The 55,043-nt window shown below is 62.6% G+C and carries 57 protein-coding genes, 4 tRNA genes and 1 pseudogene (1 of these 62 running past the window's edge); 25 read left to right on the top strand and 37 right to left on the bottom strand.

Annotated elements, in window-relative coordinates; genetic code table 11:
* Positions 1-1,101, bottom strand: the 5' portion of a protein-coding gene (locus BKX98_RS11335; RefSeq protein WP_073707319.1) for a thiamine pyrophosphate-dependent enzyme. 555 nt of this gene lie to the left of the window's left edge; only the first 1,101 of its 1,656 coding nucleotides appear in the window; the start codon lies at positions 1,099-1,101; the stop codon falls past the left edge of the window.
* Positions 1,102-1,468: 367 nt separating this feature from the next.
* On the opposite strand from BKX98_RS11335, the gene BKX98_RS11330 reads away from it, so the two are divergent.
* Positions 1,469-2,983, top strand: a complete 1,515-nt coding sequence (locus BKX98_RS11330) for a sodium:solute symporter (RefSeq protein ID WP_073707318.1) — start codon at positions 1,469-1,471, stop codon at positions 2,981-2,983.
* A 112-nt stretch (positions 2,984-3,095) separates the two neighbouring features.
* Here the strand turns inward: BKX98_RS11330 and BKX98_RS11325 are convergent, their stop codons facing one another.
* Complete coding sequence (locus tag BKX98_RS11325) at positions 3,096-4,385, bottom strand: adenylosuccinate synthase (protein WP_038991981.1); 1,290 nt, start codon at positions 4,383-4,385, stop codon at positions 3,096-3,098.
* Between the two features lie 263 nt (positions 4,386-4,648).
* On the opposite strand from BKX98_RS11325, the gene BKX98_RS11320 reads away from it, so the two are divergent.
* The gene (locus tag BKX98_RS11320) at positions 4,649-5,446 is read left to right on the top strand and encodes a MerR family transcriptional regulator (RefSeq protein WP_073707317.1); all 798 of its coding nucleotides are present in this window, start codon (positions 4,649-4,651) and stop codon (positions 5,444-5,446) included.
* Here the strand turns inward: BKX98_RS11320 and BKX98_RS11315 are convergent.
* Positions 5,443-6,678 carry an ROK family transcriptional regulator gene (locus tag BKX98_RS11315; RefSeq protein ID WP_038991984.1) on the bottom strand — a complete coding sequence of 412 codons (1,236 nt, stop codon included), beginning with the start codon at positions 6,676-6,678 and terminating at the stop codon, positions 5,443-5,445. The genes BKX98_RS11320 and BKX98_RS11315 overlap by 4 nt on opposite strands.
* Positions 6,679-6,808: 130 nt before the next feature.
* Here BKX98_RS11315 and xylA point away from each other — a divergent pair, with 130 nt between their 5' ends.
* From xylA to BKX98_RS11300, 3 genes are read left to right on the top strand one after another with little or no spacing between them, the layout of a single operon-like run.
* Positions 6,809-7,996 carry a xylose isomerase gene (xylA, locus tag BKX98_RS11310; RefSeq protein ID WP_073707316.1) on the top strand — a complete coding sequence of 396 codons (1,188 nt, stop codon included), beginning with the start codon at positions 6,809-6,811 and terminating at the stop codon, positions 7,994-7,996.
* Between the two features lie 41 nt (positions 7,997-8,037).
* The gene (gene xylB / locus BKX98_RS11305; RefSeq protein ID WP_073707315.1) at positions 8,038-9,492 is read left to right on the top strand and encodes a xylulokinase; all 1,455 of its coding nucleotides are present in this window, start codon (positions 8,038-8,040) and stop codon (positions 9,490-9,492) included.
* A 33-nt stretch (positions 9,493-9,525) separates the two neighbouring features.
* Complete coding sequence (locus tag BKX98_RS11300) at positions 9,526-10,059, top strand: TetR/AcrR family transcriptional regulator (RefSeq protein ID WP_038991987.1); 534 nt, start codon at positions 9,526-9,528, stop codon at positions 10,057-10,059.
* 9 nt (positions 10,060-10,068) lie between these two features.
* Here the strand turns inward: BKX98_RS11300 and BKX98_RS11295 are convergent, their stop codons facing one another.
* The 3 genes from BKX98_RS11295 to kynU form a co-directional block, all read right to left on the bottom strand.
* The gene (locus tag BKX98_RS11295; protein ID WP_073707490.1) at positions 10,069-10,692 is read right to left on the bottom strand and encodes a thymidine kinase; all 624 of its coding nucleotides are present in this window, start codon (positions 10,690-10,692) and stop codon (positions 10,069-10,071) included.
* 104 nt (positions 10,693-10,796) lie between these two features.
* On the bottom strand, positions 10,797-12,179 hold the full coding sequence (locus tag BKX98_RS11290; RefSeq protein ID WP_073707314.1) for an amino acid permease: 1,383 nt from the start codon (positions 12,177-12,179) through the stop codon (positions 10,797-10,799).
* 123 nt (positions 12,180-12,302) lie between these two features.
* Entirely contained in the window at positions 12,303-13,583 is a 1,281-nt protein-coding gene (gene kynU, locus BKX98_RS11285) for a kynureninase (RefSeq protein ID WP_073707313.1), read from the bottom strand.
* A 197-nt stretch (positions 13,584-13,780) separates the two neighbouring features.
* Between kynU and BKX98_RS11280 the strand changes: the two genes are divergently transcribed.
* From BKX98_RS11280 to BKX98_RS11265, 4 genes are all read left to right on the top strand, one after another.
* Positions 13,781-14,197, top strand: coding sequence for an Lrp/AsnC family transcriptional regulator (locus BKX98_RS11280; protein ID WP_233125361.1), 417 nt, complete (start codon positions 13,781-13,783; stop codon positions 14,195-14,197).
* A 71-nt stretch (positions 14,198-14,268) separates the two neighbouring features.
* Positions 14,269-14,694 carry a hypothetical protein gene (locus BKX98_RS11275; RefSeq protein WP_073707311.1) on the top strand — a complete coding sequence of 142 codons (426 nt, stop codon included), beginning with the start codon at positions 14,269-14,271 and terminating at the stop codon, positions 14,692-14,694.
* Positions 14,648-16,135 (top strand): cell wall metabolism sensor histidine kinase WalK, encoded by a 1,488-nt coding sequence (locus BKX98_RS11270; RefSeq protein WP_233125360.1) that lies wholly within the window; start codon positions 14,648-14,650, stop codon positions 16,133-16,135. The genes BKX98_RS11275 and BKX98_RS11270 overlap by 47 nt, the downstream gene beginning before the upstream one ends.
* Positions 16,132-16,800 carry a response regulator transcription factor gene (locus BKX98_RS11265; RefSeq protein WP_073707310.1) on the top strand — a complete coding sequence of 223 codons (669 nt, stop codon included), beginning with the start codon at positions 16,132-16,134 and terminating at the stop codon, positions 16,798-16,800. Before BKX98_RS11270 ends, BKX98_RS11265 begins: the two co-directional genes overlap by 4 nt.
* Before the next feature lie 18 nt (positions 16,801-16,818).
* Here the strand turns inward: BKX98_RS11265 and BKX98_RS11260 are convergent, their stop codons facing one another.
* The 6 genes from BKX98_RS11260 to BKX98_RS11235 form a co-directional block, all read right to left on the bottom strand.
* On the bottom strand, positions 16,819-17,637 hold the full coding sequence (locus BKX98_RS11260; protein WP_073707309.1) for a polyphosphate polymerase domain-containing protein: 819 nt from the start codon (positions 17,635-17,637) through the stop codon (positions 16,819-16,821).
* A complete protein-coding gene (locus tag BKX98_RS11255) occupies positions 17,637-18,305 on the bottom strand; it encodes a DUF4956 domain-containing protein (RefSeq protein WP_073707308.1) in 669 nt (222 codons plus the stop codon). The genes BKX98_RS11260 and BKX98_RS11255 overlap by 1 nt, the downstream gene beginning before the upstream one ends.
* Positions 18,306-18,548: 243 nt before the next feature.
* Positions 18,549-18,965, bottom strand: a complete 417-nt coding sequence (locus BKX98_RS11250; RefSeq protein WP_073707307.1) for a DUF3151 domain-containing protein — start codon at positions 18,963-18,965, stop codon at positions 18,549-18,551.
* A gap of 2 nt (positions 18,966-18,967) precedes the next feature.
* Complete coding sequence (fbaA, locus tag BKX98_RS11245) at positions 18,968-19,990, bottom strand: class II fructose-bisphosphate aldolase (protein WP_073707306.1); 1,023 nt, start codon at positions 19,988-19,990, stop codon at positions 18,968-18,970.
* A gap of 196 nt (positions 19,991-20,186) precedes the next feature.
* Positions 20,187-21,443, bottom strand: coding sequence for a M23 family metallopeptidase (locus tag BKX98_RS11240; protein ID WP_073707305.1), 1,257 nt, complete (start codon positions 21,441-21,443; stop codon positions 20,187-20,189).
* 222 nt (positions 21,444-21,665) lie between these two features.
* Complete coding sequence (locus BKX98_RS11235) at positions 21,666-22,322, bottom strand: RNA methyltransferase (RefSeq protein ID WP_038991996.1); 657 nt, start codon at positions 22,320-22,322, stop codon at positions 21,666-21,668.
* A gap of 139 nt (positions 22,323-22,461) precedes the next feature.
* Between BKX98_RS11235 and BKX98_RS11230 the strand changes: the two genes are divergently transcribed.
* The 4 genes from BKX98_RS11230 to BKX98_RS11215 all read left to right on the top strand — a co-directional run bounded on the left by BKX98_RS11230 (position 22,462) and on the right by BKX98_RS11215 (position 25,566).
* On the top strand, positions 22,462-23,304 hold the full coding sequence (locus tag BKX98_RS11230) for an HAD-IIA family hydrolase (RefSeq protein ID WP_100339296.1): 843 nt from the start codon (positions 22,462-22,464) through the stop codon (positions 23,302-23,304).
* 80 nt (positions 23,305-23,384) lie between these two features.
* Positions 23,385-24,023 carry a TetR family transcriptional regulator gene (locus tag BKX98_RS11225; RefSeq protein WP_073707303.1) on the top strand — a complete coding sequence of 213 codons (639 nt, stop codon included), beginning with the start codon at positions 23,385-23,387 and terminating at the stop codon, positions 24,021-24,023.
* A gap of 35 nt (positions 24,024-24,058) precedes the next feature.
* Entirely contained in the window at positions 24,059-24,844 is a 786-nt protein-coding gene (locus BKX98_RS11220) for an ABC transporter ATP-binding protein (RefSeq protein WP_052253849.1), read from the top strand.
* Entirely contained in the window at positions 24,841-25,566 is a 726-nt protein-coding gene (locus BKX98_RS11215; RefSeq protein ID WP_073707301.1) for an ABC transporter permease, read from the top strand. The genes BKX98_RS11220 and BKX98_RS11215 overlap by 4 nt, the downstream gene beginning before the upstream one ends.
* Before the next feature lie 3 nt (positions 25,567-25,569).
* On the opposite strand, the gene BKX98_RS11210 is transcribed toward BKX98_RS11215, so the two are convergent.
* From BKX98_RS11210 to BKX98_RS11195, 4 genes are read right to left on the bottom strand one after another with little or no spacing between them, the layout of a single operon-like run.
* Positions 25,570-27,900: a glycoside hydrolase family 3 N-terminal domain-containing protein gene (locus BKX98_RS11210; protein WP_073707300.1), complete on the bottom strand. Its 2,331-nt coding sequence runs from the start codon at positions 27,898-27,900 to the stop codon at positions 25,570-25,572.
* Positions 27,901-27,948: 48 nt separating this feature from the next.
* Positions 27,949-28,836 carry a carbohydrate ABC transporter permease gene (locus BKX98_RS11205; protein WP_073707299.1) on the bottom strand — a complete coding sequence of 296 codons (888 nt, stop codon included), beginning with the start codon at positions 28,834-28,836 and terminating at the stop codon, positions 27,949-27,951.
* Entirely contained in the window at positions 28,833-29,873 is a 1,041-nt protein-coding gene (locus BKX98_RS11200; RefSeq protein ID WP_083586860.1) for a carbohydrate ABC transporter permease, read from the bottom strand. The genes BKX98_RS11205 and BKX98_RS11200 overlap by 4 nt, the downstream gene beginning before the upstream one ends.
* Before the next feature lie 8 nt (positions 29,874-29,881).
* Complete coding sequence (locus BKX98_RS11195) at positions 29,882-31,180, bottom strand: ABC transporter substrate-binding protein (RefSeq protein WP_073707298.1); 1,299 nt, start codon at positions 31,178-31,180, stop codon at positions 29,882-29,884.
* 216 nt (positions 31,181-31,396) lie between these two features.
* On the opposite strand from BKX98_RS11195, the gene BKX98_RS11190 reads away from it, so the two are divergent.
* On the top strand, positions 31,397-32,461 hold the full coding sequence (locus BKX98_RS11190; RefSeq protein WP_073707297.1) for a LacI family DNA-binding transcriptional regulator: 1,065 nt from the start codon (positions 31,397-31,399) through the stop codon (positions 32,459-32,461).
* 80 nt (positions 32,462-32,541) lie between these two features.
* Here BKX98_RS11190 and pyrE read toward each other — a convergent pair whose 3' ends face one another.
* Complete coding sequence (gene pyrE / locus BKX98_RS11185; protein ID WP_174520620.1) at positions 32,542-33,099, bottom strand: orotate phosphoribosyltransferase; 558 nt, start codon at positions 33,097-33,099, stop codon at positions 32,542-32,544.
* A 39-nt stretch (positions 33,100-33,138) separates the two neighbouring features.
* Here pyrE and BKX98_RS11180 point away from each other — a divergent pair, with 39 nt between their 5' ends.
* Both BKX98_RS11180 and nadE read left to right on the top strand, forming a co-directional pair.
* The gene (locus BKX98_RS11180) at positions 33,139-33,576 is read left to right on the top strand and encodes a MarR family winged helix-turn-helix transcriptional regulator (RefSeq protein WP_038992004.1); all 438 of its coding nucleotides are present in this window, start codon (positions 33,139-33,141) and stop codon (positions 33,574-33,576) included.
* Positions 33,577-33,668: 92 nt separating this feature from the next.
* Positions 33,669-34,493, top strand: a complete 825-nt coding sequence (gene nadE / locus BKX98_RS11175; RefSeq protein WP_073707296.1) for an ammonia-dependent NAD(+) synthetase — start codon at positions 33,669-33,671, stop codon at positions 34,491-34,493.
* A 3-nt stretch (positions 34,494-34,496) separates the two neighbouring features.
* Here nadE and BKX98_RS11170 read toward each other — a convergent pair whose 3' ends face one another.
* The 4 genes from BKX98_RS11170 to BKX98_RS11155 form a co-directional block, all read right to left on the bottom strand.
* Positions 34,497-34,796, bottom strand: a complete 300-nt coding sequence (locus tag BKX98_RS11170; RefSeq protein ID WP_038992006.1) for a transcriptional regulator — start codon at positions 34,794-34,796, stop codon at positions 34,497-34,499.
* The gene (locus BKX98_RS11165) at positions 34,793-35,233 is read right to left on the bottom strand and encodes a hypothetical protein (protein WP_073707295.1); all 441 of its coding nucleotides are present in this window, start codon (positions 35,231-35,233) and stop codon (positions 34,793-34,795) included. Before BKX98_RS11165 ends, BKX98_RS11170 begins: the two co-directional genes overlap by 4 nt.
* Positions 35,230-35,433, bottom strand: coding sequence for a hypothetical protein (locus BKX98_RS11160; RefSeq protein WP_073707294.1), 204 nt, complete (start codon positions 35,431-35,433; stop codon positions 35,230-35,232). Before BKX98_RS11160 ends, BKX98_RS11165 begins: the two co-directional genes overlap by 4 nt.
* 116 nt (positions 35,434-35,549) lie before the next feature.
* Positions 35,550-36,692: an acyl-CoA dehydrogenase family protein gene (locus tag BKX98_RS11155; protein ID WP_073707293.1), complete on the bottom strand. Its 1,143-nt coding sequence runs from the start codon at positions 36,690-36,692 to the stop codon at positions 35,550-35,552.
* Between the two features lie 72 nt (positions 36,693-36,764).
* Between BKX98_RS11155 and BKX98_RS11150 the strand changes: the two genes are divergently transcribed.
* Positions 36,765-37,268: a MarR family winged helix-turn-helix transcriptional regulator gene (locus BKX98_RS11150; RefSeq protein WP_038992010.1), complete on the top strand. Its 504-nt coding sequence runs from the start codon at positions 36,765-36,767 to the stop codon at positions 37,266-37,268.
* Here the strand turns inward: BKX98_RS11150 and mmsB are convergent.
* Both mmsB and BKX98_RS11140 read right to left on the bottom strand, forming a co-directional pair.
* The gene (mmsB, locus tag BKX98_RS11145) at positions 37,263-38,159 is read right to left on the bottom strand and encodes a 3-hydroxyisobutyrate dehydrogenase (RefSeq protein WP_073707292.1); all 897 of its coding nucleotides are present in this window, start codon (positions 38,157-38,159) and stop codon (positions 37,263-37,265) included. The two genes, BKX98_RS11150 and mmsB, sit on opposite strands and share 6 nt — an antisense overlap.
* Positions 38,156-39,208, bottom strand: coding sequence for a 3-hydroxyisobutyryl-CoA hydrolase (locus tag BKX98_RS11140; protein ID WP_073707291.1), 1,053 nt, complete (start codon positions 39,206-39,208; stop codon positions 38,156-38,158). The genes mmsB and BKX98_RS11140 overlap by 4 nt, the downstream gene beginning before the upstream one ends.
* Before the next feature lie 105 nt (positions 39,209-39,313).
* Between BKX98_RS11140 and BKX98_RS11135 the strand changes: the two genes are divergently transcribed.
* Positions 39,314-40,114: an exodeoxyribonuclease III gene (locus BKX98_RS11135; RefSeq protein WP_073707290.1), complete on the top strand. Its 801-nt coding sequence runs from the start codon at positions 39,314-39,316 to the stop codon at positions 40,112-40,114.
* Between the two features lie 14 nt (positions 40,115-40,128).
* A complete protein-coding gene (locus BKX98_RS11130) occupies positions 40,129-40,971 on the top strand; it encodes a hypothetical protein (RefSeq protein WP_052253858.1) in 843 nt (280 codons plus the stop codon).
* 56 nt (positions 40,972-41,027) lie between these two features.
* On the opposite strand, the gene BKX98_RS11125 is transcribed toward BKX98_RS11130, so the two are convergent.
* The 4 genes from BKX98_RS11125 to BKX98_RS11110 form a co-directional block, all read right to left on the bottom strand.
* A tRNA-Asp gene (locus BKX98_RS11125) sits at positions 41,028-41,101 on the bottom strand.
* A 61-nt stretch (positions 41,102-41,162) separates the two neighbouring features.
* Positions 41,163-41,235: transfer RNA gene (locus BKX98_RS11120), tRNA-Phe, on the bottom strand.
* Between the two features lie 49 nt (positions 41,236-41,284).
* A tRNA-Asp gene (locus BKX98_RS11115) sits at positions 41,285-41,358 on the bottom strand.
* Positions 41,359-41,413: 55 nt separating this feature from the next.
* Positions 41,414-41,486: transfer RNA gene (locus tag BKX98_RS11110), tRNA-Glu, on the bottom strand.
* 138 nt (positions 41,487-41,624) lie between these two features.
* Here BKX98_RS11110 and BKX98_RS11105 point away from each other — a divergent pair.
* Both BKX98_RS11105 and BKX98_RS16670 read left to right on the top strand, forming a co-directional pair.
* On the top strand, positions 41,625-41,996 hold the full coding sequence (locus BKX98_RS11105) for a metallopeptidase family protein (RefSeq protein WP_066143491.1): 372 nt from the start codon (positions 41,625-41,627) through the stop codon (positions 41,994-41,996).
* Between the two features lie 677 nt (positions 41,997-42,673).
* Entirely contained in the window at positions 42,674-44,341 is a 1,668-nt protein-coding gene (locus BKX98_RS16670; RefSeq protein WP_143181102.1) for a C40 family peptidase, read from the top strand.
* Positions 44,342-44,418: 77 nt separating this feature from the next.
* On the opposite strand, the gene BKX98_RS11090 is transcribed toward BKX98_RS16670, so the two are convergent.
* Entirely contained in the window at positions 44,419-45,396 is a 978-nt protein-coding gene (locus BKX98_RS11090) for a universal stress protein (protein WP_066143486.1), read from the bottom strand.
* Between the two features lie 169 nt (positions 45,397-45,565).
* Between BKX98_RS11090 and BKX98_RS11085 the strand changes: the two genes are divergently transcribed.
* Both BKX98_RS11085 and BKX98_RS11080 read left to right on the top strand, forming a co-directional pair.
* Entirely contained in the window at positions 45,566-47,017 is a 1,452-nt protein-coding gene (locus tag BKX98_RS11085) for an NCS2 family permease (RefSeq protein WP_073707289.1), read from the top strand.
* Between the two features lie 91 nt (positions 47,018-47,108).
* Positions 47,109-47,618, top strand: coding sequence for a DUF2087 domain-containing protein (locus BKX98_RS11080; protein WP_073707288.1), 510 nt, complete (start codon positions 47,109-47,111; stop codon positions 47,616-47,618).
* Here BKX98_RS11080 and BKX98_RS11075 read toward each other — a convergent pair.
* Both BKX98_RS11075 and BKX98_RS11070 read right to left on the bottom strand, forming a co-directional pair.
* Positions 47,615-48,418 carry a spermidine synthase gene (locus tag BKX98_RS11075; protein WP_143181101.1) on the bottom strand — a complete coding sequence of 268 codons (804 nt, stop codon included), beginning with the start codon at positions 48,416-48,418 and terminating at the stop codon, positions 47,615-47,617. The two genes, BKX98_RS11080 and BKX98_RS11075, sit on opposite strands and share 4 nt — an antisense overlap.
* Before the next feature lie 16 nt (positions 48,419-48,434).
* A complete protein-coding gene (locus tag BKX98_RS11070) occupies positions 48,435-48,941 on the bottom strand; it encodes a GNAT family N-acetyltransferase (RefSeq protein ID WP_073707286.1) in 507 nt (168 codons plus the stop codon).
* 152 nt (positions 48,942-49,093) lie between these two features.
* Between BKX98_RS11070 and BKX98_RS11065 the strand changes: the two genes are divergently transcribed.
* Complete coding sequence (locus BKX98_RS11065; RefSeq protein WP_121865960.1) at positions 49,094-49,474, top strand: hypothetical protein; 381 nt, start codon at positions 49,094-49,096, stop codon at positions 49,472-49,474.
* A 9-nt stretch (positions 49,475-49,483) separates the two neighbouring features.
* On the opposite strand, the pseudogene BKX98_RS11060 reads toward BKX98_RS11065, so the two are convergent.
* The 7 genes and pseudogenes from BKX98_RS11060 to BKX98_RS11030 form a co-directional block, all read right to left on the bottom strand.
* Positions 49,484-50,173, bottom strand: a pseudogene (locus BKX98_RS11060) (O-methyltransferase).
* Positions 50,170-50,490, bottom strand: a complete 321-nt coding sequence (locus BKX98_RS11055) for a thiamine-binding protein (protein ID WP_073707284.1) — start codon at positions 50,488-50,490, stop codon at positions 50,170-50,172. The pseudogene BKX98_RS11060 and the gene BKX98_RS11055 overlap by 4 nt, the downstream one beginning before the upstream one ends.
* A gap of 53 nt (positions 50,491-50,543) precedes the next feature.
* Complete coding sequence (locus BKX98_RS11050; RefSeq protein ID WP_083586775.1) at positions 50,544-50,861, bottom strand: AzlD domain-containing protein; 318 nt, start codon at positions 50,859-50,861, stop codon at positions 50,544-50,546.
* Positions 50,858-51,589: an AzlC family ABC transporter permease gene (locus tag BKX98_RS11045; protein ID WP_233125359.1), complete on the bottom strand. Its 732-nt coding sequence runs from the start codon at positions 51,587-51,589 to the stop codon at positions 50,858-50,860. Before BKX98_RS11045 ends, BKX98_RS11050 begins: the two co-directional genes overlap by 4 nt.
* Positions 51,570-52,256: a hypothetical protein gene (locus tag BKX98_RS11040; RefSeq protein WP_073707283.1), complete on the bottom strand. Its 687-nt coding sequence runs from the start codon at positions 52,254-52,256 to the stop codon at positions 51,570-51,572. Before BKX98_RS11040 ends, BKX98_RS11045 begins: the two co-directional genes overlap by 20 nt.
* A 5-nt stretch (positions 52,257-52,261) precedes the next feature.
* Entirely contained in the window at positions 52,262-53,374 is a 1,113-nt protein-coding gene (locus tag BKX98_RS11035) for a glycerophosphodiester phosphodiesterase family protein (RefSeq protein WP_143181100.1), read from the bottom strand.
* The gene (locus tag BKX98_RS11030; protein ID WP_073707282.1) at positions 53,340-53,897 is read right to left on the bottom strand and encodes a dihydrofolate reductase family protein; all 558 of its coding nucleotides are present in this window, start codon (positions 53,895-53,897) and stop codon (positions 53,340-53,342) included. The genes BKX98_RS11035 and BKX98_RS11030 overlap by 35 nt, the downstream gene beginning before the upstream one ends.
* A gap of 234 nt (positions 53,898-54,131) precedes the next feature.
* Between BKX98_RS11030 and BKX98_RS11025 the strand changes: the two genes are divergently transcribed.
* Positions 54,132-54,653: a hypothetical protein gene (locus tag BKX98_RS11025; RefSeq protein ID WP_073707281.1), complete on the top strand. Its 522-nt coding sequence runs from the start codon at positions 54,132-54,134 to the stop codon at positions 54,651-54,653.
* Positions 54,654-55,043: the final 390 nt, after the last annotated feature.

The raw sequence follows: 55,043 nt of genomic DNA, 5'->3' as shown, positions 1-55,043 counted from the left end.
TTCGGATGGCTGTGCCGGTGGAAGCTCGGCGAACTTCTCCTGCTCGCCACGCATCCGCGAGGTCCATTCCTTCCAGGATTCCTTGACCGGCAGATCCATCAGCAGCAGGTCGCGGACAAAGACATCAGGCTTGGCGACAATCTGGTGCGATACCGGGCCGGAACGCCCGCGCAGCGACGGGTCGATGGTGACGAGGAAGTTCTTCTTGTCCCAGTTCTGGCGGACGTTGAAGCCGTCGGTGATGACATCGCCTGGAACCGTGCCGACGAAGATCAGCAGGTCAGTTTCCTCCAGCAGATCATAGGTCGGCTTGGGGCGGCCGTAGCCGATCGGTCCGACATAGGATGGCGAGCTGAAAGGCACGGTGCCCTCGCAACGCCATTCGGCAGCGGCCGGCAGGTCGTGCTCCTCGAGCCAGCGGGTGAAGTCCGCGGCGCCCTCGTGGGACCAGTCGTTGCCGCCGAAGATGAACAGCGGCTTGTCTGCTTCCTGCAGGGCGGAGTTCAGCGCCTTCCAGTCGGTTACGGTCATGCCGCCGGTGGCCACCGGGATTTCCGGGTGGATTTCGGCAGAAATTTCGTTGCGGATGATGTCTTCAGGCAGGCCGACGACCACCGGGCCCGGGCGTCCGGACATCGCGGCGAACATTGCCTCGGCGACGACTTCGCTGGCGCGATCGGCGTGGTCCAGGATCATGACGCGCTTGGCGCCGGTGCCGAACCATGCCTTCGGATCGAATTCCTGGAAGGCTTCCTTTTCACGGTGCTCGAACGGGATCAATCCCACGAACAGCACCAGCGGGGTCGAGTCCTGCCATGCGGTATGCAGGCCGACGTGGGCATTGGCGGCTCCGGGTCCGCGGGTCACCATGGCAACGCCGGGACGCTGGTGCATCTTGCCTTCCGCTTCGGCCATGTAGGTGGCTCCGCCTTCGTGGCGGCAGACCACGGTTTCGATTGGCGAGTTATGCAGCCCGTCCAGGACATCCAGGTAGCTTTCACCCGGTACTACGTAGGCTCGTTCCACGCCGTGCGCGGCAAGCGTGTCGACAATGACGTGTCCGGCCGACTTCTTCGTCAGGCCCTGACCTTTTTCACTCATCTTCTAGGCGTCTTTCTGGTTTCGAGAAATCATCTGACGCAACGGCGGGGAAACGGCCCTGCTGGCCAAGGATGCAACGCTGCGTCAACCTGAAACAGTACTAAACAAGCTGCGACTGCACACATTGCCGGTCGAATGCTACGCATATGTGACACGATGCCGTACGTGAATCATATTTCGATGCAAAATGTCTAGAAAGTTTCACTGGATGGAACAGTTTGATTCATCACATTACGGCTGGCGCGAGCCGGGCAGCAGGCAACAATTGCCAATTTCATTGATCGGCGGCCTGAGCGCGAGTAGCCTATGGTGCAACAAAAGTTTACTTACGGTAAGCGCTGCATGCGCCCGGACATCGAGGTTCTCCATGGAATTCATCAACGGCGCAATTGTCGCCGCCTACCTGGCCGCTATGCTGGCCTTTGGCTGGTGGGGCAAGTCCCGCACCAAGAACAGCAGCGACTACCTGGTGGCCGGCCGCCGCCTCGGCCCGTTCCTCTATACCGGAACCATGGCCGCAGTGGTGCTTGGCGGCGCCTCCACCGTGGGCGGTGTGGGCCTGGGCTACAAGTGGGGCATTTCCGGCATGTGGCTCGTGGTCGCCATCGGCGCCGGCGTGATCCTGCTGTCGCTCGCATTCGCCCCGACGCTGCAGAAGCTCAAGGTCTTCACCGTTTCGCAGATGCTCTCCCTGCGCTATGGAAGCCAGACAGCAACCAACACCTCCGGCATAGTCATGCTGGCCTATACGCTGATGCTCTGCGCCACCTCCACCAGCGCCTACGCCACCATCTTCGTGGTGCTCTTCGGCTGGGAGAAATGGCTGGCCATCGCCATCGGCGGCGCCATCGTGGTCGTCTACTCGACCATCGGCGGCATGTGGTCCATTACCCTGGCCGACCAGGTTCAGTTCATCATCAAGACCATCGGCATCTTCGCCCTGATGCTGCCATTCTCCATGCATGCCGCCGGCGGCCTGGACGGCATCCGCGAACGCATCGGTGCAGAATTCTTCGACATCACCGGCATCGGCGTGCAGTCCATCATCACCTACTTCGTGGTCTACACCCTGGGCCTGCTGATCGGCCAGGACATCTGGCAGCGCGTGTTCACCGCGAAGACCCCGAAGGTCGCCCGCTGGGGCGGTATCACCGCCGGGATCTACTGCATCGTCTATGGCATCGCCGGCGCGCTCATCGGCATGGCGGCCAAGGTCGCCCTGCCGGATATCGTCGGGGCGGCAGACAACAAGGACGTGGTCTACGCCGAGGTCGCCACCCAGCTGCTGCCGGTAGCCGTGGGCGGATTGGTCATGGCCGCCGCCGTGGCCGCGATGATGTCCACCGCGTCGGGCGCGCTGATTGCAGCGGCTACCGTGGCCCGTACCGACGTGACCCCATTCGTGGCCAGCTGGTTCGGCAAGGATATCCAGGTGAACACCGATCTGAACCCGGAGCACGACGTGCGGGCGAACCGCATTTGGGTGCTGGTCCTCGGCATCGTCACGGTGACCCTGGCGATCCTCGTCGACGACGTGGTCGCCGCGCTGACCATCGCCTACGACATCCTGGTCGGCGGCCTGCTGGTGGCCATCATCGGCGGCCTGCTGTGGAAGCGCGGCAACGGCGCGGGCGCAACTGCGTCCATGGCCGTGGGCACCGTGGTCACGCTGGGCACCATGATCATCTTGGAGATCCAAGCTGAGAACAAGTTCGATGGCGTCTACGCCAACGAACCGATCTACTACGGCCTGATCGCCTCCGCGGCGACCTTTGCCGTGGTCTCCGCTGTCACCAAGGCCACCGATTCCAAGGTGCTCACCCAGTGGAACTTGCGGGTCTCGGGCAAATCCAAGGAAGAAGGCGTCAGCGTCGAACCGTAGCCGCTCCGCTGGCGGAAGGTTCTCCTCTGGGCACCGGTACTCCGCTTATGACAGGTATGAGGAAACCCCCAGCAGGATGCTCCTACTGGGGGTTTCCGCGTAACTGTCGGAACTAGTCGTTGATCAGATCGTGGCGCACGATGGTCTGGTCGCGGTCAGGACCCACGCCAATGGCGGAGATCCGGGTGCCGCTGATCTTCTCCAGGGCCAGGATGTAGTTGCGGGCGTTCTCCGGCAGGTCTTCCAGTGTCTTGGCCCCGGAGATGTCCTCGGTCCAGCCCGGGAAGTACTCGAAGATCGGCTTCGCATGGTGGAACTCGGTCTGGGTCATCGGCATCTCGTCGTGGCGCACGCCATCCACGTCGTAGGCCACACAGACCGGGATCTGCTCGATGTTGGTGAGCACGTCCAGCTTGGTCACGAAATAGTCGGTGAAGCCGTTCACGCGCGAAGCGTGGCGGGCCAGCACCGCGTCGTACCAGCCGCAGCGGCGCGGGCGGCCGGTGTTCACGCCGTACTCGCCGCCGGTCTTCTGCAGGTAGATGCCCATGTCGTCGAACAGCTCGGTGGGGAACGGACCGGCACCCACGCGGGTGGTGTAGGCCTTGATGATGCCGATCGAACGGGTGATGCGGGTCGGGCCGATGCCCGAACCCACCGAAGCGCCGCCGGCGGTCGGGTTGGAAGAGGTCACGAACGGGTAGGTGCCGTGGTCCACGTCCAGGAAGGTGGCCTGGCCGCCTTCCATCAGCACGACCTTGTCCTCGTCCAGCGCCTTGTTCAGCTCGTAGGTGGAGTCGATGACCAGCGGGCGCAGGCGCTCGGCGTAGGACAGGAAGTACGAGACGATTTCCTCGACCTCGACGCTGCGGCGGTTGTAGATCTTGACCAGCAGCTCGTTCTTCTGGCGCAGCGCGCCTTCGACCTTCTGGCGCAGGATCGATTCGTCGAAGACGTCCTGCACGCGGATGCCCAGGCGTCCGACCTTGTCCATGTAGGCGGGACCGATGCCGCGGCCGGTGGTGCCGATGGCCCGCTTGCCCAGGAAGCGTTCGGTGACCTTGTCCATGGTCTGGTGGTAAGGGGCGACCAGGTGGGCGTTGGCCGAAACGCGCAGCTTGGAGGTATCGGCACCGCGGGACTCCAGGCCATCGATCTCTTCGAAGAGGGCCTCAAGGTTCACCACGCAGCCATTGCCGATAATCGGAGTGGCGTTCGGCGAAAGGATGCCGGCTGGAAGGAGCTTGAGCTCGTACTTCTCGCCGCCTACGACCACTGTGTGCCCGGCGTTGTTGCCGCCGTTTGGCTTCACTACGTAGTCGACCTTGCCACCGAGCAGGTCGGTAGCCTTTCCTTTGCCTTCATCGCCCCATTGGGCTCCGACGATCACGATTGCTGGCATGGGATCCTCCCCCTTGCTTTAAGCAGCGGTTGCGGCGTGCTTAGCGCCGTCCCGGCACGGTGCCGGGCAAAAAATATGCCCCTGTCCTGCTCACTGAAACCCGGAGGTCCGTTGCAAGAGTTAGGGGCTCTTACGACCAAAGTTTACCGAAACGATTAGCGAATCTCGAGCTGTAGGTCACGGAGCCGGGGTTATTCGTGGATATCCGCGGCTTTTTCAAGCAAACTTGACCCTGACACAATGTGAGGGCGGAGAACTGAAGCATGTTATCCATCGGCGCGTTTGCGCAAATCGGCCAGGTGACCCACCGCATGCTGCGGCACTGGGATACCGCCGGGGTGCTCAAACCCGCCCACGTGGACCCGTTCACCGGCTACCGTTCCTACGACCCCTCCCAGCTGCAGCGCTTGCACCAGATCGTTGCGCTGCGCGAACTGGGCTTCGGCCTAGAGGAGGTTTCCTCGATCCTGGATCAGGGAGCCACCACGGAAGAGATTGCTGGGCACCTGCGGCACCGTGCTGCGCAGGTCGAGGCCGAACACCGGCTCGCCACGCAGCGGTTGCAGGATGTGCAACGGCGCCTGCGCTTGATCTCGAAGGAGAAACTCATGTCACGCATTGAAATCATCCATAAGCCGCTGCCTGCGGTACGCTTGGCCGCCGGCCGCTTCACGGTGGCCGAGCAACCCCAGATCGCCGGGCTGATCGGTGGAGTGTTCGACCGTGTCGCCCAGGCATTGCAGGGCCAGAGCCTGGCGACGCCAATTGCGCAGTACACCGGCAGCGAGTCCGGAATGGAAGTCATTGCCGGGTACGCCAGCACGGCTGACGCCGTCGACGGCGCCGAAATCATCGAGCTGCCCGCGGTTCCCGAGGCCATCTGCGGAATGCATCTGGGGGCCATGGACAGCATCCACGAAAGCTGGCAGGCGGTGCATGACGAGGTGCTGGCCCGCGGGCTGGTGCCCTCCGGGCCGTGCCGCGAAGTGTATCTGCGGGCCGCGTCGGAAGACCAGGCCGATTGGGTGACCGAGCTGCAGCAGCCGGTCAGCGCACCCTAGGCCACCAGCTGGTGCGGGGCTTCGAGCAGGTCCCCGACCACGCTTCGCGCCGCGCCGGCCAAGGCGCCGGCCTGCCCCAGCGGCGAGCACGCCAGCTTGGCTTCGCTGGCGATGCCCGGCGCGTGGGCCTGCAATGCCTCATGGACCGCCGGCAGCAGCCACCGTTCCAGGGCGGCGAAATGCCCGCCGAACACCACGGTGGAGATATTGAACAGGCGCAGCGTGGAGGCCAGGGCGATGCCCACCGCGGTTCCGGCTTCGGCCACCGCGCGCAGCGCTTTTTCTTCTCCCCCCTCCAGGGCCCGGTAGAAATTGCCGATGCGCTGCTGGCGCGAGAGGCCGTGCGCGGAATCGGCCGATTCGGCGGCCGCCAGGATTGCTTCTTGGCCGGCCACGGTTTCCAGGCAGCCCTGTCCGCCGCAGCTGCAGGGATTGCCTCCCGGCTGGATCACCACGTGGCCCAGTTCGCCCGCGTGGCCCTGCGGGCCGGTGAAGAGTTGCGCGTCGATGACCACGCCGCCGCCGATGCCCACTTCGCCGGAAACAAACAGGAAGTCCCGCTGGCCCGGCTCCATCAGCTGCAGCTGCGCCAGCGCGGAGGCATTGGCCTCATTGAACAGGCGGACGCGGGTCTTCGGCTCGGCCAGCAGCTTCGCGGCATCCAGCACCTGGTCCGCCCAGCCCAGGTTCGGGGCCTGGAGCACCATGAATTTTTCCTCGTCCACCAGGCCCGGCACGGCGAGCGCCCCGCCCAGGATTTCAAGTCCCTGGGCCGTGGCTGCCTGCTGCATCTCGGCACTCAGCTCGCCGAGGGCAGCCATGACCCGCTCGGTGGTGGCTGTGCCGTTGGCGCGGGCGACGATCCGGTGATCCAGCAATTTCCCGGACAGGTCGACCAACCCGGCGGAGATGTAGTCGACATTGATTTCCATGCCGATCACGCAGCGTGCCGGGTTCAGCACCAGCCCCACCGAGGGCCTGCCGCGTTCACCGTCGCGGTGCACCCCGATTTCGATGACCAGGCCGGTTTCCAGCAGATCCGCAACCAGGCTGGATACCGAGGCCTTGGTGAGCTTGCTGCGGGCCGCGATATCGGCGCGGGACAGGCGCTGGCCGCTGGCGGCCCCGGCAATCACCGCAAGCACCCTGGCCAGGTTCGCCTTGCGGACATCCCCCACGCTGCCCGGCGCCGTGGACGGCGCAGGCTGGGTTTTGGCTGTTGTCGTGCGCATGCCTGCTCCTGGGAAATTGGCGACCGGACTGATGTTCTTCGCTATTGACTCTAGCGCATGGCCACCCATATAGTTCAGAACATAAACTAAATGGTGGAAGCCACCCCACCCCGATCCAAGGATGCATCCCATGACCCTTCAGCCAACCGCCGCCGACCGCTTCACTTTTGGATTGTGGACCGTGGGCTGGACCGGCGCCGACCCGTTCGGCGTCGCCACCCGCGAGAACCTGGATCCGGTGGAAGCTGTGCACAAGCTGGCCGAGCTCGGCGCCTACGGCATCACCTTCCACGACAACGACCTGGTTCCCTTCGACGCCACCGAGGCGGAACGTGAACAAATCCTGGCAGGCTTCCGCACGGCGCTGGAGGAAACCGGGTTGAAGGTCCCGATGGTGACCACCAACCTGTTCAGCCACCCGGTCTTCAAGGACGGCGGCTTCACCTCCAATGACCGTTCGATCCGCCGCTTCGCGCTGGCCAAGGTGCTGCACAATATCGATCTGGCTGCCGAAATGGGCGCCGAAACCTTCGTCATGTGGGGCGGGCGCGAAGGCAGCGAATACGATGGCTCCAAGGATTTGGCCGCGGCGCTGGACCGCATGCGCGAAGGCGTGGACACCGCTGCCGGCTACATCAAGGAAAAAGGCTACAACCTGCGCATTGCGCTGGAGCCGAAGCCCAATGAGCCGCGCGGCGACATCTTCCTGCCCACCGTCGGCCACGGCCTGGCCTTCATCGGGCAGCTGGAACACGGCGACATTGTCGGGCTGAACCCGGAAACCGGACATGAGCAGATGGCCGGCCTGAACTTCACCCACGGCATCGCCCAGGCACTATGGGCCGGCAAGCTGTTCCACATCGACCTCAACGGCCAGCGCGGCATCAAGTACGACCAGGACCTGGTCTTCGGCCACGGCGACCTGGCCAGCGCCTTCTTCACCGTGGACCTGCTGGAAAACGGCTTCCCGAACGGCGGGCCTACGTACGATGGCCCGCGCCACTTCGACTACAAGCCATCGCGCACCGACGGCTACGACGGTGTGTGGGACTCGGCCCAGGCCAACATGTCCATGTACCTGATGCTCAAGGAACGCGCCACCGCATTCCGCGCAGACCCCGAGGTACAGGAGGCCATGGAGCTCTCGGGCGTGTTCGAGCTGGGCGAAAGCACCCTGGGCGCCGGCGAGAGTGCGCAGCAGCTGATGGCCGATGCGGCGAGCTTCGCCGACTTCGACGCCAACGCCGCCGCGCAGCGCAATTTCGCGTTCATCCGCCTGAACCAGCTGGCCATCGAGCACCTGCTCAACGCCCGCTGAACCTACAGCACCCGCCCACCGCAGAAAGCAGCCTAAGAACAATGACGCTCGTTGCCGGCATAGACTCCTCCACCCAGTCATGCAAGGTCCTCATCCGCGACGCCGCAACTGGCGCCCTGGTCCGCTCCGGCCGTGCCGCGCACCCCGAGGGCAGCGAAGTGGACCCCGAAGCCTGGTACAGCACATTGCAGGAAGCGATCGCCCAGGCCGGGGGCCTGGATGACGTGGATGCCATCTCGGTGGGCGGGCAGCAGCATGGCATGGTGGTTCTCGACGCCAGCGGGGCGGTGATCCGCCCGGCACTGCTGTGGAACGACACGCGCAGCGCGCAGGCGGCCAGCCAGATCATCGCCGAGGCAGGCCAGGGCGATGCCGCGGTGGGCGCCAGGTACTGGGCGCAGCGCACCGGCACCGTCCCGGTCTCCTCGATCACGCTGGCCAAGCTGCGCTGGCTGAAGGACCATGAGCCGCAGAACGCGGCCAAGGTCGCGGCCGTCTGTCTGCCGCACGATTGGCTGTCCTGGCGGCTGGCCGGCTACGGCCCCGGCTCCGGGGCCACCGGACTGGCGGCCCTGCGCACCGACCGCTCGGATGCCTCGGGCACCGGCTACTACCGCGCCACCGAAAACGCCTATGACTTCGAGGCGCTCGCGCAGCACCTGGGCCATGTCCCGCTGCTGCCGCAGGTTGCAGGACCGCTGGAATCCATCGGCCGCACCGCTTCCGGGGCACTCATCGGCCCCGGTGCCGGCGATAACGCCGCGGCCGGCTTGGGCGTAGGCGCGCAGGTGGGCGACGTCGTCATGTCCCTGGGCACCTCCGGCACCGTCTTCGCAGTTGCCGGTTCCCCCTCGGCAGATGCCTCCGGCCTGGTGGCAGGATTCGCCGACGCCACCGGCAACTACCTGCCATTGGTATGCACCCTGAATGCCACCCGCATCTTCGACGCCACCGCCAACCTGCTGCAGGTCAGCCTCAAGGAATTCAACGACCTGGCACTGTCCGCCGCCCCGGGCTGCGACGGCCTGGTGCTGCTGCCCTACTTCGACGGCGAGCGCACCCCGAACCTGCCAGAGGCCACCGGCTCGCTGCATGGCATCACCCGAGCCAACTACACCGCCGCGAATCTGGCCCGCAGCGCCGTGGAAGCGGTGGTTTGCTCGCTAGCCGACGGCCTGCGCGCACTGGAAGCCCAAGGGGTTGAAGCGCAGCGCATCATCCTTGTCGGGGGTGGTGCGCAGTCCCGCGCGGTCCAGCAAATCGCCGCCCAGATCCTCGGCTTGCCGATCCTGCTCCCGGCGCCGGGTGAATACGTCGCCGATGGGGCGGCCCGCCAGGCGGCCGGCGTACTGGCCGGGGAATTCCCCAATTGGGCCCAGGGCACTGCCCAAGTCCCGGCAATGGAACCGGCCCCGCAGATACTGGAACGCTATCGCGCACTGGCTTCCAGCCAGTTCCGCAACGATTTCCTTGCCCGCACGGAGCTTGGCGCCTGAGCGCGCACCGGCGGTGCGACTAGACTTGTCACCATGGCATTGACTCAGTTAACGGTCGTGGACACCGCGGTTGGCATCCTGCAGCAGTTCGGGCTGGCTGACTTGTCCATGCGCCGATTGGCCAAGGAACTCGATGTCCAGGTCGGCGCCCTGTACTGGCATGTGAAGAACAAGCAGGAGCTGCTGGCGCAGGTTGCCGCCCAGCTGCTGAACACCCCTGCGTTGTCGGTGGCTGCCGCCGACTATGCTTCCCCTGCCGAGGCAATCCTCCAGCTGGCGCGCAAGCTCTACCTCGCATTGCTGCCGATCCAGGACAGCCCCGAGGTCATTGAAGTCGCCACCGCCATGCAGGCCACCGAACTGCAACCGGTCCTGCAGCTTCGCGCCCTGCTGGAAGCGGCGGGCCTGGCTGCCGAGAACGCCCGCCATGGGCAGCAGCTGATCCTGAACCACGTGCTCGGCTCGGTGGCCTACCGGCAGAACCTCGTCCAGCTCGATGTCGACGCACCGCTGGCTGACGGCTTCGACTGGGGCCTGCAGCGGGCAGTTGCCGGCCTCATCGGCTAGCTCGCCAAGCTAGCCCAGGTTGCCGCCGGACGCTTCCAGATAGCAGGCGGCGCACAGCGACTCGTACCAGACCTCTTCGCCGTCGATCGCGACCTGGTCCCCGTCAAAGACAATCGTCTCCCCCGAGCGGCGGGTATTGAACATGGCCTTGCGCCCGCAACGGCAAATGGTCTTCAGCTCTTCAAGGGAGTGCGCCAGCTCCATCAAGCGTGCCGAGCCAGGGAAGGCACGGGTGCGGAAGTCGGTGCGGATCCCGTAGGCAAGCACCGGGACATCATCGAGCACGGCGATGCGCAACAGGTCATCGACCTGGGTGCGGGAAAGGAACTGCGCTTCATCCACCAGCAGGCAGGCCACCGGTGGCGCATCCACATGCGGCAGCAGGGCATCGGGGTCATCGCCCAGGCTGTGGGCCGCGAACTTCTCGCGCAGGTTCTCTTCCGGGCCCACGCTGAAGTCGACCTCGCGTTCGATGCCGAGCCGGGAAACGATGGAGCTCTCGCCCTTGGTATCGATCCCGGGCTTGGCCAGCAGGATGCGCTGGCCGCGTTCCTCGTAGTTGAAGGCGGCCTGCAGCAAGCTCGTGGATTTGCCCGAGTTCATCGCTCCGTAGCGGAAATACAGCTTGGCCACCATTGCTCCTCGATAGTTGCGGCACCTGCCAACTGGCACGCCCTTTAAGATCTTAGTGCCGTGCCGCCGTTCTCCAGTGGAACAGCACGCGGCGGCCAGCTCCGCTACTTCGCCGCCGGCTGCTTCTTCCCGGCGAAGACCAGCTTGTAGAGCATCGACATCACGATCACGAAAGGCACACCGAAGATCAGCGTGTACTTGAATTCCGGCACGAAGAACGAAGTTACCAGCAGGCCGCCGAGCAGCACTGCGCCGAGCATCGAGGCGGCCGGGTAGCCCGGCAGCTTGAATTCAAGTGCTGCCTTCTCCAGGCGCACCTGGCGGCGGAAGGACACATGGGTCAGCAGGATCATGAACCAGGTGGCCAATGCGCCGAAGGTGGCCAGCGACATCATGATGCCGAAGCCTCCCTCCGGGACCATCGCATACACCCCTGCCGCCACAGCGATGCCGCCGGCTGACATCCACACCGCGTGCACCGGTGCGCCCGCGCGGTTGGTCCGGTGCGCCAGGCGTGGCGCGTGGCCGGAATCAGCCAGCGAATGCAGCATCCGGGTGGCCGCGTACAGCTGGGCGTTCATCGCCGAGAGCGCTGCGATGATGAGCACGAAGTTCAGCACCGAGTCGGCGAACGGGATGCCGATCTGCGACATCACGGTGACAAATGGCGAACCCCCGGCCAGCAGTTCGCTGGTTGGGGCCACCGCGAGGATCAGGGACATGGTGAACACGTAGAAGAGCAGCAATCGCAGGAAGGAGACCTTGAAGGCCTTGCGCACCGCGAGCTTGGGGTTCTTCGCCTCGGCGGCGGCAATGGAGATCGCCTCGACGCCCATGTAGGAGAAGATCGCGACGATGACAGCGCTCCACATGCCGAACAGGCCGTTGGCGAAGAAGCCGCCCTCGGCCGAATAGTTGTGGAACCCGAACTGGTCGTTGGGGTCGTGGAAGACCAGCCAGAGGGCGATGATGATGAACGCGATCACCGCGAAGACCTTGATCGCGGAGAACCAGTATTCGGTGGTTCCGAAGATCTTCACGCTGGAGAAGTTCACTCCCAAAAGCGCGGCCGAGAAGACCAGGACCCAAACCAGCCCGGGGATTGCGGGGAACCAGTACTGCATGTACTCGCCCACGGCGCTGACTTCGGTGCCCACCGCGAAGATCAGCGCCGACCAGTACAGGTACTTGGTCAGGTATCCGGCGAACCGTCCCAGGTAGCGTTCGGCATAGACGCCGAAGGAACCGGCCACCGGCTGCTTGACAGTCATTTCCGCCAAGGCGCCCATGACCAGCAGGGCGACGACGCCGCCAATGAGGTAGCTGATGATCACCGAAGGGCCGGCCATGGCGATGGCGAGCTTGCTGCCGGCAAAAAGGCCGGTACCGATGGCGCTGCCCAGCGCGATCATGGACATCTGCCCAGGAGTCAGCGACTTCTTCAACCCCGAACCGACTTCAGTGGCGCGTACCGGCTGCTTGCCCAACAATGCTCCCTTAGACCTATGCGAACAGCACGGCATCGAAAATGCCGTGCTGCTCTCAAGGTTACTCCCGCGCTGATTCGCCGGCTTCGGCCCCGGGATGGCCCAAAACCGGCGGAATTTGCGTCATGTCACGGCATTACGCACGGCGTACTCTTCGCGCTGCCACGCATTGGTGTGCAGAATTTCACGCAGTTTCTCCACGGCATCCCAGATATCGGTGCGCGTCAGGTACAGCGGGGTGATACCAAAGCGCAGGACTTCCGGCTCGCGGTAGTCTCCGATGACGCCCTGGTCGATGAGTGCGGCGATGATTTCATATCCATGCTCATGGCGGAAGCTGACATGGCTGCCGCGGGCTGCATGCTCGCGCGGAGTCACCAGTTCCATACCGTAACCGGCGCAACGGGTTTCCACCAGCTCGATGAACAGATCCACCAGCTCCAGCGAGTTGGCGCGCACCTTGCCCATGTCAGCTTCCAGCGCGATATCCAGGCCGGCTTCGATCATTGCCAGCGAGGTGACCGGCTGGGTGCCGCACATGAAGCGGCGGATGTCGTTGGCCGGGGTGTAGCTGTCGGCCATCTCGAAGGGCGACTTGTGCGACCACCAGCCGGACAGCGGCTGCCAGAAGCGTTCGTGGTGGCGGGCATTGACCCAGATGAACGCCGGGGAGCCCGGTCCGCCATTGAGATATTTGTAGGTGCAGCCCACGGCGTAGTCGGCATCTGCCGCATTCAGGTCGATCGGCACCGCCCCCGCGGCATGGGCCAGGTCCCAGACCACCAGGGCGCCCGAGGCGTGGATGGCCGCGGTCACTTCATCCATGTCCCACATGGATCCGGTGCGGTAGTTCACGTGCGACAGGGCCACCACAGCCACGGTCTCGTCCAGTGCGGCACGCAGCGACTCCGCAGAATCGATGAGCTTCACCTCGTAGGCGACGCCGGTTTCCTGCGAGAGCGAGTTGACCAGATCGGCCAGGCCCTCGGCGATATAGATGTCGGTTGGGAAGTTGTCGCGTTCGGTGAGAATCACCCGGCGCTGCGGGGCATCGGCCTTCTGCGTGCGCAGTGCCGAGGCCAGGGCCTTGAACAAGTTCAGCGTGGTGGTGTCGGTGATCGCGGTTTCGCCGGGGTTCGCGCCCAGCAGGCGCCCCAGCTTGTCGCCGAGCTTGAGCGGCATCTCGAACCAGCCGGCGGTGTTCCATGAACGGATCAGGCCCTGGCCCCATTCTTCGGTGACTACCTGGGCGGCCCGTTCGGCTGCTCCCTTGGGCAGCGCACCCAGGGAATTGCCGTCGAGGTAGATGACGCCTTCCGGGAGGTTGAAGCGGTCGCCGAACGCCACCAGCGGGTCTGCCGCGTCCAACTGTGCAAGCGATTGGCGGGTCAGTGGGGTGGTCATTGGATCTCCTGTTCGGCCACGGTAAATGATGGAAAACTTCCAGTTCTCCATGATGAATCCATCGTAGAATCAGATTCGATACTGTGCGAGTAGAACTGAACTTTTTAGAAGAATCGAGTTGATCAGCCGTGCCAGGTTCATTATGGACGATTCAAGGCGACGCCCTGCCGAATCCTGTTCGTGTCGACGGAACGGACTTGTCCATCCTTGCTGAGCTGAGCCAGGATGCGCGGATCGCCAACAATGTCCTGGCCGCAAAGGTCGGACTGGCACCCTCCACCTGCCTGGGCCGGGTCAAGGCCCTCTCCAAGGCGGGAGTGATCACCGGCTACCACGCTGCGATCAATGAGCGGCTGCTCGGCGTTGCCGTCAACGCCATGATCTCCGTCGTGGTCTCCTCCGCTGCCCGGGACCGCCTGCTGTCCTCGGCGCATCAGCTCAAGGAGCTCGCCGAGGTCAAGGAAGTCTTCGTACTCGGCGGGTCGCCGGATTTGCTGGTGCGGGTGTCGACCCGGAGCATCGAAGATTTGCGGACATTCGTGGCCACGCACTTGGGGTCCAACCGCGCGTTCGCTTCCACCCAGACGGTCATCATCTTCGAGCATTTGGCCTAGCACCGGGAAGCCTTCGTCATCTAACGGCATCTCTCATCTGGATCTCATTTATTTCAGCCACAATGAAAAACATGGGAAAGGAAGCTTTGCGCCGTGTCTTTGCGACGATCGCTGTCGTGGCAGTCGTATGCCTGGGCGCGTTCGGAATCAGCCAAGCCTTGGAAGGCCCGGCGGACCAAGACCTCGGTGAAGGGTTCATCTTCGAAGAAGCCACCCCTGCTCCGACCAGCAGCACCCCCAACGGCCCATCCTCCTCGCCTTCCGCCGCGGCGACCGAATCCCCGAAGCCGTCGTCCAGCCCGAGCAGCTCGAAAAAGCCGGAGCCTTCGGAGAAACCCAAGCCGAGCGCTACTCCCAAGCCGAAACCGAAACCTGCTCCGCCACCCCCGCCGAAGAAGACCGTCGTCCCATTGCCTCCATCCGGCAACCAGTACGACGATGATGACGACGATGACGACGACTACGAAGAAGCCGACGACGACGGTGACGATGACTAGCTCACCCGAACGCCGGTGGTCCATCCGGGCCCGGGTGCTGACCGGCATGATGCTGCTCGTGGGCCTGGCCCTGCTGGTGGCGGGCACCGCAAGCTTTGCCGTGCAGCGCCACGAACTGAACGAACGCCTCGACGAGTCGTTGACCCGCACCGTCAAGGAATTCAAGGTCCTCACCGAAACCGGTGTCGACCCGCGGACCATGGAGCGCTTCAAGCACGCTGAGGACCTGCTGTACATCGCCATGCAGCGCACCCTGCCGTCGCCGAAGCAGGGCATGCTCGCACTGGTTGGCAACAAGGTGCGCTGGACCGCACCGGATATCGTCAACACCCGGCTGGAAGATGATCCGGAGTTCCTCGAATGGGCCAGAACCGTCCAGGATGCCAACCATATCCGCCTGGGAACTGTAGACACGGACATCACTACCTATCGCGCAGTGGTCGTTCCGGTCAGCCTTCCTGCCGACCATGAGCACGGCGCCTTCGTGCTGGCCTACGACTACTCGGCCGAGGCCATCGCCAACGACCGCAACTTCATGATCTACGCCGCCGTCGGCGGCTCGGTCATGCTCGTCGCCGCGCTGGCCGCCTGGCTTGTGGTGGGACGGATGCTCGACCCGATTCGCCGCCTGCAAACCACCGCGCAGCAGATTTCCGAGACCGATGTCTCCCAGCGCATCGAGGTTTCCGGAAATGACGAGTTCGCCGAATTGACCGTCACTGTCAACGAGATGCTGGACCGCTTGGAAGGCGCGCTGAGCTCGCAGCGCCAGCTGCTCGATGATGTCGGGCACGAATTGCGCACGCCGGTGACGATCATCAACGGGCATCTGGAACTGATGGACCCCAGCGATCCAGAAGATGTCGCGCAGAGCCGCGATATCGCCATGGACGAGCTCGGGCGCATGTCCTTGCTGATCAACGACCTGGTGACCCTGGCGAAATCCAACCGCATGGACTTCCTCCAGGTTGAGCCGACGGAAGTCGGCAAGCTGCTGGACGACATCCTCGACAAGGCCCGCGGCCTGGGACCGCGCCAGTGGCGCGTCGACTACCGCACCGAAGCCACCGTGTCGCTCGACCCGGTCCGGACCACCCAGGCCATGCTGCAGCTGTGCGCCAATGCGGTGAAGTTCTCGGCCGAGGGCAGCCGCATCGGCTTGGGCAACGAGATTGTCCGCGATGGCCAGGGCAACACCACCCTGCGCTGGTGGGTTTCCGATGCGGGCGTGGGCATCCAGGCCGAAGATCTTGAACGCATTTTCGAGCGCTTTGGACGTGGCCAGAACTCTGTGCGTTCCTCCGGTTCCGGCCTGGGGCTGAACATCGTGCAGGCCATCGCTGAAACCCACGGCGGGCGAGTGTGGGTGAATTCGGAGCATGGCAAGGGATCCACGTTCTACATTGACATGCCGTTGTCGACTGGAAGCAAGGAAGCATGAGCCAGATACTGATTATTGAAGATGAGCCGCGCATCAGTTCGTTCGTTGCCAAGGGGCTGCGTGCCGCGGGACTGACCTCATCCATCGGGGAAACCGGGCATGACGGTTTCAGCCAGGCCATTGAAGGCGACCATGAGCTGATCATCCTCGATCTGGGCCTGCCCGATGAGGACGGATTCTCGGTGCTGCGCCGCCTGCGCGCCGCGCAGATCGATACGCCGGTAATCATCCTGACCGCGCGCGGCAGCGTGGAAGACACGGTCGCCGGCCTGCAGAACGGCGCCGATGACTACATGGCCAAGCCGTTCCACTTCGACGAGCTGCTGGCCCGCGTACGCCTGCGCCTTCGCTCGGAGGACAATGCCCCCGAGGTGTCTTCGCTGACCCACGAGAACCTGCATATGGATTTGCTGCGCCGCCGCGTGACGGTCGATGAACGCGAGGTCGACCTGTCGGCACGCGAGTTCGCGCTGGCCGAAGCGTTCTTGCGCAACCCCGGACAGGTGCTCAGCCGGGAGCAGCTGCTGTCCCGGGTCTGGGGCTATGACTTCGACCCCGGTTCCAACGTGGTGGACGTGTATGTCCGCTACCTGCGCAACAAGCTCGGCACTGAACGCTTTGAGACGGTGCGCGGATTCGGCTACCGTCTAGCCTCGGAACGGTAGCCGAATCCGCTGCCGGTGCTAGCGCAGCGCCGGGTCCGGGACGAAGCTCTGCTGCAGCAACCGGCTCCAGCGGTTGGCCGGCAGCTGCGGGTTCAGCAGCGCAATGCCGATGCAGTACTTGGACATCGACACCTCGCGGATGCCCAGCTCTGCCAGGGCCTGGTCCGAAACGCCGCGGCCGTCGGCTGACTTGGTCTCCACGACAATCAGGTCCGGCCCGTCGACTTTCGCCTCGCCATGGGCGTATTCCAGCTCGACGTCGCAGGTCAGCCGTTCACCATCGATCGGGTTCACGAACGTCGCGCGGCGGTAGGCGCTGTCCAGGACCGGCTGCAATTGGGGTGCCTCCTGCCCGTACTCGCTGCGCAGCACCGATTCGAGGAATTCCCGGTTTTCCTTGGTCAGTTCGCCAGCAGTGTCCAGGTCCTGCTCTACACGGTGCTTCACCGTGGCGCCACGCAGCCCCTTGGTCTTGATCTCGAACATCGACAGCCCGGTGTCCGCATAGGTGCGCGAGCGCACCTTGTAGCGCCGGCGCCGGCCCTGGCGGTGGGCGCGGTACTGGTCGTAGTCCTCGGTGTCGAAATACACCGATTCGTAGCGGAAGGTGCGCCGGCCGTCGATCTGCATGATCTTGAACTGGTCGCCCAAGCGCTCGGATAGCGCGGTGAATTCCTCCGGGGTCAGCAGGAACTTCTTGTCGACGCGGGTCTGCAGCGCGGCTTCGGAGATCACATCTTCGAGGCTGATTGGCTCCCGGCCGATGACGGCTGCCTCCAGAGCCGCCCTGGCTTGGGAGGAGGCGAGGTCCATACGCTTGTCGGCAAGGGCAGTCATCAAGACCACGACCCCTGCTTCGCTCCGTTCTGCGTGGCCGGGGCGGTCTGGCTGTTGGCCAGTTCATAGGTGCCGGAGAAGCTCTCGGAGGCGCTGGCCTTGGACGCAGGCTTGCTGCCGGCGGCGTTGGTGCGGAAGCGGACATCGACGATGGTCAGGTCGCGCACCATGTCCAGCTCGACAACCACGGTTCGCAGCACCTTGGCATCCAGCAGTTCTTCAAGCGCGGCCTGCAGGTCGACCTTCTTCGGGTAGGCGCGTTCCAGGGTCACGGTCTGGCGTTCGGTGCGCGGGGCGAAGCTCGGGTGGTCGGCAAGGAACATCACCAGAACCAGGGCCGCGGTCGCTGCCGGAGCCAGCCATGCAGGTTCCGGGTGCAGGCCGTTGACCAAGCCGATGGCCAGCGAGATGAAGTAGTAGGCCACTTCTTCCTGGGTCAAGGTGTCGGACCGAAGGCGGATGATCGAGAGGATGCCGAAGAGGCCGAGACCCAGCCCCATGCCCGCACCGCTGCCCGAGAGCAGCAAGGTGACGGCGAAGATGCCCATGCTCAAGGCGATGTAGGCCAGCACGAGGTCGCGGCGGAAGTGGCGGCGGAAGTATACGAAGTACACGAGAACCGTAATGCCGATGATGTTGGACGCCAGTCCCATCCAGAATGACAACATTGCTCTCCCTTTCGAAGACGTGAGGTGATGATCTCTTCGAAATGAACTTTAGGTGAACTAGATGAGTCCGGAAGTAGAACAACATGAGAACGCCCTCATGTTTCTTAATGAGTCATGACCTGCCGGTTTGCTGTTTGTTGAAGGTGACGACGAGACCTTCGCAGGGTTGGAAGCCTGCGTTAAATACCGCTCGGCGGCTCTTCTCCTTGCGAGAAGAGCCGCCGAGCGGTGTTGCGAAATTGGCTACTTGCCGGCTTCGATTTCAGCCTTGGCGGTAGCATCCGAGTCGTTCAGGAACTTGCCGATGCGCTCGACTTCCTCGGTCTCCCCGATGGCAGCAGCCGCCCGGCCCAGCGCGTACAGCGAGCGCAGGAAGCCGCGGTTCGGCTCGTGGCTCCAAGGCACCGGGCCCTGTCCGCGCCAGCCGGCCTTGCGCAGCGAGTCCAGGCCGCGGTGGTAGCCCACGCGTGCGAACGCATAGGACTCCACGATGCGGCCTTCGTTATGCGCTTCGTTGGCAAGCAGTGCCCAAGCCAGTGACGAGGCAGGGAATTTTGCCGCCAAGTCCGCGGCTTCGTCCCCGGCTTCGTGGCGTGCCAGCACTTCGGTTTCTTCCGGAAGCAGGGTTTCCGGGATGCCCAGCAGGTTTTCTCCGACCATGGTTACTTCAGCGACTTTCCGGCCGAGCCGAGCTGCTGGGCAGCTTCAACGATGCGGGCAGCCATGGATTCCTCGGCCTTGGCGCCCCAGACGCGTGGGTCATAGGTCTTCTTGTTGCCAACTTCGCCGTCGACCTTCAGCACGCCGTCATAGTTGGCAAGCATGTGGCCAGCTACCGGGCGGGTGAAGGCGTACTGGGTGTCGGTGTCGATGTTCATCTTGATTACGCCGTAGGAGACCGCATCGGCGATTTCCTGTTCCGAGGAGCCCGAGCCGCCGTGGAACACCAGGTCGAATGGGTTGTCCTTGCCGATCTTGGCGCCGACCTGCGCCTGGATGTCCTTCAGGATCTCAGGGCGCAGCTTCACGTTGCCCGGCTTGTACACGCCGTGGACGTTGCCGAAGGTCAGCGCGGTGATGTAGCGGCCCTTCTCGCCGGAGCCCAGGGCCTCAATGGTGGCCAGAGCGTCTTCGACGGTGGTGTAGAGCTTGTCATTAATGGCGTTCTCCACGCCGTCTTCCTCGCCGCCCACGGTGCCGATCTCGACTTCGAGGATCTGCTTGGCGGCATGGGTGCGCGGCAGCAGTTCTGCGGCAATGCGCAGGTTCTCTTCGAGGGTTTCAGCCGAACCGTCCCACATGTGGGAGTTGAAGAATGGATCGCGGCCTGCAGCGACTTCAGCCTCCGAAGCGGCAAGCAGCGGCAACACGAAACCGTCCAGCTTGTCGGCTGGGCAGTGGTCGGTGTGCAGCGCGATGTTCACGCCGTAGTTCTTGGCAACCTGGCGGGCGAAGGCCGCGAAGCCCAGCGAGCCGGCAACCATGTCCTTGATGGACGCACCCGACCAGTATGCGGCGCCGCCGGTGGAGACCTGGATGATGCCGTCGGATTCAGCCTCTGCGAAACCGCGGATTGCGGCGTTCAAAGTCTGCGAGCTGGTCACGTTCACTGCTGGGAAGGCGTAGCCGCCTGCCTTGGCAGCATCGATCATTGCATTGTACTTATCGGGGGTTGCGATAGGCATGCTTCACTCCTGGTGATTAGCGAGGTTACGCGTCTCCATTGACGGCGGTTCGCCATCCATCCTATCGGCTATGGCACTGTCTGAGTCCTAAATCTCAGATCGTGACACGGGGATTTCCGAGGTTTACGGCAAAGCGAACGGCCAACCCAGACGAGAACTAGTCTCATGACGGTTGGCCGTTGGCTTATTGCGTTCTTTATTCGTTTGTTGCGCTCTGGGAACTGCTTCCCGATGGAGCCACCTGCGTGGTGCCCGTTGTGCTTGGAGCTGGCGCCGTGCTCTTGGACGCATTCGGAGTTTCGCTTCCGGTTGACGTCGGCTTCGAGGAATCCGTTTCAGCCTCAGGAGCTGGATTCGTTGGGGAATCCGTAACTGCTTCGTCCTCGGATCCCTCAGTGGGCGCAGGGGCCTTTGTCTCAGGAGCAGTCGTTTCAGGCGCCGTTGGCGAGCTCTCGTCCGGGCTCGTCGAACCCTCTGGGCTCTGCGACTCGCTGGGACTTGTCGACTCGTCCGGGCTCTTGGAGCTATCCGGGCTCTGCGAGCCATCTGGCGACTGCGAACCGCTTGGGGATTCGCTCTCGCTTGGCGACGGGCGCTTCGTTTCCGATGGGGTCGGTTTCGGCCGAGGAATGACTGGAGTATCGTCCTCGGGAACGATCACATCTGGATCCGGGCCGCTTGGAGCGCGATCTGTCGTCTGGGAGCCGTTGCCCTTCGGAGCGGTGCCGGCGTTGACCGTCAGGCGCTGCGAATTAATCATTGCCTGACGCTGTCCAGGAATGGTTGGCAGGTAGTTGCGCGGATCGTGCCAACGGCCATCGATGATGACCTCGAAGTGCACATGGCAACCGGTCGAGTTGCCGGTAGTGCCGGCCAAGGCAATCAGCTCGCCCTGTTCGACCCGCTGCCCCACCTTGGCAATCAACTTTGAATTGTGGCTGTAGCCAGTCTGGACATTGCTGCCGTGATCAATGGTCACACGCATGCCTGAGTGGCCTGCCCATGAGGATACGGTGACCGTTCCAGCCTCGGAAGCGTAAACGGGCGAGCCGCAGGCAATCGGGTAGTCCTGGCCGATGTGGATCTGGTTGCCCGGACCGGTTGGGTTGGCACGCCAGCCGTAGGGGCTGGAAATCTTGCGCGTCTTGACCGGGTGCATCAGCTGCAGGTCGCCAGGCAGCTTGCCCAGTTCACCTACCATGCCGGCGAGCAATGCGGAGGATTCGTTGTCATCGCCGGATGCTTCGGATTCAGCATCAGCGCCATCGATCATGCCCACTGGACGTCCGTCAATTGCCAGTTCCTTGCCGGAACCGCCGAAGGCATTCAGTGGAGCGTCGGCGCTGACATAGACAGGCCCGTTGAACATCGACGGATCAGCGACAGCGTCGATGCCTACGGGGATATTTCCCTGCCTGGTATCTCCGACCTGCGCCATGATTGGGATCGCCAAGGCTCCTGTCAGCCCGAGCGCAGCGACGATAGAAGTCGACCATATAACCAATGGTTTCCTGCGTCGCGGCAAACCCGGCAACAACAAGTCGTGGTTCACTTGATGACGTCGTTTCACGACCGCCCTCTCCCAGATCACATTTTCATAACCAAAATCCAGCGTAGGCCGAAAATGGTAACTAATCCAGATGCTCGACTAAACTCGCCAGTATTAAATTTCCAGTTAACCTACTTTTTGCCCAAACACGTGCCTGCGCACCCATGCGTGCATGGCAATCCCGGCGGCGGAAGCCGCATTGATTGAACGAGTCGACCCGAACTGCTCGATGGACAAGGTGTCCTTGGCCGCGGCATGGACTTCCGGGCTGAGTCCGGGACCTTCTTGCCCGAAGACCAGCACGCAGTTCTTCGGAAGATCGTAGGTTTCCAATGGAACGGAATCCGGGAAGATATCGATGCCCAGAATGGTCAGCCCTTCGCCTTCGGCCCAGGCAACGAACTCCTCCACCGTTGCATGGTGGCGTACATGCTGGTAACGATCTGTGACCATGGCGCCTCGCCGATTCCAGCGGCGGCGGCCGATGATATGGACTTCCTTGGCCAAGAAGGCATTGGCGCTGCGCACCACAGTGCCAATGTTCATATCGTGCTGCCAGTTTTCAATCGCGATATGGAAATCGTGGCGGCGTTCGTCAAGATCAGCAATGATGGCGTCCATCGTCCAGTAGCGGTATTTGTCCGCGACGTTGCGCCGGTCGCCCTCGGCAAGCAGCTGCGGATCGTATCTTCCGTCGGTAGGCAGCTCCCCTTCCCAGGGGCCCACACCGATGACATGCTGCGCACCGGGATCATTCACTGGTTCATGCGTTTCTTCGTTCACAGTATTAAGCCTAGTTCGTTATGTTCGTGCCCTTGTTCACGGTGCATTTGCACGAGCCTGTGTAATCTCTTAATAGAAGGGGATACTTTCAGTGCCGATAGCTCCCACCACATACTTTCCCAGGGAGGATCCACGCCTCGTGACTACTTCAATCCGCGGTACCCGAACTGTCCACGACATCAAATGCTGGCTCACCGACATGGACGGCGTATTGGTGCACGAGAACCAGGCCATCAAGGGCGCCGCCGAGCTTTTGGGCTACTGGCGCGAAAACAACCTGCGCTTCCTGGTGCTGACCAACAACTCCATCTTCACCCCGCGCGATTTGCGCGCCCGCTTGCTGGCCTCGGGCCTGGACGTCCCGGAGGAGAACATCTGGACGTCCGCGATGGCCACCGCCGAGTTCCTGGCTCGCCAGCGTCCAGGTGGCCGCACCTTCGTCATCGGCGAAGCCGGCCTGACCACCGCACTGCACGATGCAGGTTTCATCATGACCGATCAGAATCCTGACTACGTGGTTCTGGGCGAGACCCGCACCTACTCTTTTGAAGCCATCACCAAGGCCATCCGGCTGATCGAAGGCGGGGCGAAGTTCATCGCCACGAATCCGGACGCCACCGGCCCCTCCACCGAGGGCATCATGCCGGCCACCGGCGCCATCGCGGCCCTGATCTCGCGCGCAACCAACCGCGACCCATACGTGGTGGGCAAGCCGAACCCGATGATGTTCCGCTCCGCCTTGAACCGGATCGATGCGCACTCGGAAACCACCGCGATGATCGGCGACCGCATGGACACCGATATCGTTGCGGGCATGGAAGCCGGACTCCTGACGGCATTGGTGTACACCGGCATCACCGCCCGGGAAGACATGGATACCTTCCCGTTCCGCCCGGACCTTCAGTTCCCTTCCGTGGCTAACCTGCATGCGGAACTCGCCAAGGGCGCCGCGGCAGCGGAAACGCCAGCCGCCAAGAAGTAGCCTTCAGCTGACCCATGTAAGGCCGGGCTTTTGCCCGGCCTTACTGCGTTGGCGCACGGTTCCGGACGTATGCTGAGACCGTGAGCGAGCAAGTACCGAACGAGGTTCCGGGTGCGCGGAAGCGCGGGCGCCCCAAGGGCAGCACCACCGGGACAACCAAGGCGGCCATCCTCAGGGCCGCCTCCAAGGAATTTTCCCATGCCGGATACGAGGCAGCCAGCCTCCGTTCGGTAGCGCGCCGAGCCGGGGTGGATCCTGCGCTGGTGCACCACTACTTCAAGGACAAGGACGACCTGTTCGTCCAGACCATGCACATCCCCGTCAATCCAGGGGAAATCATTGCCCAGGCCGCCACAGCGCCGTTGGAGCAGATGGGCGAGGCGCTGGTTCGCGCGTTGCTCACCACCTGGCGCAAGCCTGCCTTCCGCACGGCGGCAACGGCCATGATCCGGGGACTAATTTCCAGCAGCAGCGCGACGAAGATCCTCCGCCCCTTCCTGCAGAAGGAGATCTTCTCGCGATTGGGTTCGCGTTTACCCGAAGATAGCGCCGAACCCCGGGTGGCCCTGGTGGCCAGCCAGATTATCGGGCTCATTGTCGCGCGCTACATCATTGACTTGGAGCCTGTGGCCTCCATGGATGACGAGCAGGTGATCGAGCTGGTAGCTCCCACTATCCAGCGCTACCTCACCGGTGAATTGCCTGCGCTGGACCATTGACATACCGCTGGCGGGGGTCTCAAATTCATTATGTGATGAATAAAAAGGCTTGTGTCGATGTGCAGCGCCTCGTGGTCAGACGCGGAAGGTCCCTGGTCCTGGACCAGGTGGGCTTCCAACTAGCGCCGGGACGGATCATCGGCTTGCTCGGACCCAGCGGCAGCGGCAAGAGCACCCTGCTGCGCAGCATCGTGGGCAACCAGATCATCAGCGGCGGAACTGTCACCGTTCTCGGACAGCCCGCCGGGCACAAATCCCTGCGCCATCGGGTCGGCTACATGACCCAGGCCGCCAGCGTCTATGACGATTTGAGCGTCAAGCAGAACATCGCCTATTTCGCCAAGATCCTCGGGCAGCGGGCGGCCGAAGTGGAGCGGGTCATGGAAACCACGGACCTCACGGATCAGTCCGACCGGCTGGCCATGGATCTATCCGGCGGGCAGCGCAATCGCGTGTCCTTGGCCATCGCATTGCTCGGCTCGCCGGACATTGTCATCCTGGATGAACCCACAGTGGGCTTGGACCCTGTCCTGCGGGCGGATTTGTGGGCGATGTTCTCGCGACTGGCGGCCACCGGCCTTTGCCTTGTCGTCTCCAGCCATGTCATGGACGAAGCCATGCGGTGCGATGAAGTACTGCTGCTGCGCGAGGGGAAACTGCTCGGCCAGATGACCCCGGAAGCGTTGATGGAATCAACCGGTGCGCAGAATCCCGAAGATGCTTTCGTTGCGCTGATCGCGGCAGGCGGCACCGCGCAGCCGCCAAGCCGCAAGGCATCTGTTCCGAAGCATCGGGCCGCGGCGGAAGGGAAGCAGCCATGAAACGCACACTCGCCACCACCGGGCGGGTCTTGGCCCAGGTGCGCCACGACCCGCGGACCATCGCGTTGATGCTCATTGTGCCCAGCCTGCTGATCGGCCTGATCGCCTGGATCTTCACCGACACCCCGGCCTTCAGCCGCATCGGTCCGGCCATGATCGCGTTGTTCCCCTTCGTGGTGATGTTCCTGGTCACCAGCATCGCCACCCTGCGCGAGCGGCGCAGCGGCACCCTCGAGCGCCTGCTGAGCATGCCGCTGGCCAAGGGCGAGTTCATCTTCGGCTATGCGCTGGCCTTTACCCTGGTCGCGATTTTCCAAACCATGATCGCTGTCAGCTTCGCCATCTGGGTTTGCGGCCTGGAAATCGAAGGCAGCTTCTGGCTGCTGTTTGCCGTGGCAGCCCTCGACGCGCTGCTGGGAATCAGCCTCGGGTTGATGGCCAGCGCCTTCGCGCGCACCGAATTCCAAGTAGTCCAGTTCATGCCTGCACTGGTCATCCCGCAGTTCCTGCTGGCCGGCATCATCCTGCCCCGCGACCAGCTGCCCGGAGTGCTGGAAGCCATTGGAGACTGGCTTCCACTGTCCCACGCCATCGACGCCCTCTCAGATGTCGCGGCGGGAACAGTGGATTCCACGACGGCAGGCAGCATGCTGGTCATCGTCGCCTGGATCGCCGTCGCGCTGCTGGTCGGTTCACTGACACTGCGGCGTCGCACCGCATAGCGGCTACGCGATGTCCACCGGGGTATCCATCACGCGGCCTTCGGCCACTTCACGCACTGTCCCGGTGATCTCGAAATCAGCTTGCACTGCAAGATCCTCGCTGCTCGAACCCACCAGCGCCGTGAACGTGCCCGGTTCCACAATGCGTTTTCCAGACAGGCCGGTGAACGAGGTGCGGTCGGCGTGAAGCGTGAAGGTGACCCGCTTCGACTGCCCTGCCTCGAGCGGCACCTTGGCGAAACCGGCAAGCCAGCGGCGCGGACGCACCACCTGCGACACCGCATCAGCCAGGTACAGTTGCACTACTTCGGCACCGGAGCGTGCTCCGGTGTTGGTTACGGTGGCGCTGATCCGGAAGCTTCCGTCGGTGGCAATCGACGTCTGCGACAGCTCAAGGCCGGAGATTTCGAAATTGGTGTAGGAACTGCCGTAGCCGAAGGGGTATAGCGGCCGCGGATCGAGATTCGTGACGCCTTCGGCATGCCAGGCCAGTTTGGAGGCAAGGTAGGTGCCTGGCTGCCCGCCGATATGGTCGGGGATCTGTACCGGCAGTTTGCCCGAGGGGTTGCTCTCGCCGGTCAGCACGCTGACCAGCGCAGGCCCGCCCTCCACGCCCGGCATGAAGCACTGGACGATGGCCGCGGTACGATCCACAAACTGTCCCAGCGCATATGGCCGCCCGGCTACCAGCACCAGCACCGTCGGGGTTCCGGTCGCCAGCACCGCTTCCACCAGATCCCCCTGCCGCCCGGGCAGGCGCAGGTCGACAACGTCGCAGCCCTCTCCCGAGGTGCCACGGCCGAAGAGGCCGGCGAGGTCGCCGACGGTGACCACCGCGACTTCGGCGTTGCGGGCCGCTTCGGCGGCCTGGGCGATGCCCGAATCATCCAGATCGGTGAAGTCCACGCCGCGTGCATACTCGATCTGCGATCCGGCGAGCGCAGGAGCCTGCTGCAAGGCTTCGAGGATCGAGGCCATCGGCACGCCGTAGTCCTGCTGCTCGGCAAAGCGCGAGTAGACGTGGTTGGTGAAGGAGTAGCAACCCAGGTGGGTGCGCGGCTGGGAGGCACTCGGGCCAATGACCGCCAAGCGTGCCGGGTTCTCCAGGGGGAGGATCTGCTCATTGCGCAGCAGGATGATGGATTCCTCGGCCATTGTCCGGGCATGGGCTCGGTTATCCGCCGAGTCCAGTTCCACGTCATCGCCCAGCCAGGCCTTGCGCGGGTTCCAGCCTGGGTCCAGCAGGCCCATCTCGAGCTTCTGGGCCAGCACGCGGCGTACGGCGGTGTCCAGGACTTCCTGCTCCAGCTCTCCGGCGCGGACGGCCTGTGCCAGGTTGGCGAAGGCCGTGGTCTCCGGGAGCTCAACGTCCATGCCGGCCTCCAAGGACAGCCGTCCGGCCGCGTCCTCGTCTGGGGCAACTTCATGCATGCTGTGCAGGAAGCTGACAGACCAGTAGTCGGCCACGACGGTTCCCTTGAAGCCCCAGCGGCCACGCAGCACTTCGGTGAGCAGCCGGTGGCTGCCCGCTGGCGCTTCGCCATCCACGTCCGCATAGGAGTTCATCACTGACTTCACTCCGGCTTCGCGAACTGCGCGTTCAAACGGCGGGAAGACGATGTCCTCCAAGGCGCGCGGGCCCATGGAGACCGGCGCATGGTTGCGTCCGGCTTGCGAGGCCGCGTAGCCGGCGAAGTGCTTCAAGGTGGCGTGCACCCCGGAATCCTGCAAGCCGCGCACATAGGCTACCGCCAGCTCGCCCACAAGGTGGGGGTCTTCGCCCATGGTCTCTTCCACCCGGCCCCAGCGGTAGTCCCGGGCAACGTCCAGGACTGGGGACAGGCCCTGGTGCACGCCCATTTTCCGCATGTCGGCACCGATGCGCCGGGCCATACCTCCAATGAGTTCCGGATTGAAGGTTGCGCCCCAGGCGATGGACGCCGGATAGCAGGTGGCCCCCAGGGTGGTGAAACCGGTCAGGCATTCCTCGTGGGCAATGGCCGGAATACCCAGGCGGTTGGCGGCAATGACCTGCTCTTGCAGTTCAACCAGGCGTTCGCGGCCCTCGGCGGGAGCCAACGGGATGGTGCCGAAGGCGCGGGTGATATGACCCAATCCGTCCTTGATGGCGTCTTCGAGGTCGGGTCCGGCGCCGAAGGTGTTGGCCATCGGCGCCACATTGCCCTCGCCATCCTGGCTTGCTTCCGCAGGGCGGATCCAGAACGAGCCCAGCTGCGCGGCTTTCTCTTCCAGTGTCATTTCATCCATCAGCGCGGCGACGCGTTGCTCGGCAGGAAGTGCGGTGTCATGCCAGGCTTGCTCGACAGTTTTCATGGTTTTTCCTTGTCTTCAAAAGATTTCGATAGCTTGAGGCGCGCTGGATCAGCCCTTGACCGCGCCCTGCAGTCCATTGACGATGCGTTTCTGCATGGCCAGGAAAAAGATCAGTGCCGGGATCATGGCCAGCGCGGTGAAAGCGAAGACGCCGGCGGTATCCGCCGAGTGCTCGCTGGAGTAGTCTGCGACGCCCAGCGGCAAGGTGCGCATCTCCCCCCGCAGCAGCAGCAGCGGAAGCAGGTACGCGTTCCATGACCCGACGAAGGCCAGCACGCCGACGGTGACCATGCCCGGTCCGGACAGCGGCAGCAGGATCTTCCAGAAGAAGCCCATGCGGCTGGCGCCATCGAGCTGGGCCGCTTCTTCCAGCTCCTGCGGTAGCGCCATCAGGAAGGGGCGCAGGATGACCACGGTCATGGGCAGCGCGAAGGCCGCCTGCGGCAGGGCCACACCCCACCAGGTGTTGCCCATGCCCAGGTCTCGGGTGATCAGGATGAACAGCGGAACGATTGCCACGGTGGCGGGGAACAGCAAGCCGAGCACGAAGACCATGAAGATCGGTTCGCGCAGGCGGAAATGGTAGCGGGCCAACGGGTAGGCGGCCATGATCCCGAAAACCACCACGATAACGGTGGTGATCAGCGCAATCATCGTGGAGTTCAGCGCGTACTGCCAGAAGTCCGGGTTTACCAGTACGCCCGTGTAGTTCTCCAGCACCCAGGGAGCGGGAAGGCCTGCCGGGTTCTCAGCCAGCTGGGCATTGGTGCGGAAGCCGCCGAGCACCCCGTAGAGGACTGGGCCCAGGGTTATCGCGACGACCGCCAAGGCAATGGCGTAGACCAGGACGTTTCCACCCTGCCGGCCATTGCGCTTTTTGGCGCGGCGGGCCTGTGCCGGCGTGTGCTGCGGGCGGGTGGTCAAGGTGGCGCTCATGCTTTGGCTCGCTTCCGCTTCGGGCGCTCGACATCCGGTTGCGCATCGCGCTTGAGGATGAACTGCTGGTAGGAGATGGCCAGCACCAGGGCGACGATGAACAAGATGACCGAAGCAGCCGCGGCAATGCCGAAGTTCTGGCGCTTGGTTCCTTCCGAAACCAGAAAGCTGGCCATGGTGGTCGTGGCGTTGGCCGGGCCACCGCCGGTGAGGATCCAGACCATGTCGAAGAGCTGGAGCGATCCGATCATGGACAGGAAGCCCCAGGTGCGCAGGGTGGGCCCCAGCAGCGGGATGGTGATCTTCCGCTGGATCTGCCACCAGGAAGCGCCGTCGATTTCCGCCGCTTCGTAGAGCTCGGACGGCACGCCCTGCAGTCCGGCAAGGAACAGGATCACCGCCAGCCCAAGGTACTTCCAGGTCAGTACGCCGAGCACGGTCCACAAGGCGAGTTCCGGCGTACCCAGCCAGCCCTGGGCCGGCCCTTGGATCCCCAGCTTGGACAAGATGGTGTCGATGACCCCGTACTGCGGCTGCAGGAGCTGGAACCAGACCACCCCGGCAATGACTTCGGAAAGCACGTAGGGCACGAAGATGATGGTGCGAAGCAGGGACTGGATCCTCATCTTCCGGTTCAGCAGCAGTGCGATGCCCAGGCCGATCGGGAGCTGCAGGGCGATGGAGCCGCCGATGATGACCAGGTTATGGACCAGGGCATCGGTGAATACCTCGTTGCCCAGTACCCGGACGTAGTTCTTGAAGCCTACGAAGTCCACCAGCGGGCCGAAGCCCTTCCAGTTGTACACCGAAAAGCGCACCGCCTGGATGATGGGGACCAGCATGAAGACCGCGATCAGCAGCAATGCCGGGCTGACGAAGAACAAGATCTCCAGATTCTTGCGCTTCTGTGCTGGCTTGCGTCCGCGCTTGGAGTCTCTTGGAGCCGGCAGCGCGTTTGCCTTGGAACGCTCCTTGTCGGCAAGATCGGTGCCGCCGCCAGTTGATAAGCTGGCGGCGCAGGTTACTTCTTGGGCCACGGCGGGGATCACTTCTCCAGGTCAGCGGCATCTTGGCTGGCGTCGACGATCTTCTGAGCGTTGGACTTGCCGGCAAAGAGCAGGGCAATTTCATCGTTCATTGCGCCGCCAATCGATGCGCCGAAAGCGGTGTCGAAGTAGAGCTGGAAGTACGGAGCACTGTCACGCACGTCCATCAGCGAGGCCAGTGCTGGGTCAGCGATCGCGTCCTTGGCATCCGGGTTGGTCGGCAGGCCCATGTCCAATTCGGCGAATCCGCGCTGGACTTCGGTGGAGAGCATGTACTTCACGAAGTCGACGGCCGCATCTGGCGCGCCTTCGGAAACTGCCCAGGCGTCGCCTCCGCCAAGCTGCGCGGCAGGGTCGCCTTGCCCGCCCTCGATGGCAGGGAATGGGAACCAGCCGGTGTCCTCGCCCATGCCCGCGCCGTCCTCGGTCAGGCCCTGCATGACCCCTGGCTCCCAGTGGCCAGCCAGTTCCATGGCTACCTTTCCTGTGGCCAACAGGCCGGAAGCGGAGGTCGGGCCGGACTGCGCCGGGGTGGAGAGGAAGCCCGGGTTGAACGGCTGGGCCTTGATCAGCTTGTCCACATCTTCCCCGGCCGCCACGAAGCACTGGTCGCTGAAATCGAGATTGGCGACCGAGTCGGCAAGGGTCTGCTGGGAGCATTCGCGCACTGCCGCGTAGTACCAGTAATGGGCTGCTGGCCACTTGTCGCCAGCGCCAATGGAAATCGGGTCGATGCCGGCCTGCTTCAGCTTCCCGGTTGCCTCGATCAGTTCGTCGAAGGTCTGCGGAGCCGAATCGATGCCCGCTTCCTTGAACAGCGCCTTGTTGTACCAGAACCCCGCGCCGCCCAGGGAGAACGGCAAGGCGTAGGTCCTGCCATCGAGCTGCCAGCCGCCGGCGCTCTCGCCGAGGAAGGCGATTTCCTCGGCGGCCGCATCGGTCAGGTCCTTGGTCAGTCCCGCGGCCACGTGCGCCGCCAGCTCGCCGCCGCCACGTTCCATGTAGACATCCGGGGCATCGCCGCTCTGGAAAGCCGCATCGAGCTTGGTGAGCATGTCCTCGTGCTGCATTGCGTTGACTTCTACGTTCACACCTTCGTGGGCGGCTTCGAAGTCGGCCGCCACTTTTTCGTAGTAGGCCTTGCCGTCGCCATTGTTGGAGTTGTGCCACCAGGTGATTGTGGTCGTTCCGTCAGCCGACTTCCCATCCTCTTTTGCGCCGGCGGCGCAGCCAGTGGCCAGCAAGGCGGTTGTGGCGGCCAGCGCCAGGATCTGCGCACCTCGGGTCTTGGATAACATGCTCGTGCTCCTCAGCTGTGATGATGACCTGTCGACCTCGGGCGGCAGGCGATTGGCTCCACCAAGAATTTCACCGTGACGCAGGTCATGTCAATCGTTTTCGATAACGTTTTCCAAATCCATCGCGAAAACGTTATCGAAAAGTTCGCGATTCCCCGCCATTTCCCCGTGAAACCACGATTTCCCAGAGCGTTTTGCGCTACTGTTAGTCGAGTGATGACCCCTCAGACCGGAATTCCCGAGATCCCCGCCCAGCAGCAGCTCTCCGGCGAGCCCTCCGGCTCACGCGTGACCATCAACGATGTCGCGCGCGCCGCGCAGGTCTCGGTCTCAACCGTGTCGAAGGTCGTCAACGGCCGCTACGGGGTTGCCCCGGCTACCATCGCCAAGGTCCACCAGGTCATCAGCGAGCTGGGTTACGAGACCTCGCTGGTCGCTTCCTCGCTGCGCAGCACCCGCACCAACATCATCGGCATCCTGGTTGCGGAATTCGAGCCCTTCTCGCTGGGCCTGCTCAACGGCATCTCCGCGACCCTGCGCGGAACGGAATACGATCTAATGGCCTACGCGGGCAATCTTTCCCCGGACGGGCATGCCGGCTGGGAGCGCCGCTCGCTGTCCCGTTTGGGAGGAACCCTGATCGACGGCGCCATCATCGTCACCCCCACGGTGGAGGTCCCGCATAGCTCGGTTCCGGTCGTCGCCATTGACCCGCATACGGGGCCGCAGATGCCGCTGGCCATCGATGTGGACAACCGCGCCGGAGCCTACACTGCCACCAAGCACCTGCTGGATCTGGGCCATCGCCGCATCGGGCATATCCGCGGACGAGCGGATCTGGCATCCGCGCACCTGCGCGAGCAGGGCTACCGCCAAGCACTGGAAGAGACCGGCGTGGAATTCGACCAGCAGTTGGCGCGCGACGGCGATTACCAGCATGACGCTGCCGTGCAGGCCGCCAATGACCTGCTCGATCTGCCCGAACCGCCCACCGCAATCTTTGCGGCCAACGACCTTTCGGCCCTGGCCGCGTTGGAAGTTGCCGGCGAACGCGGGCTGCAGGTTCCCGGCGATCTCTCGATCATCGGGTTCGACGACATTCCCGAGGCAGCACAGGCCACTCCCCCGCTGAGCACCGTGCGCCAGCCGCTGCATGAGATGGGCGCCCAAGCGGTGAACATGCTGCTGGCTCTGCTTTCCGGCGAGAACGTCCAATCCCCGGACCACTTGCCAGCGGTGCTCGTTCCGCGCGAGACCACCTCGCGTGCGCGCAACAGCTAACGGGCAAAGCAAAGCACCCCGCTACGCACCGGAAATTTTCCACTGCGCAACGAGGTGCTGTCCGTGCGATCCTGCGCTGGCTACAGGCCCAGCTCGTCCTTGCCGTAGGCGAACAGGTAGGGGACGCCGGCTTCTTCTTCGATGCGTTCCTTGGCTCCGGTGTCCCGGTCAACGATCACTGCCACGGCAATGACGTTGCCGCCTGCCTTGCGCACACCTTCTACAGCGGTCAGCGCGGAGCCGCCAGTGGTGGAAGTATCTTCGAGCACGATGACATCGCGGCCTTCAACGCTTGGCCCCTCAACCTGGCGGCCCATACCATAGGACTTCTGCGCCTTGCGGACCACGAATGCATCGATGGCGCGCTGCCGGGCACGTGCGGTGTGCATGATGGCGGTGCCTACCGGGTCGGCGCCCATGGTCAGGCCGCCGACATTGGTGAATTCCAGCTTGGCCTCGTCCAGCAGGTCAAGCATGACTTCGCCAACGAGTCCGGATGCTTCCTGATGCAGGGTGACACGGCGCAGATCGATGTAGTAATCGGCTTCCTTGCCCGAGGACAAGGTGACCTTGCCGCGCACAATGGCTAGTTCTTGGATCAGTTCTTTTAGTCGCTCACGCGCGCTGGTTTCGCTCATACCCTCGATTCTAGTCGGCATCATGGCTAGGCTGATTTCATGAACGCAAAACGCCCCTTGGGTTACTGGTTGAAATTGGTGGATTCGCTGATTGACGAGCAGTTTGCAGCGACTCTGGAAGAACACGGTGTGACGCGCAGGCAATGGCAGGTGCTCAACCTGCTGGAGCAGCAGCCTGCCACCGAGGCGCAGCTGGACGCCGGGCTTTCCCCATTCTTCGCTTCCCCGGATGAACCGCAATCATTGCGGGAACACCTTGCCGAGCTGATCGAATCAGGTTGGGTTACGGCAGTGAACGGCGAATATTCCATCACCGAGCGTGGGCACACTTCGCTGCTCAAGCTCAGCGAGCTGGTGGAGAAGATCCGCACCCAGTTCGGCCAGGACCTGGATGGTTCCGAATATGACGCTGTGGTTGAAACCCTGGAGAAGATCGCCCGGAATCTGGGCTGGGATCCCGACCGGGAATCAGCATAGCCCCGCCGGGATTTGTTGAGAACAGATTAACTTTCGTTCCCATCCGGTGCAGCGGTACCGCACGGCGATGGCTCATGCCTAGGATTAGAAGCATGCGTGAACTGCAAGCAAAGATCATTGAAGAGCTGGGCGTGCGCCCGGAGATCGACCCGGCCGGCGAGATCCGCCGGCGCATCGACTTCCTCAAGGACTATCTGTCCGCCACCGGTGCGAAGGGATTCGTGCTGGGTATTTCCGGCGGCATCGATTCGACGCTGGCTGGTCGTCTGGCCCAGCTGGCAGTTGAAGAGGTGCGAGATGTTGGCGGCGAGGCCCGCTTCGTGTCGGTGCGCCTGCCGCATGGCGTGCAGAAGGATGCTGCCGATGCTCAAGCCGCCATGGATTTCGTGGCTGCCGACGAGCAGTTCGAGGTGAACATCCAGAAGCCGGTCGCCGCCTTCGACGAGGCCTTGGCTGATGCAGGGCACCCGTCGCTGAGCGATTTCAACCGCGGCAACCTCAAGGCCCGCTCCCGAATGCTGATGCAGTATGCCATGGCCGGCGACCGCGGGATGCTGGTACTGGGCACCGACCACGCGGCCGAGTCGGTCACCGGCTTCTTCACCAAGTTCGGCGACGGCGCAGCGGATCTGTTGCCCTTGGCCGGACTGAACAAGCGCCAGAACCAGGCGCTGCTGCGCGAGCTGCAGGCCCCTGAGCTGCTGTGGGCCAAGGAGCCGACCGCGGATCTGCTGGATGGCCAGCCCCTGCGCGCAGATGAAGACGAGCTCGGCCTGACCTATCCGCAGATTGACGATTACCTCGAGGGCCGAGAGATCGATCCGTCCGCTGCCGAAGCCATCGAGCGGCGCTTCCTGGGATCACGGCATAAGCGCACCGTGCCTGCCACCTACTGGGACAAGTGGTGGCGCGCCTAGCAGTTATCCCAATCCGGTAATTTCCTTCAGCGCCTGGACATGTTGCGCAAAGGCCTCTTGCCCGGACGAAGTCAGCTTCGCCCAGGTGCGGGGCCTTTTGCCCACGTACCCCTTCTTGATCTGCACGTACCCTCCGGCCTCCAGTGCGCTCAAATGCCGCGACAGCACCGAATCCGAAATGCCGATGGCTTCCTTCAAGGATTTGAAGTCAGCTTCGTCTACTGCTTGCAGGGAACCCATTAGCGAAAGCCGCACCGGGTTGGAGAAATCGTCATTGAGCCGTTCACGGGCATGGGAACTCACTTGCGCACCATCGCAATTCCGGTCAGCGACAACGGTGCGGCAACGATGATCCAGATCAACGCGATGACGCCCCAGCCCATGGATCCGGCTCCGAGCAACGCAACAGCCACCGCATAAAGCACCATGCTGATAGTGAATCCCCGGAGGTACATTTTTGAATGCCCGCGCGGCAGCGAGCGGTAGAGCTTCCCGTAGGCCAAGGAAATAGCTATGACGGCTATGGCAAACAAAACCATGATGACGATGAAGCCGGTGAAATTCTCGTCGGGGCGATAGAGCTGCAGCAGCGCCGCCAGCCCGCCCATGAGGACCCCCAGGATGATGCAATAGGTGCCCAGCAATTTGGCACCGTATCCGGCAGCCCGCTGCATTCCCTGTTGCGCCATCCCCAGGGCGGCGAGTTGCTCTTCGGGAGTCATTTCATTGTCGGAGCTCATTTGATGGCCGCCTTGCGGGCCTTCTGCTGACGCTGGGCATGGATGGAAGTCATGGTCATGCAGAGGGCCATGAAGAAGCCCATGCCGATGAAGAGCAGCGAGTTGTTGCCCGTGGCATAGGCGGTCATGGCCATTGCCGCGAAGGCCAGGCCTGCCGAAACGATGATGACGGTGTACCAAGTGCTGAATGGAATCTTCATTGTCCTGCTCCTTTGACTTCGATCTTCCTTGTCCCTTGACCATAACAAGTACTTTTCATTTTGGAAAGTACTTGTTATGGTTTGGAAAGGAAAATCTTGAAGGACGCTGGAGCCGGCTACACGAAGGCGCTCACTCCGGTCAGCGCGCGCCCGACGATCAGCGAGTTGATCTCATAGGTGCCTTCATAGGTATGGAGAATTTCGACATCGCAGAAGACCTTGGCCATTTCGAAATCGCTCACCACGCCATTGCCGCCAAGCATCGCCCGGCCCAACGCGGCCGACTCCCTTGCCAGGCGGGTGGCAGTCGACTTCGCCATGGCAGCATCCTCCATGCGCAGTTTTCCACGCTCTTGCTTGCGGGCAATCTCGCACATCATGGAGAGGCAGGCGCCCAGATTGCCTGCGATTTCGGCCAGCGGCTGCTGGATCAGCTGGAAGGCGGCCAACGGCTTGCCGAACTGCTGGCGCTGCGTGGCGTAGGCCTTGCAGATGTCGAGCGTGGCCATAATCGCGCCGGCAGCCTGCCATCCCACCCAAGCGCGCGATTGCATCAGCAGCTGGTTTGCGGCGGCGAAGCTGGTGGCCCCGGGCAACTTGTTCACTACTGGAATCCGCACATTCTCCAGCCGGATATCCGCATTCTGCATGCCGCGCAGCCCGATCTTGTTTTCAATCTTGGTGGCGCTGTATCCAGGGCGGTCCGATTCAACGAGGTACGCTCCGATCTGCGCAGTCTCCTCGTCCTTGGCCCAGACCAGCGCGAAATCGCTCAGCGTACCCATGCCGATCCAGCGCTTGGCGCCGTTAATGAGGTACTCGTCCCCGCCGCGGTGCGCGGTGGCGCCTATGCCTCCGGCGATATCCGATCCATGCTCCGGTTCGGTCAGCGCAAATGCGCCGAAGGCTTCAAACCCGGCGAGCTTGTCCTGCCACCGCGCCCGCTGCTGCTCCGACCCCAGTTCGTGGATCATCCCAAGCACCAGTTCATTATGGATGCCGACCACTGATGAGGTTGAAATATCGGCCCGGGCGAGTTCTGCATGGATCAGCCCGCGCAGCAGATGAGAGCTGTCCTCCAGCTGCAAACCACCCAGCCCCAATTCGGCCAGCTTGCCGATCAGCTCGGCGGGAAATTCTTCGCGGTTCCAGTAGCCAATCGACTGGCGGCGCACCTCGCGCTGCGCCACCTGGCTGATTTCACGCAGCCGCTGCCGTTCGGCTTCCTCCAGTTGTCCGGCCATATTCAAGAGGTCCATCTGGGGATTCCTTCCAAACCATAGGAAGTCCAAGTATATTGTTGGACTAAGTCTTCTTTTGGGGGTATGCAAATGACTTCTCCGCTGCCACGCGATCCAATCGCGCAAGCCAGGGAACAGTGGATTTCCCATGGGTGGTCAGCCGAGGCCGATTCCATGGCCGCGATTACCGCGGTGATGCGCACCGCATCGATCTACTTGCAGCGGGCCGACGCCATCCTCAAGCCTCACGGACTGACGTTTGCGCGATTCGAAGTGCTCGCCCTGCTCGGCTTCTCGAAGCGCGGTTCCCTGCCGATGAGCCAGGCCAGCCAGCTGCTGCAGGTTCACGCAACCAGCCTGACCAATTCGGTAGACCGGCTGGAAGCCACCGGCTTGGTGCGGCGCATCCCGCACCCAACCGATGGCCGCACCCGGCTATTGGAGCTCACGACCGCAGGCCAGCAGGTGCTGCCCGCGGCCCGTGACGACCTGAACGAAAAGCTCTTCGCCCGAAGCAATCTTTCGGGCACCGACGCAACCGAAATCTTCGAAATCCTGGCCCGCTTCCGCAAGGCCTCCGGGGACTTCCTATAGCGAGCCGTCGCGGATCGCGTTGATGATCCCGGAGAAGTCGGTCCCCGCATTGCCTTCATCGCTGAATTTGCGGTACAGCACCGCGGCAAGGGAGCCGAGCTGGGCATCGGTCGTCGTATGCTCCAGCGCACTGGCTGCCAGGCCCAGGTCCTTGGCCATCAATGCGGCGGCGAATCCCGGCTGGTAGTCCCGATTGGCAGGAGAGGCTGGCACCGGCCCAGGTACAGGGCAATTGGTCGTCACCGACCAGCACTGTCCCGAGGCCGAGGAAATGACATCGAACAGCGCCTGGTGCTCCAGGCCCAGCCGTTCTCCGAGCACGAACGCCTCGGCAGCGCCAATCATCGAGATGCCCAGCAGCATGTTGTTGCAGACCTTGGCGGCCTGTCCGGCGCCGTATCCGCCGCAATGCACGATGCGCTTGCCCATATGCTCAAGCACGCCGGTGATCTCCTCGAGATCCTCGGACTGCGCACCGAGCATGAAGGTCAGGGTCCCCGCTTCCGCCCCGACGACGCCTCCGGAAACCGGGGCATCGGCGCTGCGATGCCCCGCGTCAACCGCAAGCTGCGCCGCTTCACGGGCCTGTGCTACATCGATGGTGGAGCACTCCAGGAAGAGCGTATTGGGCTTGGCGCTCTCCAGCAGGTATTCACGGTAGGCATCGAGCACGTGCTTGCCCGAGGGGAACATGGTGATGACGATATCGACATCGGTGGCCGCCTCTGCGCCTGTCGCCACGGTGGCTATGCCTGCTTCCGCGGCCGCCTGCACCGCGGCAGGAACCACGTCGAAGCCCTTGACCCGGTAGCCGGCCTTGTGCAGGTTAATGGCCATGGGCAGTCCCATATGGCCCATGCCGAGGAATCCGATAACTGGTTTGACGCTCATGAGTGGCTCTTTTCCTCTAGATCTTCAGCGAGCAGTGCGAAAGTCAGTTCTGCTCCCGGCAAGGGTGCCAGGTGCCTTTGCGTGCGTTGGGCCGGAGTTTGGCCGAGGACAGTTTCGGTCCATTGCGGATTGCGGTCCTTGTCGACCACTGCGGCGCGAATGCCCTCGGCGAAATCTGGGTCGTCGAGCCGATGCACGGCGGCCCGGTATTCCCGCTGCAGATCCGTTCTCAAATCGGCTCCAGCCAGGCGAATGAGTTCTTCGGCTAGGCGTACCGAGCTTGGGCAGGCAGCGGCCAATGCCTTCAGCGCTTCCTGGGCTTGCGGAGAGTGGTTGCGCTCCAGGGCATGCACTACTGCTGGGATGCTTTCCTCGCCAAAGGACTGCACCCATTCTTCGTGCAGGAATCCGGGCTTCGGGCTCTGCGCATAGTCGGCCAGCACTGCCGCAGCGGGCTGGGTTTCCAGCTCGGCGAGCAAGTCAGGGATCTTCTCCTGCGGCACATAGGAGTCGGCCAGGCCCAAGGCGATGGTGTCGGCGGCGCCGAATTTCATTCCGGTCAGGGCCGCCAAGCGTCCGGCGGCATGCGGCGCACGCGCCAGCAAATGCGTTCCACCCACGTCTGGGAAGAATCCGATGCCGACTTCCGGCATGCCGCACCGGCTGGCTTCAGTAACAATGCGATGGCTGCCGTGCGCCGAAATGCCGATGCCGCCGCCAAGGACAATTCCGTCCATGAGCGCAATGTACGGCTTGGGGTACTCGTCGATCAGGACATTGAGCTGGTATTCAATGCGCCAGAAGTCGGCCGAAGCGCCACTGCGGTCCAGGATGTCCCGGTAGATCGCCACGATATCCCCACCGGCGCACAGACCGCGCTCCCCAGCGCCCATGACCGCTACTTGGGCGATCTCCGGGTCATTGCGCCACTGAAGCAGGGCGTCGAGGAATTCCCGGCACATGTCCGTGGTGAGCGCGTTGAGGGCCTTGGGCCGGTTCAGCGTTATGAGTCCCAGGTGCCCCCGGCGTTCGGTCAGAATCTCAGGCAACAGACTCTCCTTTGAGTGATTGAGGTCACCTACTGGTGTCGAATATACTCGGACTTCCAACTAAATTGAAGTGGCACAGGACAGCAAACTTGATAGGTTGAACTAGTGAAGATTGCAACCTGGAATGTGAACTCGCTGCGAGCCCGCGCCGACCGTGTTGAGGATTGGCTGCGACGCACCGATGTAGATGTCCTGGCTATCCAGGAAACTAAGTGCAAAGACGACAATTTCCCCTGGGAACTGTTCGAGAACAACGACTACGAGGTGGCGCACTTCGGAGTAAACCAGTGGAATGGCGTCGCCATCGCTTCCCGCGTTGGCCTCGAAGATGTTGAACGCACCTTCCCTGGGCAGCCGGAATTCGGCAAGGCCGGAAAGAACCCGATCCAAGAGCCTCGCGCCATCGCGGCAACCTGCGGCGGGGTGCGCATCTGGAGCCTGTACGTCCCGAACGGGCGCGCGCTGGATGACGAGCACATGGGCTACAAGTTGAACTGGCTGGACGTGCTCAAGCAGGAATCCGCCGGCTGGCTGGAGCAGAATCCCCAGGCGCAGATTGCCTTGATGGGCGATTGGAACATCGCGCCAAAGGACGAAGACGTCTGGGACATCGACTTCTTCATCGAGAACAAGATGACCCACGTGTCAGCACCAGAGCGTGCCGCCTTCGCTGCCTTCGAGGAGCTGGGCTTCACCGATGTGGTGCGCCCGCATACCGAAGGCCAATACACCTATTGGGACTACACGCAGTTGCGTTTCCCGAAGGGCGAAGGCATGCGCATTGATTTCTCGCTCACCTCGCCGGCGCTCACCGCACGGGTAATCGGTGCGAGCATTGACCGCGAGGAACGCAAGGGCAAGGGCGCCAGCGACCACGCCCCGGTCATCGTGGAGCTGGCCGACTAGTCATGACGGCAAAGATGACTGGGCCCGCCGCAGAGCTGACGGCCGCCACAGCGCACCTTCGCGTCTATGAGCCGCTGGATGCCTTTGAGGATTGGGCCCAGTCCATCATCTTGCGCACTCCCCGGCGCACCGGGGAGCAATGGGACGCCTTCGAGAACGAGCGGCTCTGGAGCCGCACCCTGCGCAACGTCTCCGACCCGTTCCCGCACGACGAGCCGGAATTCTTCCGCAGCGTGAAGTCCTTGGACTACCAAGGCACCGAGCACACCCGGTACTGCCCAGGACAGCTGCAGGCACGCAGCCTGCTCGCCGCCGAACAAGCCGAAGAAGCCATGCGGACCGAAGTGTTCGACCTGCTGGTGCCGCCGGCAGCGCGGCAGGCCAATGCCCAACGCGTTGATGCCGACCGCCTGGCCAAAGACCTGACCCATCTGCACACGAGGACCTCGTCGTGGGGCATCCCGCTTGGCTGGTTCGCCCTCTTCCGCGAAGATGACGAGCACGAGCTGGTGCATAGCGGCGAGCAGTTGAAATCCGTTCGCATGTACGCCTCCTTCGAGCAGGCCATTAATCGCCTGTCTTGGGCAGTGCAGACGCTGGCGACCCATGCGCCGCAGTCGCAGCTTTTCGAGGAGCTGGGCAGCCTGGGCGGCTGGCTGGAAACTTTCGACAGCCGCTCGGTGATTGAACTGGATTATGGACTGCTGGCAGAAATTGTGTGGCCAGATGAATCCGTGAATGATCTGATGCACGGTATTCAGGCATTGGAAGACGAGGACCTGACGAGTGCCGCTGCGGCATACCGCCGGCTGAGCAGTCGCTGGATCGGCCCGCGGCATCTGGGTCGCGCAAACTAGCTATCTGTCCCCGGATACAGCAAAAGCTCCGGAATCCGGAGCTTCTGTTTAGTATGCGACCCTGACGGGACTTGAACCCGCGACCTCCGCCGTGACAGGGCGGCGCGCTAACCAACTGCGCTACAGGGCCTGGTGCTTTGAATAAATTCAAGTCACACAGTAAAACCCCCGGGATGAACCGAGGGCCTGCGTGGCTCCGACCGGCGTCGATCCGGTGACCTTTCGATTTTCAGTCGAACGCTCTACCAACTGAGCTACAGAGCCTGGTACCACTAAGTGGACACCAAATTTACTATTGGAATAGTAAATTGAGCGACCCTGACGGGACTTGAACCCGCGACCTCCGCCGTGACAGGGCGGCGCGCTAACCAACTGCGCTACAGGGCCTTGCTTTCGCAAGCCAATGGATTTCTCCATCTGGCAACCACTAAGTGGTTGCTTGTACCCCCAACGGGATTCGAACCCGTGCCGCTGCCGTGAAAGGGCAGTGTCCTAGGCCGCTAGACGATGGGGGCCTAAGTTGTTCGCTTCGGTTTCTTGCTTCTCCGTAGCGGACTCCAATAACTATACGCAGTGTTTTTTGCTTTTGCAAAATCGGCTCCTGGGCGGGTTTTGCCCATGCCAAATCGGGTGCACAGGCATAGTCTGGAACCATGCTTTTCGAGATGGATGACGACGAATTCCAGGCCCTGGTCGAACAGGCTATCGACGCGATTCCAGAGGCCGCCTTCGCAATGATGGACAACGTCATCTTCTTCATCGAAGACGAGTACGAGCCTCTCCCTGGAGAGCCGGAAAACCCTGAGATTCTAGGGTTATACGAGGGTGTCGCACTCACGGAACGGGACCTGGATTGGGGCGCCGGAGCACTCCCGGATCGCATTACGATCTTCAAGAATCCGACGCTTCGAGCGTGCGAAACACGTGAAGAAGTGGTGCGGGAAATCGGGATTACGGTGATGCACGAAGTGGCCCACCACTTCGGAATCGACGATGCGAAATTGCACGAATTAGGGTGGTCGTAGCGCCGAAATCGCAAAATCTTCTTTTGAGATCTGCCTCACAAAACGATTAGATTCCGGCGGCCTGTTTCCAGCTGAGAGAGACCAGGGCCACAGGCCAACGATCGAAACTAGCCGCTGGGGCACATCCTCCACCCGGAAGGCGACGCGGCTCAATTGCGATGTCTATAACCAAAGTGGTGCTTAATAGGCCGGCACCTGCCGCACTCGCGCCGGCCCAGCTCGGCGAGACGAGAAATTGCCGCCGGAAGAACTTGGCATGGCCACTTTCCCTTGCCGCCACAGCCAAGCGCGGAGGGCAGCAAAGGATCTTCATGCACTTCGAGGGACGATCCCTTTTAAAGGCAACGCTTTGAGCCGCACCTATTCACCCCGCACGTTACCCAAACTTCATGGCAAGTAAGCCCTTGGTAACGAAGCGAAACGCATCTATTAGTTATTTCCCAATTGCTCTCGATAAGTCACACAGGACCGAAAAACCATTATCTGTGCAGATCACCGCCGAATAGGCCCGAGAATTACACGGATGGGATTCATGTGACTGATGTGAACAGTGTTGCCAAGCGTGTCTTAATTGGCCTAATGTGCTATTTGGAGTCTTATCCGAATCGTGACCTTCATATTGCTGAAAGTCACGACTCACGCGCTCCGCGTCATCCATGTACTTAGTGAGGAACGATATGGCTACTCGCCACACGCTCGGTGTTGCTGCAAGCACCCTGGCCCTAGCGGTGTCCTGCCTTGCAGGCGCTTTGCCCGCTTCCGCATCTACTTCAGCTTCACTCCCTCAGTCTGTGGCGATCGCTGCCGCACCAAGCGCTTCTGCGCTGCCGTCGGACGCGGAAGTCCAGGAAGCAAAGAAGGACAAAGCTTCGACGAACGCGATGATCACGCGAATCGAAGCTTCCCTTGCTTCCAGCCGTGCCGAGTTGCAGCGCGTTGAAACCGAAGCCGCTCAAGCCCAGGAATCCCTGCTTACTGCCGGCGAAGAGCGCGATCTGCGCACCGCTGCAGCTGAGAAGGCCGTTGAACAGCTTGAGTATGCAAAGACTTACTTGGAGCAGAGCCGCAACGATCTGGGCGCTATCGCCTCAGATATCTACCGCAACGGCGCTGGCACCTCAACCCTGAGCCTGCTCCTTGATGACAACCAGGAAGGCGACCTGTTCTACAAGGCCGCTACCATCGACGCATTGAGCGAACAGAAGGTTCAGTCCGTCAACACCGCCACCGAGGCCGAGGGCCTCGTTTCGGCTTGGCAGGAGTACGCCGACGCGGCACAGAATGCCGCGCAGGAAGCCGCAGCGAACTATGACGCCGCTGCAGCGACCGCGAACAGCACCTTGGCCATCTACGAAGCGGCTATCGAACCTGAGCAGCAGCTGCGCGATGAATTGATCGGCCACCTTGCAACCTTGAAGCAGAAGGAAGAAGCCGAGGTCCGCCAGGCGGTTGAAGAGCGCGAGGCGCAGGAGCAGGAAGAAACTCTTGCGGAAGTGATCGCCGAAGAGGAAAACGTCAACGTTCCCGAAAAGGACATCTTCACCATTCAGCCGCTCACGATTGAAAAGCCTCGCGAGCTGCAGCAGACCGAACCTGAAGAGGAAACGGTCGAGCCTGAGCCTGAGCAGGTTGAAGAAGAACCGGAAACCACTGAGCCACCTGCAGCTCCAAAGCCAGAGCCAACCAAGAAGGCCGAACCGAAGCCGGAACCAACCAAGAAGGCCGAACCTAAGCCCGAACCCACCAAGAAGGCCGAACCTAAGCCCGAACCCACCAAGAAGGCCGAACCTAAGCCGGAGCCAACCAAGAAGGCCGAACCTAAGCCCGAACCCACCAAGAAGGCCGAACCGAAGCCGGAGCCGAAGCCCAAGGCCACCCCGAAGCCGGAGCCGAAGCCTAAGGTCACCCCGAAGCCGACGCCCAAGCCGGAACCAAAGCCAGAGCCGAAGCCTGAGATTGCTCCGCAGTCCAGCAACTACTCGGCAGCGATTTCCTGGGCCTTGAATACTGCAGATGATCCAAGCAAGTACTACGTCTACGGCGCCAATGGACCGGATGCCTTCGACTGCTCGAGCTTCTCGCAGCGCGCCTTCGGCAAGTCCGGCATCAGCCTGCCACGCACCTCGTCCCAGCAGTTCGCCAGCGCCCCGCAGTACGTGTCGCTGAGCAATCTGCGCCCGGGCGACCTGGTGTTCTCGTCATCCAATGGCGGATCCTCGTTCTACCACGTAGCCATCTACATCGGCAACGGCCAGGTAGTCCACGCTCGCAACCCGAGTGCCGGCATCTCGGTGACTCCGCTGAGCTACGTCAACAACCTCTACCCGAAGGCAGCCCGCTACTAAGCTGGATCCCCTCGAGCACGAAGGCCGCGCACCCGGTGGGTGCGCGGCCTTCGTGCATGTTGGCTGTTGCGGCGCGGCTACTGCTCCTGCGCCCTGGTGTCGAAGTCCTTGCGGTTCTCCAGCCGAGGATCGTCCGAGTCCGGCACAACCATGACCGGGCCCTTGGAGTGGTGCAAGACGCCCTGCGAGGTCGAGCCGAGCAGCATCCCGGTGAAGCCGCCACGGCCGCGGGAGCCGGTCACGGTCAGCACCGCATGCTCGGACTCGCGGATCAGCACCTCAACCGGCGGCCCGGAGACCACATCGGTTTCGATCTTCACCGTCGGATAATGCGACTTGAGCCATTTGGTGCCCACGCTCATCTGGTAGCGCACGTCTTCGAGCACGGCTTCCTGGTCCACGGTCGCCGGCATCCAGGCCAGCGCCGCTCCCACCGGCGGCACCGCGCAGATCAGCCGCAGCGTCAGGTCGCTGGCGATGGCCGCCTCCGCTGCCGCCAGCACCGCAGAACGGGCGCGGTCCGAGCCGTCGACGCCGACCACGATGCATTTGCGGTCCGCCGCGACGGCGGCGCCGGCTTCCTCCTGCTCCTTGGCCATGGCCAGCGGAACCACGACAGTTGGGCACTTGGAGTGCGCTGGCAGCGCCGAGGAGACCGAACCGAGCAGGCGGCCCACGAAGCCACCGCGGCCGCGGGTTCCGACTACTACCAATTCCGCGTCCTGGCTCAGATCCAGCAGCACGCCCGACGGGTCCCCGGACTCGATATAGGTGCGGATGGTTGCTGTGCTGCCTTCGAGCTCTGCACGGGCCTGGCGCACAATGTCCTCGGCACCCCCGCGGATCAGATCGTCGTCCAGGGTTGAGTAGCCCGCGTCCATGGAGGATGCGGCAAACACCGGGATGGTATAGGCGGACACGATATTCAATACGCTGCCGCGGCGCACCGCTTCGCGTTCGGCCCAGCGCAAAGCGCATTTGCTCTGCTGGGAACCGTCTACGCCAACGACAATTCCTTCGATCTTCTCTGCTGCCACTGGTGCTTCGTCACTCATCAGACTCGCTCCTCAAATACCTCAGATACAACGGGTTGTGACTTCCCTTACCACCAATGTACTTGCTTCCGCAGTTCTAGGTGTGAGTTGGGTCTAAAGTTTTCGCGTACAGCCTACTGAATAGCTGGAGCGATATGAATCAGCGGCTGAAACGTCATAGAATTTTTCCATGCCCTCCTCCACAAAATCCCCGTCCGGGACTGCTATAAGCGCACGCATCGACCGATATTTCAAGATTTCGGAACGGCGTTCAACGTTCTCCACCGAAGTTCGCGGCGGCATCGCCACCTTCTTCGCGATGAGCTACATCGTCGTCCTCAACCCGCTGGTTCTTTCCGGTGCCGATTCCTCGGGCGGCGAGTTGGGCATCCAGCGCGTTGCCGCAGTGACCGCATTTGTCGCCGGCATCCTGACCATCCTGATGGGCATCTGGGCCCGTCACCCATTCGCCATGGCCACCGGCTTGGGCGTCAATGCCTTCGTGGCCATCACCGTGGCCACGAACCCGGAACTGACCTGGACCGACGTCATGGGCTTGGTGCTCATTGCCGGTGTGGTCATGTTCGGCCTGGTGCTTACCGGATTCCGAACCGCGGTGTTCAACGCGGTTCCCGCCGGGCTGAAGACCGCGATCGTGGTGGGCATCGGCATGTTCATCGCCCTGATCGGCCTGGTCAATGCCGGATTCGTCCAGCGCCTTCCGGATGCCGCGAACACCACCGTGCCGGTGGGCCTGGGCTTCGACGGCGAGCTGATGGGCTGGCCGATCCTGGTCTTCGTCGTCGGCCTGCTGCTGACCATGGCCCTGGTGGTGCGCAAGGTCAAGGGCGCAATCCTGATCGGCATCGTCGTTTCCGCGATCCTCGCCAACATCCTCGAAGCCGTCTTCCACATCGGCGCGATGGAAACCAACACCTGGTCGCTGGTGGTTCCGTCGCTGCCTGAATGGACCCTGCCGGACCTGTCGCTGATCGGCCAGGTCAGCGTGTTCGGCGCCTTCAGCAAGATCGGCGTCACTGCCGCCTCGCTGCTGGCCTTCGTCATCCTGCTCTCGATCTTCTTCGACGCCATGGGCACCATGGTGGGCTTGGCTTCCGAAGCCGGTTCCATGGACGAGAACGGGCAGATCCCCGATGTGGACAAGGTCCTGCTGGTGGACGCGGCCGGCGCAATCGTCGGCGGCGGCACCTCGAGCTCCTCGGCGCAGATCTTCGTGGAGTCCGGCGCCGGCATCGGCGAGGGCGCCCGAACCGGCCTGGCCTCGGTGGTCACCGGCCTGCTGATGATCGTGGCGATGTTCCTGAGCCCGCTGATCTACCTGGTGCCTTTCGAAGCCGTGGCTCCGGCCCTGGTGGTCGTCGGCTTCATGATGATCACCCAGGTTTCCAAGATCGACTGGAACGACTGGGGCATCGCGCTGCCGGCTTTCCTGACCTTCACCCTGATGCCGTTCACCTACTCGATCGCCAATGGCATCGGCGCCGGGTTCATCTCCTACGTGTTCATCCGCGCCACCCAGGGACGCGCCAAGGAAATCCACCCATTGATGTGGGTTGTTTCCGCGGCCTTCGTGCTGTTCTTCGGCATCGGCCTGATTGAAATGTGGGCCGGGGTCAAGTAGCCCCGCAGCCCTTCGGCGCCCCGCCATCGCAGTCGCGATGGCGGGGCGCCTTTTGCCTTCGCACCGGCGGGAACTGGATAGGATGGGGCCTATGAGCGAACAGCAGAATACCGCCGGGCAGTGGATCCAGGTGGCAGCAGGCTTGAAGAACCCTTCGATGCGCCGGCTTCTCGGCGCGGTGCTCAGCGGGCAGGGTGCGCCCGAGCCAGCCAGCAAGTCCGAGCGCAAGGACTTGGAACGCTGGGCCAGCATCGGGCTGCTGCGCCACGACGGCTCCGGGTGGGCGCTGGATGATGAACTGCTGGAGAAGACCTTGGCCTCGGCCTCGGCCGCGAAGGCCAACCGCAGCGGGATCCGCCGCTTCTTCGACGGGCACCGGCTGCAATCCCTCCCAGCGAAACCGGTGGACCGCCACGAGGTGGTTCTCTACCTGCGCAACGCGGTCATCGGCGATGGGGAAGAGCTGCGCGAAGAGCAGCTCAATGAACGGCTGCGGGTGTTCCACCCGGATGTCGCGCTGCTGCGCCGCTACATGGTCGACCACGGCCTGCTGCAGCGCGCCGCCGACGGCACCGGCTACCGGATGGGCACCGTCAGCTAGCCGGTAATCGGCGCGGCGCCGGTGGCGAAGCGGCGCACGGCTTCACCGGCAACCAGCTGCGCGGGCAACGGCGCGGTCCGCAGGCTGCGCTCGAAGGCCGGGCCGAGCTTGAGCGGCTCGTCGCTGGCCAGGAACACGATGTTCCCGTAGCGGCGGCCCTTGAGCATCGGCGGGTCGGCGACCATGGCCACATGCTCGAAGACCTCCAGCAGCGTCGCGGCTTCCGCCTTGGCGCCGGCCAGGTCCGCGGTATCGCCGCAATTCATGATGTAGACGCCACCGGCGTCCAGCACCCGCTGCGCTTCACGGGCGTAGGAGGCAGTGGTCAGCTCGCGCGGGGTGGTGCTGCCGGCAAAGACATCGCGGATGATCACATCGCGGCTCGCATCGCTCAAGGTGGGCAGCACCTGCGCCGCGTCCCCCACGCGCAGGCGCACCAGCGGGGCACGCGGCACCTCGAAGTTCACGCGCACCAGCTCGGCCAGCTTGGCATCCAGCTCCACCACGACCTGTCGGGCGTTTTCATAGCTGGCGGCAACCCAGCGGGCCATGGAGCAGCCGCCTCCGCCGAGGTGGAGCACGCGCAGCTTGCGGGCGCGGCCATCAAATTGCCCGGCAGGAAAACCGATGGTGAAGATCGGTTCCATCCAGCGCATGTACTCGAAATCGAGATAGGTCGGATCATCCAAATCCACGTGCGAGGACGGCACGCCGTTGACCTTCAGGATGTAGCGGTTGGCACCGTAGGGATCGGCCTCGATCACCGCCGTACCGGTGTCGATCGGAAATTCTCCGAGCATTGATTCCTTGGTATCCCTAGCCACGTGCGCGCACCATCCGTTGCTCGATCAAGCCTTTCCAGCTGCCAGCCAGGGCTTCGCTGGTTCCATCGGGGGTGAATCCCTGCTTCGCGAAGAAGGCCAGGGCCCGCTCGTTGCCCTGCAAAACCCAGACCAGCGCATCGCGCTCTCCCAGGACCACATCGAGGAGGTGCTGGCCCAGTCCGGTGCCGTAATACTCTTCCAGTACATAGAGCATGCCCAATTCGATGTCTACTCCGGCGTCCTTGTCCTCGTCGATGGCCGGTGTGCCGCCGGCTACCCCGATGATGCGTCCATCGCGGTCTTCGGCGATGAAGAATTGCGCGCCGGATGCCAGCCCGCGTTCCCACCAGGCTACCTGGCCATCGAGCTGGCCTTCGTGGTGGGCGAAGAATGATTCATCGCGAAGTGCGGCGTACGCTTCCCGCCAGGCTTGCAATTTCATCTGCAATGCGGGGCGGACGTCTTGTTCAGTAGCCAGTCGGATTCGATAGTCGTTCATTTGCGGCACTTCTCTAGCCTACGGCAGTAGCTTCGCTAATCTCTTCCAACTCACCAAGGCACCCTCCTACTAAAGTAGGATTGCGGACTATCCAGATGTTTGAAAAACTTTTGATGTCGTTGCAAATTTCTTGGATCAAGAGGGGGTCGGGCTTGGACCGGAATACAAAATACGCTGCCTTGACCGGTGGCCTTGTCGGTTCACTGACCCTGACCATCAGCCTTTCCTCGACCTTCTGGGTGATTCTGCTCGGTTGCGTCCTCTTGGCCGCCGGCTTCAGCATTCTAGCCAGATTCGAACGTTTCTGGGGCCCTGCCGAGCCGGACCACTACTACTACATCGTCCCCATGCTGGTTGGCCCAGTAGTTGCGGGCCTGGTGCGCAACACCGAGCAGGCCCTGTGGGTAGGCCCGCCGATGGGCGTGCTTTGCGGATTGGGCGTGTACTTCTTGATCCTGAAGTCGCCGCCGTTCAAGCAGGACGAAGCCGGGGAACACGATGCCGAACTCCCCGAGCACTCTCCTACGCGCTAGCCGTGGCCGCTAGAGGACTCGCGCGAGCGCGAATCCATCCCAGCCTTTGACGCCCACGGTCTGCAGGGCGGTGGCTGATACGCGCGGATCATCGCGCAACCACCGCAAGGAGTCCTGGATCCCCCGCACATCGGCCTCCTGCGTCCCGTGCCGAGCCGGGTCATCCAAGACTGCGCCGCTGCGCACCACGTTGTCGAGCACCAGCACGGTCCCTGGATGCGACAGTTTCACTGCCCGTTCGAGGTAGGCCGCGTTGTTGCGCTTATCTGCATCGATGAAGATCAGGTCAAATGGCGCAACTCACTTGGACAACAGCGAATCCAGCGAACCTTGGGCCGCGCCCAACTTGATTTCAACGCGTTCGGACAGCCCTGCCCGCTGCAAGTTCTCGCGTGCAACCGAGGCGTGCAGAGGTTCGAATTCGCAACTGATGACGGTACCGGCTTCTCCCACGCCCCGGGCAAGCCAGCTGGTCGAATAGCCGCCGAGGGTTCCGATTTCCAGGACCCTGCGTGCGCCTGTGATCTCGGCGAGCAGCTGGAGGAACTTGCCCTGGGCCGGGCTGACTTCAATCCGCGGCAATCCGGCGCTATGGGAATGCTCGCGGCCTGCTTCCAAAGCGTCAACACGCAGCCCCAGCTCCCGCTCCAGGTACTCGTCGACTGCCCCGGCATCATGTTCGGCTGAATGGTGGATCATGACGACATGTTCTCCTCACTATCCTTGATGGCCTTCTCGAGCCGCTGGATCTTGCCGTCAAGCTCGCCCTCGTAGCCGGGGCGGATGTCGGCTTTCAGCACCAGCGATACGCGCGAACCGAATCGACCAGCAGCCATGGTGGCTTGCTTGACCACCTCCATGACTTCATCCCATTCGCCTTCGATCTCGGTGAACATGGAGCTGGTGCGATTGGGAAGACCGGAATCCCGGACGACTTTCACCGCTTCAGCCACTGCGTCATGGACCGAGCCATTGGGGTTGTCATTACTAGGTGCTACTGAGAAAGCTACAATCATGCTTCCACTGTCCCACTACGCGCTGGGCTTGTCATCTGCCGTGCAGGCAATATTTAGGCAGCCAGTCCACTCGCCCTGAGCAAGATGGCCGCCAGGGCACCAGCAACAACGACGACAAGATAGGGCGCCTTGAAAACCAGCGCAATAATCGCGGCCGCGAGAGCGCCAATCCTGGCATCGATGACCAGTTCCTGTCCCGAGGTGAAGGCATTCACCGTCACCAAGGAAGACAGCAGCGCGATGGTCAGCGTGGCGGCGACATGGGACATGGTCGGCGAGTCCAAGACCCTGCGGGGCACAAAGAAGCCGCAGAGCTTGATGGCGTAGGCCGTCAGGCAGGCCCCGAGAATCCACCAGCTCAACTCGTTCACGCTTTCTCCTCCTCAATGCTTTCCAGTTCACCATGCTCGGTCGCCGCCGGGGCACGGCGGCCGGTGGCCACGGCGTAGATCGCGGCGCAGGCCGCCGTCACCAGAATCGGCAAGCCCGGCGCGGTCACCGGTACCGCCAGCGCGGTGAGGATCGCCGCGGCAATTGCGATCATGATCGGTTCAACTGATTTCAGCCGCGGCCAGAGCAGCCCGATGAAGGCCGCAACCGCGGCGCCATCCAGGCCCCACGCAGCAGGGTCGCCCATGCGTTCGCCGAGCAAGGCGCCAACGAGGGTGAACAGGTTCCACAGGGCGTAGACGCCGGCACCGGCGGCGATGAAGCCGCGGCGCTTTTCGGCCGGGTCGGATTGCCCCAAGCTCACTGCGGTGGATTCGTCGATGGTCACCTGGGCCATCCAAGGCACATGCCGTCCCAGCGGGCGCAAGGTTTGCTTGATCTGCATCCCGTACACGGCATTGCGGATGCCCAGCAGCGAAGCCGCGGAGAATGCCGCCGAGGCGGCACCGCCGCCGGAGATTACCCCGATGAAGGCGAACTGCGAGCCGCCGGTGAACATCAGGGCGCTCAGCGCAACGGTTTGCCATAGATTCAGGCCCGCGGCGATGGACAGCGCCCCGAAGGAAATGCCGTAGAGCCCGGTGGCGATCGCGATGGAAAGGCCCATCTTGGTCGCAGGCGTGAACCAGCTAGCGGACGTGGCGGGCATCGTACCTGACCTTGTAGACACCGCGTTTGACCTTCGCCTCGCCGATTTCAACGTGCTCCAGCTGGTCCAGATGCTTCACGTGGGTGCCGCCGCACGGTTCAGTATTCACCCCGGCGATGGTCACGGTGCGGATGCCCTCTTCATCGATGGCGGTTGTGACTTCACCGCCACCTGCAATGAGTTCATTGATGCGGTCTTGGATCATGGCCTTCGCCGCAGCCCGTTCGTTCTCATCGCCCAACGGCAGATCAACGGTCACCGGATCGAAGTCGAGCCGGGATTGCCCGGGGAAGTGCGAGTGGCCCTTGTGCTGCCAGCCGCGATCTTCACCGGCAAAGCCCAGGACGTGCCCGGCGGTGTGCAGGGCTGCATGGGCAAGGCGCAGCTCGCCATCGATCTCGGCTTCGACCCGATCTCCCACCTGCTTGGTGCCGGCACCGTACAGGATCACCAGACCGTTCTCGCCGCGCTGGACCGATACCGGCAGCCCGTCTACGGTGCCCGAGTCTTCAGGCTGGCCGCCGCCGCGCGGATGGAAGATATTCGGGCTAAGGGCAATCCACTGGCCTTCGTCATCGCTGCCCGCAGCAATGACTTCAGCTTCGGTGGCGAAAACATAGGTGTCCTGCAGGTACAGATTGACCTGTGCGGTTTCTTCGGTGCTCATGTTTCCTAGCTCAGCTCCAGTTCTTTGCGTAGTTCTGCCGGACGGTTGCTGGTCAGTTCCCCAACGCCCAGGTCCACCAGGAATTGCGCATCTGCCGGACGGTCGACCGTCCAGATCCGCGCTTTCAATCCTTGCTCCAGCCACCGTCGCACAAGATGCTCGTTGGCTCGGGTCCAGGCGACGCCGGATCCGACGATTCCAGCTCCCCCTGCGTTGATCAGTTCGATTCCTTCAGGCACGGAGCGGTACAGCACCTCGTAGACACCGGCCCTGCCCACGTCACCCGAATCAATCAGTTGCTGGACGTAGTCCGGATTGACTTCGGTCATCAATTGGCACAACAGCGCAGTGCTGACCGTGCGGGCCAGATAGCGCAGGGAATTCGGCTCGAAGCTCATCAAGGTCACGGCAATCTGTCCCTGCGAGCCGGCGGTCCCGGTTTGCGGGTCGAACCCGTGCGCTGCAAGGACCTGCAGCACGCCCTTTTCCAGCAGGTGGCCATAGGGGCTTGGATGCTTGATTTCGATGGCCAAACCAATTGGCTTGCCGCGTTCTTCAATGAGAGCGAAGAGTTCGCCGAGGCTCAGGAGCTGCTCGTTTTCGGTCCCATACTCGGCCGGGACGATGCTCGGTACGACTCCGGTGAAGTCCATGGCTTTCATTTCCGCCAAGGTATATCCGGCAACGAGACCGGATGAATCGGAGGTGCGGTCGACCGTTGGATCGTGGTGGCAAACAACGATTCCGTCTTTGCTCAGATGGACGTCGCATTCAATTCCATCGGCACCTTCGTCGATGGCCTGTAGATAGGCGGCACGAGTGTTCTCCGAATATTTATGGGAGCTGCCGCGATGGGCGAAGAAAAGCGTATCCATGCTTCCTACGCTACGCGATCCCCGCTCCTTGATACTGTAGATTAGCCTTGGCTCGACGCATATTTCATCAACTGCGTTCAGGTCTTTTGCGTGCAGTTGCAAGCTCCTGCGGCCATCATGAAAAACTCGAAACTCCCCGGCAAGAAAAGGTGTCTGCATTTCCGATTCTGCCCCGGATTCCCAAGGCAAAATCGTCATCCGCATGGGATCAGCGAACTCGCCGATAACTGGCTGCAATTGCACCGCTGGAGAGCGGTTGCGCTGAGATCAATTCCAGATGACGGGATTTCTGCAACCCTGCCTGGTGCAGCGTTGGACCATGGCCGGCGATAACTGGGTGAATTAGGAAGTGGTACTCATCTATGAGTTCCATCCTGTCCAGAGCTGTTGCCAGCTTGCCGCTGCCCAGAAGCACACCATCGGGGTACTGGTCTTTCAGCCTCAGTACACAGGCGCGCAGCTCTCCACTTAGCAGGTGGGAGTTATTCCATGAATATGCCGTGCGAGTGCTCGAGACAACGTATTTGGGCTTCGCCTCCAGTTGCTGTGCCCAGCGAAGCAGCGCTGGCGGCGCTGAGATGTCGCCCCGAGCCACAGCTGGCCAGTACTCCTCCATCAAATCGTAGGTAACACGACCCCAGAGCATCGCTCCATGCGCATTCATCAGACCCGTGAAATAGTCGTGCGATTCATCGTCGGCGATGCCTTCTCGATGATCGACGCAGCCATCCAGCATGACGTTGTAGCTAAATGCCAGTAAACCCATCAGAAGCTCCTGCAGCCATTTGCTTGCCGGACGAACCCCGGTGCCCTGACTCTAGGATTAGGCGCTTATTGCGTCAAGCAGCTGTCTTAGGGCACCAGGGAATTTGCGGTGAACGGGGACTGCGCGATCGCGACAGAAATAACTGTCCACAGTCCAAGACCGGGGTACTCGCTGCCGGGCAGCCATGCCGAGTACGGCTTCCGCGATCCTATGCTTCAAAGGTAGGCTCGCTGCATGACACAGCCAGACTCAGTCATCAGTTTGTCCCCTGTCCCACACGACCTTGTGCCCATTATCCAGGGCTTGGTCCAAGGCTCTTGGCCAAAGACTGAAGTTGAGCGTGAGGCCCTGTTCGATGCGCTTGGATTCGTATCAGGCACCGCGATTGATTCCGACGACCAGGATTCACCTCATCAGATGACGAGTCTGGATCTCGGCCTGCCAGGAAAAATATCGAGTACTTGGGATACGTACCGTCAACAATTCCTCAGTGTCTGTACGTTCCTCTACAGTTCTCTGGTCCCCCAAGATCCAGTCACCCGGTCTGGGTTTGCTGTTTTGCAGGCAGAACTCTCAGAGGTGTATGGCGCTCCGGAACGCCCCTGGGAAGACGAGGATCAGTCCATTCGCATTTGGCGATGCAATGGCCGGAGCATCACCTTGCAGTTATTCAATCGGCGGGATAGCACCGTGATGCTCACGGTTGAAGATTTGGCGCTCGCTTCAGTCATTGAATCTGAAGAAGCGGCCCATTAGCCTTCTCAATTCTTGGATCGGATGAAACAAGCCCTTGCCACGGCGATTGTTCCCGCGGCAGCGCCAATCAACGCGACGGCAAGCACGATCAGTAGAACTTTGATCAGAGTCTACGGAATATGCAGCGTGAACTACGCTATTCCGATAGCAAAAACGTCATCAAACACCAGTGATGCGATCGCCGGTCCTGCGGACAGGAGCGACGCTTTCTCAGCCATACCTCGATGATGGGCCGGCTGCGAGGCTGGACAACAGCCGCGGCAATTAAACGAGTGCAGGGCCAGACGTTGCGCCTGGCCACCCGCACCACACTCACGGGTTAAACAGGTGAGGCTCCAACCATCACTGGCTAGAGCCTCAAACCCACTAGGTTAAGTCCGGCGGTGACCT

The organism is Glutamicibacter sp. 0426 (genome assembly GCF_001906485.1).
GTDB classification, from domain to species: domain Bacteria; phylum Actinomycetota; class Actinomycetes; order Actinomycetales; family Micrococcaceae; genus Glutamicibacter; species Glutamicibacter nicotianae.
The sequence above is the reverse complement of the archived record's forward strand: the minus strand, read 5'-3'. Positions and strand labels throughout refer to the sequence as shown.

Excerpts from the sequence above, each read along its gene's own strand:
- BKX98_RS11070 (WP_073707286.1), bottom strand. The coding sequence starts at position 48,941 with ATGAACGACTATCGAATCCGACTGGCTACTGAACAAGACGTCCGCCCC.
- BKX98_RS11105 (WP_066143491.1), top strand. The coding sequence starts at position 41,625 with ATGCTTTTCGAGATGGATGACGACGAATTCCAGGCCCTGGTCGAACAG.
- nadE (WP_073707296.1), top strand. The coding sequence starts at position 33,669 with ATGCGTGAACTGCAAGCAAAGATCATTGAAGAGCTGGGCGTGCGCCCG.
- BKX98_RS11275 (WP_073707311.1), top strand. The coding sequence starts at position 14,269 with ATGGGAAAGGAAGCTTTGCGCCGTGTCTTTGCGACGATCGCTGTCGTG.
- mmsB (WP_073707292.1), bottom strand. The coding sequence starts at position 38,159 with ATGAGCGTCAAACCAGTTATCGGATTCCTCGGCATGGGCCATATGGGA.
- BKX98_RS11325 (WP_038991981.1), bottom strand. The coding sequence starts at position 4,385 with ATGCCAGCAATCGTGATCGTCGGAGCCCAATGGGGCGATGAAGGCAAA.
- BKX98_RS11045 (WP_233125359.1), bottom strand. The coding sequence starts at position 51,589 with ATGCCCGCCACGTCCGCTAGCTGGTTCACGCCTGCGACCAAGATGGGC.
- BKX98_RS11150 (WP_038992010.1), top strand. The coding sequence starts at position 36,765 with ATGACTTCTCCGCTGCCACGCGATCCAATCGCGCAAGCCAGGGAACAG.
- BKX98_RS11320 (WP_073707317.1), top strand. The coding sequence starts at position 4,649 with ATGTTATCCATCGGCGCGTTTGCGCAAATCGGCCAGGTGACCCACCGC.
- BKX98_RS11330 (WP_073707318.1), top strand. The coding sequence starts at position 1,469 with ATGGAATTCATCAACGGCGCAATTGTCGCCGCCTACCTGGCCGCTATG.
- BKX98_RS11180 (WP_038992004.1), top strand. The coding sequence starts at position 33,139 with ATGAACGCAAAACGCCCCTTGGGTTACTGGTTGAAATTGGTGGATTCG.
- BKX98_RS11315 (WP_038991984.1), bottom strand. The coding sequence starts at position 6,678 with ATGCGCACGACAACAGCCAAAACCCAGCCTGCGCCGTCCACGGCGCCG.
- kynU (WP_073707313.1), bottom strand. The coding sequence starts at position 13,583 with ATGACCACCCCACTGACCCGCCAATCGCTTGCACAGTTGGACGCGGCA.
- BKX98_RS11260 (WP_073707309.1), bottom strand. The coding sequence starts at position 17,637 with ATGACTGCCCTTGCCGACAAGCGTATGGACCTCGCCTCCTCCCAAGCC.
- BKX98_RS11130 (WP_052253858.1), top strand. The coding sequence starts at position 40,129 with ATGACTGGGCCCGCCGCAGAGCTGACGGCCGCCACAGCGCACCTTCGC.
- BKX98_RS11270 (WP_233125360.1), top strand. The coding sequence starts at position 14,648 with ATGACGACGACTACGAAGAAGCCGACGACGACGGTGACGATGACTAGC.
- BKX98_RS11195 (WP_073707298.1), bottom strand. The coding sequence starts at position 31,180 with ATGTTATCCAAGACCCGAGGTGCGCAGATCCTGGCGCTGGCCGCCACA.
- BKX98_RS11165 (WP_073707295.1), bottom strand. The coding sequence starts at position 35,233 with ATGAGCTCCGACAATGAAATGACTCCCGAAGAGCAACTCGCCGCCCTG.
- xylA (WP_073707316.1), top strand. The coding sequence starts at position 6,809 with ATGACCCTTCAGCCAACCGCCGCCGACCGCTTCACTTTTGGATTGTGG.
- xylB (WP_073707315.1), top strand. The coding sequence starts at position 8,038 with ATGACGCTCGTTGCCGGCATAGACTCCTCCACCCAGTCATGCAAGGTC.
- BKX98_RS11055 (WP_073707284.1), bottom strand. The coding sequence starts at position 50,490 with ATGATTGTAGCTTTCTCAGTAGCACCTAGTAATGACAACCCCAATGGC.
- BKX98_RS11025 (WP_073707281.1), top strand. The coding sequence starts at position 54,132 with ATGACACAGCCAGACTCAGTCATCAGTTTGTCCCCTGTCCCACACGAC.
- BKX98_RS11090 (WP_066143486.1), bottom strand. The coding sequence starts at position 45,396 with ATGAGTGACGAAGCACCAGTGGCAGCAGAGAAGATCGAAGGAATTGTC.
- BKX98_RS11265 (WP_073707310.1), top strand. The coding sequence starts at position 16,132 with ATGAGCCAGATACTGATTATTGAAGATGAGCCGCGCATCAGTTCGTTC.
- BKX98_RS11255 (WP_073707308.1), bottom strand. The coding sequence starts at position 18,305 with ATGTTGTCATTCTGGATGGGACTGGCGTCCAACATCATCGGCATTACG.
- BKX98_RS11075 (WP_143181101.1), bottom strand. The coding sequence starts at position 48,418 with ATGCTCGGAGAATTTCCGATCGACACCGGTACGGCGGTGATCGAGGCC.
- BKX98_RS11040 (WP_073707283.1), bottom strand. The coding sequence starts at position 52,256 with ATGAGCACCGAAGAAACCGCACAGGTCAATCTGTACCTGCAGGACACC.
- BKX98_RS11085 (WP_073707289.1), top strand. The coding sequence starts at position 45,566 with ATGCCCTCCTCCACAAAATCCCCGTCCGGGACTGCTATAAGCGCACGC.
- BKX98_RS11190 (WP_073707297.1), top strand. The coding sequence starts at position 31,397 with ATGACCCCTCAGACCGGAATTCCCGAGATCCCCGCCCAGCAGCAGCTC.
- BKX98_RS11250 (WP_073707307.1), bottom strand. The coding sequence starts at position 18,965 with ATGGTCGGAGAAAACCTGCTGGGCATCCCGGAAACCCTGCTTCCGGAA.
- BKX98_RS11215 (WP_073707301.1), top strand. The coding sequence starts at position 24,841 with ATGAAACGCACACTCGCCACCACCGGGCGGGTCTTGGCCCAGGTGCGC.
- BKX98_RS11210 (WP_073707300.1), bottom strand. The coding sequence starts at position 27,900 with ATGAAAACTGTCGAGCAAGCCTGGCATGACACCGCACTTCCTGCCGAG.
- pyrE (WP_174520620.1), bottom strand. The coding sequence starts at position 33,099 with ATGAGCGAAACCAGCGCGCGTGAGCGACTAAAAGAACTGATCCAAGAA.
- BKX98_RS11155 (WP_073707293.1), bottom strand. The coding sequence starts at position 36,692 with ATGGACCTCTTGAATATGGCCGGACAACTGGAGGAAGCCGAACGGCAG.
- BKX98_RS11080 (WP_073707288.1), top strand. The coding sequence starts at position 47,109 with ATGAGCGAACAGCAGAATACCGCCGGGCAGTGGATCCAGGTGGCAGCA.
- BKX98_RS16670 (WP_143181102.1), top strand. The coding sequence starts at position 42,674 with ATGGCTACTCGCCACACGCTCGGTGTTGCTGCAAGCACCCTGGCCCTA.
- BKX98_RS11205 (WP_073707299.1), bottom strand. The coding sequence starts at position 28,836 with ATGAGCGCCACCTTGACCACCCGCCCGCAGCACACGCCGGCACAGGCC.
- BKX98_RS11160 (WP_073707294.1), bottom strand. The coding sequence starts at position 35,433 with ATGAAGATTCCATTCAGCACTTGGTACACCGTCATCATCGTTTCGGCA.
- BKX98_RS11220 (WP_052253849.1), top strand. The coding sequence starts at position 24,059 with ATGAATAAAAAGGCTTGTGTCGATGTGCAGCGCCTCGTGGTCAGACGC.
- BKX98_RS11300 (WP_038991987.1), top strand. The coding sequence starts at position 9,526 with ATGGCATTGACTCAGTTAACGGTCGTGGACACCGCGGTTGGCATCCTG.
- fbaA (WP_073707306.1), bottom strand. The coding sequence starts at position 19,990 with ATGCCTATCGCAACCCCCGATAAGTACAATGCAATGATCGATGCTGCC.
- BKX98_RS11030 (WP_073707282.1), bottom strand. The coding sequence starts at position 53,897 with ATGGGTTTACTGGCATTTAGCTACAACGTCATGCTGGATGGCTGCGTC.